A 43,939-nucleotide genomic window follows, 5' to 3' on the forward strand; every position below is an offset into this window, starting at 1 on the left:
GCCCGGACGGACGCCCCCCGGCCCCGGCCCGGGGTGTACGCCCAGGGGCCGCGCCAGGAGCGGGCGCCGCCGTCCGGCCACTACGACCCCCGCCACACCCGCGGTCCTCCCGCCACCCGGTCCAGCTGACGTCTCACCGCGCCCGCCGACCCGGGTGCCGCGGCCTGTCCGCGGCCCGGACGGGGAGGACTCCGGCCACCGTGCCCGGAGCGTTCCCGGCGGCGCGCCGTCCCCTCGCGTCCGCCCGTCCCGGGTGCGGCGTCCCCCGCGGACGCCCGGCTCCCGCGGACCGCCCGTGGAGTACCCATGCCTACTCGCCGTGCCACGTTCTGGCGCGCGCTCGTCGCGCTCGCCGTCGTCGGTGTCTCGCTCTACGTCGCCCTGACCACCCCGCCCCGCCTCGGCCTCGACCTGCGCGGCGGCACCCGGATCGTCCTGGAGACCCAGGACTCGCCCACCGTCCGCGCCGACGCGGACGCCACCGACCGGGCGCTGGAGGTGCTGCGCCGCCGGGTCGACGGCCTCGGCGTCGCCGAACCCTCGCTCGCCCGCTCCGGGGAGCAGCGCATCGTCGTCGAACTCCCCGGCGTCCAGGACCCCCGCGAGGCCGCCGGGGTCATCGGCCGCACCGCCCAGCTCACCTTCCACCCCGTCACCGCGGCCGCCGACGGCCCGGCCGGACCCCCCGCGGCGGACGGCTCCCGGGTCCTCGCCGACCCTGGCCTGCCCGGCGGCCACCTGCGGCTGGGCCCGCCGGCGCTGACCGGCGACGGCGTCAAGGACGCCTCGGCCGTCCTCGACACCCGGATGGGCCTCGGCTGGAGCATCGACCTCTCCTTCCGCGGCTCGGCCGGCGACGCCTGGGCCCGGCTCACCGGGGAGGCGGCGTGCGCCGCCCCTGCCGACCCCGCCCGCCGGGTCGCCATCGTGCTCGACGACCGCGTCCTGTCCGCCCCCGGAGTCCAGGACAGCGTGCCCTGCGGGCAGGGGATCACCGGCGGTTCGACGCAGATCACCGGCGGCTTCTCCGCCGACGAGGCCCGCGACCTCGCGGCCCTGGTGAAGGGCGGTGCCCTGCCCGTCCCGGTGACGGTGATCGAGCAGAGCACCGTCGGCCCCACCCTCGGCGCCGAGGCCATCCGGGCCAGCGCCCTGGCCGCGGTCATCGGCCTGCTCTGCACCGGGGCCTTCATCATCGCGGTGTACCGCCTGCTCGGGGTGCTGGCCACCGTCGCGCTCGCCCTCTACGGACTGATCTCGTACGCCGCCGTGGTCTCGCTCGGCGCGACGCTCACCCTGCCCGGACTGGCCGGCTTCGTGCTCGCCATCGGCATGGCGGTGGACGCCAACGTGCTCGTCTTCGAACGGGCCAGGGAGGAGTACACCGCGCCCCGGGCGGCCGGCCCCGGCAGGGAGCGCGACCTGCGGCGCCCGCTCCGTGTCGGGTTCGCGAAGGCATGGAGCGCGGTGGCCGACTCCAACGTGACGACGCTGCTCGCCGCCGGACTGCTCTTCGTGTTCGCCACCGGCCCGGTCAAGGGCTTCGGGGTGACGCTCTCGATCGGCGTGCTGGCCTCGATGTTCTCGGCCATGCTGATCACCCGGCTGCTCGCCGAGTGGGCGGTGCGACGGCCGGCCGTCGCCCGGCGGCCCACCCTGACCGGCATGGCCACCGTCGGCCGGCTCCGGACCCGGCTGACCCGGCGGCCGCCCCGGCTGATGCGCCACCGGCGGCGCTGGCTGGGCGCCGGCGCAGGGCTGCTGCTGCTCGCCCTGGCCGGGATCGGCGGGCGCGGCCTGGACTTCGGCGTCGAGTTCACCGGCGGCCGGGTGGCTCAGTACACCGCCGCACAGCGGGTCGACGCGGACGCCGCCCGCGCGGCGGTGGTCGACGCCGGGTTCCCACAGGCCGTGGTGCAGACGACCGGCGACACCGGCGTGTCCGTCCGCACCAAGGAGACCGGCGACGACCAGCAGCAGCGCATCCGGGAGGCACTCACCGACGTCACCGGCGAGCTGTCCGTGGAGCGCGACGAGCTGATCGGGCCGAGCCTCGGCAGCGAGCTGCGGGGCTACGCGCTGGCCGCGCTCGGGCTCGCGGTCGCCGCCCAGCTGCTCTACCTCACGGTCCGCTTCCGGTGGACCTTCGCGGCCGCGGCGGTGATCGCGATGACACAGGACCTGCTGCTCGTCCTCGGCCTCTTCGCCTGGCTGGGCAAGCCGGTGGACAGCGTCTTCCTGGCCGCGCTGCTCACCATCCTCGGGTACTCGGTCAACGACACGGTGGTGGTCCTGGACCGGCTGCGCGAGCTGCGCCGGACCGGGACGAAGGCGAGCTGGGCGGACCTCGCGGACCGCGCCGTGGCACAGACCCTGCCCCGGACGGTGAACACCGGCATGGGGGCGCTGTTCGTCCTGGTCGCCCTGGCGGTCCTCGGCGGCGACTCGCTCGCCGACTTCTCGGTGGCGCTGCTGGCCGGGGTCCTGGTGGGCACGACGTCGACGGTGTTCACCGCGATGCCGGTGGTCGTGCTGCTCCAGGGCCGGTTCCCGGACCGGCCGCGGGAGGCCCGGGCGCCGCATGCCACGGGCGCGGCACGGCCGCGCGACCACAACGGGGCGGTGGTCTGAGCGCCGCTCGCTCCGCTCCCGGAGCCCGGCCGGGGAGCGGTGCCCCGGCCGGCCCAGGTCGCGCGGGACGGGCGGTCGGTGCCTGTGCGCGGTGCGCCTCGGCCCGCCGCTGATCGCCGCGGACCTCCTCGGAGCACCCTGAGGAGCCGTTCCCGGTAGGCCAGGGGACAAGGGAAGGTGAAGCGTGGACCCCCTGGTCGACCGGCCAGGGGGTCCCTGCCGTCGGCGAGCGATCCCCCAGGGGGTCCACATCGTGGGGGCAGGTGGGGGCGGGCGCTCTCCAGGCCCAGCACGGCGTGCACCCGGCCGATCGCCGGTCGGAGGGGCCCCCCTTCAGCAGTGCGCTGAGGGGTAGAAGCGGGCTCCGGCCAGCGGCACCGTTTGCTGTCTGGACGGGTTCGGTGACCTTCTGCTCGACGTCAGCCTCCAGACCGGCTCCCCCCACCGACGCCTGGGCGGCCCGCGGACACGGCAGTCCTACGGAGGCTGCCCGGGAACATGCTTGAATCGCCGGGTGATCGACTGGTCGACTCTCCACGACGCCTACGGCGCGGCACATGGGAGGAGATCAACTTCCGGACTGTCGCCCGCGCGGCGGGCGTCAGTGGCGACCGGGGAGGCCCTCGGCGGCGCCTACTTCTCGTGCCCGGACGGCCTCATCGTCCGCGACGCCGGCATCAGCAAGATGACCCAGGTCCTCGTCGGCCTGGTCGAGGCCGACGATTTCACGCACATCCTTCAACGCATCGACGAATGACCGCAGCCCCCGGTCCACGACGAGCTGATGGCGAGCCGCACCGTCCCATCGCCGAGGTCGACTGCCCGCAGGCTCTCGACACTCGCCGGCGGCCAGCCGTCCTCGTCCACGTTGATCCGGAAGTGGACCTTCACATGGTCGCCGCTGATGTTCGTCACCGCGCCATCATCCAGCCCGAGACGACGACATCTCCACCTGTCGCCCACCCCCGGCTGGCACTGAAGACAGCATGATCAACAACACGTCCGGACTGGAGAGCGAACCGAGGGCGCTCAGGTGAACTCCGGCCGACACCCCTGTCCCGTTCGGTACCGCCGGCGGGGAGCCTCGTCATCCGGGGTGTCAGGGCTGGCGAAGTGGAAGGGGACCGACAGGTGCCCGGCCAGGGTCCGGCCCGCGCGTTCGGCGGCGGCGGCGCACACGAGCTGTCCGCCGCGAGCCACTCCCCCGTCGTCCAGGTAGCGCCTGGCCGTGGTGGAGTGGATGGTGGCCAACGGACGCTCCTGCTCCGGGTCCTCGGTGATCGCCAGCAGGACCGTGAACCAGTCGTGGACGGTGTCGCCGTCCCAGACCGCCTCGATCGCCACGACGCGGCCGGGGCAGCCGGCGACCCGAAATGCCAGGGACTCCAGGTCGAGGGGGCTGTCCGGGCTTCGGGCGATGCGGTCGCCGTGGTGGGTGTAGCGGTCGTTGACGATGTCCTCGGCGATGCGGATGCCGATGCCGGAGGGGACGCGGCCGACATCGACGATGGTCCGCAGCGCGCGGAAGAGGGAGTCCTGGAGGACGTAGCCGTCGATCTCGTCGCGGATCCCCGCAGGCAGGCTCTCCCACCATGCGGCCCGCGCCGCTTCGTCCATCTCCACCGTGCATCCCCCGATTCGCTGCGGACCTTCCCGGCAGGGCAGTGCGCCACGGTACCCGAGGCGGTACGAACGGGCGCCGGATTTTCCTGTCCCCGCCCCCACCCCCGACGCGGGCGCGCTCCAAACCCGACGACCCCGGTGTCGGCCCCGCACGCGCGGGAATGGCTCGCCGAGGTCACCAGCCTGCTCACGCCCGGCAACAGCAGGCGCCGAGGCCCGTTCAGTCTGTTCCTCGGTCGTATTCGCTCGGGCGTCTTCGGCTCACCGGAGCATGACCGTGACGCCGCGCTGTTCGAGGAGTTGCACGATCTCCTCGAAGTAGGAGAGCCGGCCCTGCGGATCCTCCACGACCTCCGCCAGTGCTCGGCGTGCGACCTCGGAATGGTGCCAGGTCAGGGTGAAGGGCGGGGCCACTCCGAATCCACCGGCCAGGCAGTCCTTGAAGGCGCTCCACCCCCGGCCGAAGTAGCGGCCGGGCCCGAGCAGGGCCTCGGCGATCGCGCAGTGCAGGCCAGGAACGTCCGTGACGAACCGGCCGTCGAGATGGTGTTCACCGCCGGAGCGATCCGGCCGGGGCGCGGGCACCCGCCAGGCACGGGTGGTGAGGTCCGACCACGCGGCCCTGCCCCGCGAGTCGTAGGGCGCCCACAGATTGGGTTCTGTCGGCGGGCCCTGGTACCACCTCTCCCAGATCGGGCGGGCTGCCGGCGTCGGCCGGTCGTCGCCACCATCGGTGAGGGTGATGTCGACGAGCGTGTCGCCGAGCACGGACGAGCGCGTTTCGGTGACGGCCAGGCCCACAGTGCGGGAGGCCATCACGGCACCATGGCGATCCAGGACCAGGAGACAGGCCCAGTCCCGCTCCCACCGACGGGGTCGCCGCAGCGCCGCGAGCAGGGGCTCCGCAGGCTCGCAGCCGATCAGCTCCATGGGGACGGGGACCGGGTCCGCTCGCGGCTTGAACAGCCCGTCCACGGCGGAGCACCGGCCTGCACTTGCCGCAGCGACCGTCGTTCCCGCGAAGAGTTCGAAGCGCGGCGCCGCGGGCAGCTCGCAGAAGCTCTCCTCGCTCCTGACGCCGGCGCCGAGCACGATGTCGTACCGTGCCGGATCGGCCGGGTGGGATTGACGGGCCAGCACGACCGCATCGACGAGAGTCCACCACTGCACGGGCTCCTCGTCGTCCCAGACCTCGACGCGCACGTCGCCCAGACCCCGTAGCGGGACGCCGGGCTCGGCCAAGACCTCGTTCAGGAGACCGTCGGGGCTACATCCGCGGAGGGTGAGGACCTCTCGTGGCGGCGGGACCGGGTCGACGAACAATCCTTCAACGCCCGCGCACCTCCCCCAGAGCTGTTCCACACCGTCCTGGTCCTCCTGGACCAGGAGGTACTTCACCGGAAAGCCCCAGTCCCACGTGGTGTGCTCTGCGATGTGCACCCAACCCCCGAACATGTGAGCAGCCTTCACCGCGGTGACGAACCGAAGAGTCAATCCGTGATCGTGCACACCTGGCTGGGTTCCAGATGCAGCTCATACGCGGTGTTGCAGTCGTTGACGAGTGTGCCGACGAGCGCGCCACAGGGGCACTGGCGGTTCATGCCTGCCTGGCCGTGAAGTCCACAGCATCCGCTGCTGTGCCTCAGATGGTCAGTGTCTTCCCGAAGGCCACGGGCGTCGTCGGGGTGCAGGACCACCGTGTTGCGAGTGCCGGCGGACACCAGGAACCCGTCGACATCGTCCGGGTCGCCGAGACAGGGGCCACCGGCGAAGACCGGGCGGGGCTCGGCACAGGGCACGAGCGGTGCACCCCACGGCTCGGGTTCCAGAGAGAAGAAGCCGAGCGGCATGGTCGCGGTGGCACGACGTGATCCGTCGGCTTTGGGGTAGCCCTGGTCTCCTGGACGCGCGGGCACCTCGGGCAGCTCAGTCAGCGGTCCGGTGATGGCAGACCCGCAGGCCGAGCACACAAACACAGTCACTCTGTGTTCTTAGCACCCGGCCGATCGCTTACCAAACGGATTATCGAATGGGTGCGGTTCGATTCGAGGGACGGTGCTGGTCGGTTGACTGCACCAACGCGTCGATCGACTCGACTCGGTGGCGGCAGTTCTGGAGCATCCGGGCACGGTGCATCAGCGCAAAGTCGCCCTGGCTGGGTCGGCTCATCTGGAGTTCGTCTCCGGTGTGGTCCAGCTGCGCCCCGAGGACACGATGCTCGATGCGATGCCGGCGGGGCCAGCAGAGGGCACCGGGGCTTGAGGACGAAACGGTCGAGGACCGGGAACGGCTCATCCGCCGGCTCCACGATCCGCGACTCCCAGGGCATCGTCCGCCTGTTCAGCGAGTTCGTCATCGACAGCCGGTACGACTGGGTGCCCGCCTGCGAGGAAGCCTTCGGCGTCTTCCCCGTGGCGATCCGCTACGGGTTGAACACCATCCCGCACCTGCGGAATCACGAGAGCCACCAAGACTGACACCTCCCCAAACGACCTCAGCGCTGCTTGGCCTGGGCCTCCTTGGCGGACACCTCCAGCCGGTTCCAGTAATCCTGGTACCAGGCCTCGTCGCCACCATCCATGTTGCTGTTGTCCTCGCGCATACCGACCGTGCCGTCGATCAGCTCGCGGACGATGTCGGCCTGGCCGGCGTGCCGGTTCGTCTCGGCCGTCATGTGCAGCATGACCAGCTGAAGCGTCACGTCCCCGTTGTCTCCCCACCACGCGACGTGGCCCATCGCGTCGAGCGGCAGCGCCTCGATCGTCGCGTCCGCGTGCGCCCAGGCGCGGCGGTAGAGGCCGAGAACATCCTCGCGCGACTCGTCGGCGGGTGCCCACATGTCCGAGTTGGGCTCGGCGCCCTCGTCGTACCAGGGGAGGGGTTCGTCGTGCGGACAGCCGAAGGCCGGGCCGAAGTACCCGAGTTCGATGCTGGCGAGGTGTTTGACGAGGCCGAGGAGGTTGGTGCCGGTCGGCGTCAGGGGGCGACGGATGTCGTACTCGGACAGCCCGTCCAGCTTCCAGACAACGGCCTTGCGGGCTTCCTTGAGGTACCGGTGCAGGTTGTGCTTGGGATCATTGGACTTCATGGGACCGAGTCTCGCACCGTCTGCCGACAGTCATCGCGTGAGTTCGCCGGCCGCCCAGGATGCGTCAGTCGGCGACTGGGCCGTCTGCACCGCGGACCGACCGTCCAGGGAGTCTGGATGCGGCAGGCATTCGGCCGGTTCCAATACCCGACCCCACCATCAGCGGTCTTCGGCGACGACATGGTCCGGCACTACCAGGAGTTCCTCGACCGTCGCCGGGCCCAACGGCCCGAGAGCGAGTACCGCAGGCCGACCGAGACCGAGTGGAGCGAGTTCAACGAGCACTTCGACAAGCGGCGGGTCGAACTCGGCTCCTGCGGACGGCCCTACGGCACACCCCGCACTCACGCCGGCCTCTCCCTCGGCTCAGCGCGTCGTTCCGACAGGCGGCGGCAGGCGGACCCGAAAAGGTCTGCGCCCGTCGCAGGACGTCACTATCCTGCTGGGCATGGAATGCTTCGCCTCCCGGCGCACGCGCTGCTGAGGGCTCACTCGCCGCCCACCTTCGCCGCGAGCGAGCCCGTCGATGCCTGTTCCTCCGGTTGTCGGCTCCTCAGCGAGAGGCGCATTTCGTGATCATCCGCAGCTTCGAGCCGCGTGACCTTCCACGGCTGACCGAGCTCACCATCGAGACCTTCGGGCCGTTCTACGAGGACTCCTTCCGACCGCTGGTCGGCGAGGTCGTCTTCACCCGGCAGCACGGCCAGTGGCGCGAGGACTACCACACTCTCCTCACCACGCTGCACACCCCGGAGCACAACAAGCACGCCGCCGTCGCGGACCTCGACGGACAGATCGCGGGCTACGTGGGCTGGGAGATCGACCCCGCCCGCGAGCACGGAACCATCGGCATCCTCGCCGTCGACGCGCACCACCGTCGTGACCACCTGGCAACCGAGCTGTGCGAGCACGCCTTCGGCCACATGCGTGCCCACGGAGCTGTGTACGCCGAAATCGGGACCGGCGGCGACGAGTTCCACGCCCCGGCCAGAGCACTGTACGAAAGCCTCGGGTGCGTCAAGCTGCCCGTGGCCGTGTACTTCCGCGAACTGTAGCCCCGTGACCGGAACGCCGGCCGTGCCCTCAGGACATGGCCGGCGTTTCAGGGCACCCGCGGCGGGTCGAGGGCGAGGCCGGTCCCGGCGAGGAAACCGTCCAGGACGGCTGGTCGGTACTGTCGGCGCTTGAGCCGGTCGCGTACCAGGGCTTCGAGCCGGTCGAGGGCAACGGAGGCGGGCGGAGGTTCCACCGCCCTGCTCGCGCCGGGGGACGCGCGGCGCTGGGCGGACGTGAGGTTCGGGCGCTGCTCCGGGGTGTGTCGGCTGTGGATCTCCTGCGACGGTGCCCGGAGGGCACGCCCGAGGGTTCAGCCCTGGAGGGAGGCGAGCCAGGAGGTCAGGAGGCGGTTTACCTCCTCGGGACGCTCCTGCTGGATCCAGTGTCCGCAGCCGTCCAGGATGTTGCTGGAGGCCAGGCCGGGGAGGGTGGTTGGGTAGGCGTCGATCGCGTCGGCCATCCAGGTCGTGGAGGCGTCCAGGGCGCCGCCGATGAACAGGGACGGCTGCTTGATCGGGGCGCCGGCGTACGGGGCGAGATCCTCCCAGTCGCGGTCCATGTTGCGGTAGCGGTTGAGGGCTCCGGTCATGCCGGTGCGCTCGAACTCCGCGGCGTAGACGTCGAGGTCGTCCTCGGTCAGCCAGGCGGGCAGCTTGCCGCTGGGGAAGCGGTCGCGCAGCCGGCCGCCGGTGCGGGCCACGAAGTGGGGGTCGGGCTCGCTCCGGGCGGGCATGGTGTCGGCGGACATGGCCGCGTAGAAGCCCGCGAGCCAGCCCCGCAGGTCGGGCTCCATCTCGGCTTCGGCCCGGCCGGGCTCCTGGAAGTAGGAGACGTAGAGCTCCTGGTCGCCGCCCATCTGCGCGAAGACGTCGGTGGGGCGGGGGCCGCCGGGTGGCGCGTAGGGGACGCTCAGCAGTGCGACGGCACGGAAGACCTCGGGGTGCAGCAGGGCGGAGGCCGCGGCGATGCTGGAGCCCCAGTCGTGCCCGACGATCACCGCCCTCTCCTCGCCCAGGGCACGTACCAGGGCGACGTTGTCCGCCACCAGGTCGAGCATCCGGTAGGCGTCGGTCGCGGCCGGCTTGGAGGAGCGGCCGTAGCCGCGCACGTCGAGCGCAGCGGCCCGGTACCCCGCCGCCGCGAGGGCCGGGAGCTGGCGGCGCCATGAGTACCAGGACTCGGGGAAGCCGTGGACGAGCAGGACCAGCGGTCCGGTGCCCTGTTCGACGAGGTGCAGGCGCCCGGCGGGTGCCTCGATGGTGCGGTGGCGCAGGTCGGCGGACGGCATGGGCGGGTGCATGGCATCTCCTCGGTTCACGGGCGGCCGCGGTTACCCACTGATCTTGTGGCGGGACGGCATCCCGACGCGAGCACCGTTGCCATTCTGGCAAGCTGGCAGGACAGGGCGGTGGAGGCCGCGCGGCTGGAGAGAGCGGGGCGACGGTGACGGACGACGGCACAGCCGACACGCTGGCGGCCATGGGCCCCCGGCTGCGGACCGCGCGCGAGCAGCGCGGCGCCACGCTCACCGACGTCAGCCGCACGACCGGCATCTCGCCGAGCACGCTGTCGCGGATCGAGACCGGTCGGCGCAAGCCGACCCTGGAGGTGCTGCTGCAGCTCGCGAAGGCGTACGGCATCTCCCTGGACGAGCTGGCCGGCACCGCACCCGTCACCGCGCCCGGACCGCGCATCCGGACACCGCAGGGTCCCGGCGGCGACAAGGTGGTGCTGCCGTTGACCCGGTACGTGGGGGGCCTGCACGCCCACAAGCACGTCCTGCCCGCCGTCGACGCGCCGCCGGCGCGGCCGCGGCAGGTCTCCCACGACGGGTACGAATGGCTGTGCGTCCTGTACGGGCGGCTGTGGCTGGCGCTCGGCGAGCAGGACCTCGTCCTGAGCGCCGGGGAGACGGCTGAGTTCGACACCCGCACCGCCCACGGAGTCGCGAATGCCGAACCCGGCGGACCGGTCGAATACCTGATCATGTTCGGGCCGCAGGGAGAGCGCCTACGACCGCGCACCCGCGCATCCGGATCACGCCGCGGGCCCGGACCGCGCCGGTCCGGATAGAACCGATGATTGGCAGCACGACCTCCCAGTGCCGCTCGACCCGCTCCAGGCTGACCTTGGTCCCGAAACAGCACCCAGGTGTTCTCGAAACCCGGCGACATCGCTCTCCCGTGGCACGGGGTGCTCTCGCCGCTCAGCAACAGTGCTCTCACGACTCCCGTATGAAGCCAGCTCGAAGTAGGTCGTTGGCCGCCCCGGTCTGGGCGGGAATGGCGGCGCGGCCGGCCTCGCGCGGCTCCTGAAGGTCGGGAACGGGGAACGGCCCTTCTCCCGGCCTGTCCGCGAGCCGGTGCGGGCGCCCGCGAGGCGGGCAGCCCGCCGTCGGCCGGTGGACCGTTGCCTCCTCAGTTCGCGGGTCGGTGTCCGGAGGTGGCGACGACGGCGATGGGGAAGGAGAGGTGGCCGGGGTCATCGATCTCCTCCAGGCCGGCGTGCACGTCGGCCTCGCTGAGCAGTCCGGTGCTGACGAGTCGGGGGGCGACCGCCTGAATGGTCAGCCGGGAGAACTCGGCGATCGGTGATCCGGCGTGGAAGGCGGGAAGGTCCGCTTCGGACCGTACCTTCTCGTAGCCGGTGTCGCGCATGGCGGCCGCCACCCGCACACCCCAGGTGTCGTCCATTCCGAAGGATGTGGCGAGGGAAGCCCACCAGGCATCGATGACCCGCCTGAGCGGGGAGGACGCGGGCAGTCCGTGACGAGGGAAGTGGACGAGGTCCTCCACCAGGAGCACCCCGCCCGGGGCCAGCCATGGCAGCATCCGCTGGATGATCCGCTCGCGTTGAGGCAGGTGCATGAGCACGGCGCGCGCGTGGATCAGCTGGAAGGCCCCCTCCGGGAAGGCGTCCTCCGTGACGTCGTGCACCAGCACCGTGAGGTTGGCCGGCACCGGTTCCCGGACCAGTGCCACGTCCAGGTCGGTCGCGGTGACACGCCCCCGGTGACAACGCGCGGCCATCCAGTGGGCGACGGTGCCGGCGCCGGCGCCGATCTCCAGACAGGACCAGTCGGGCGCGATCTCGGCGGCTTCCAGCCGTCGCCGGGTCTGCGGGTCGAAGGCGCGGCTCAGGGCGTCGAGGCGGGCCCTTTCCTCGGGGCGCCGGTGCGTCAGCACGTCGGTGTAGAGCTCGCGAGCTGCGCCGGGCCCGGCCGCGCCCGTGTCGGGAGTACGTGAATGGTTCGTCATGCGCGGTTCCACTTCGTTGTTCTTCGTCACCGGAGCGCACTTGCTCCGGGCATGGGCCGAATCGTAGGAACGGCGGATCGTGTCGCAACGCCTCCGCGGCCCCAATCCGCTGAAACGTGTTTGCAAGGCATTGCCAGGTTGACGGGGGCAACGGCGCACGCGTGCGGAGATCCGGGCGTGGGTGAAGGAGCATTCCGGCCGGAGTGTCGGCTGGGCACCCGGTGGCGTTCCGGCTGTCCTGCCTGATCAGGGCGTGGTGGGGCCGGTCGTCGCCCCCGTCCGGGCTCCTCCGTCCGCCACAGTGCCTGGCGACGGAGCGCCGTCACGTCATCTCATCCCACGAATTCGCTCGCATGGGTGACGTGACGTCACTTCGCCCGGTGGCCGGTCAGGTGACCACAAGAATGTGAGACCCGGCCGGGACGGTCCCGTTCCGGGTGACCCTTGAGGGAGACAGACCTTGCGAGACGAAGCCGTTCGACGTGCCGCGCTGATCTTCAAGCTGTTCGACGCCAACGGGAACGGAGTGCTCGATCCCCAGGACTTCGGCCTGGTCGCCGACCGGGTGCTGGTCGTCGCCACCGACTCGGCGCAGGAGGACAGGCAGACGTTCGCGGGCAGCATGCACCAGTGGTGGGACGTGCTGGCGGGGGCGTTGGACGCCGACAACGACGGCCTGATCAGCCCGCAGGAGTTCGAGGCGTTCGTGCTCGACCCCGAGCGCTTCGCGCCGACCGCGGATCTCTTCGCCAACGCGCTCGCCACGCTCGGCGACCCCGACAACGACGGTCTGATCGAGCGGACCCGCTTCCTCGACCTGATGATCGCATGGGGCTTCGACGCCCCCAACATCCACGCGCTGTTCGACGCGTTCGAACCGGATGCCGCCGACCGGATCACGGTGACCGCCTGGGCCGACGGCATCCGCGACTACTACACGCCCGGCCTGGCCGGCATCCCCGGCGACCGCCTGGTCTCACTGCCGGTCTGACCCGGCCACCGCACGGGAGGGCGGACCGGCGGACCGCACCGTCCGAAGCCGACTGCCGTCCGGCACGGCGGGACCATGCCGCCTCCCAGCCCGGCCCTGCCCAGGCCGCCGCCCTCAGCCCCGCGTCGTCGCCGAGACCCTTCTCGGCCTGACCCGGGCGCGCCCCTTAACGCCGGACCGGCCCCGCACAGCCTCACGCGGCAGGTGACCGACCTCGACCGGCTCAAGCACGCCGCCCGCCAGGGCACAGGCCGCACTGGTGCCCCCCCGGAACCAACGGCATGTCCTGGCGGGCCTTCCGCCAGGACATGCCCGGCCCCTGGCCAGGCTCCACGCCCGGCTCACCGACCACACCGGTCAGCCGCGCCCGGTCCGCGAGGTCACCTTCGACGCCTCGGCAGGCCCCGCCTCGCGCAACCGCCGCAGCACCGTGCGTGCCATGTCGGTCACCGGCTCCAGGGCAGATCCCGGACCGCATCCCCGACCCGGCCCGCCTTCACCGGCCCGGCCGCCCCGTCCACCGCCTCGACCAGGATCGAACCCCCGCCGTCCAACGGCACCCGCGCCAACTTCTGCCCCACGTCGCCCCTCCCTCGACGCCGCCCCGCGGCGAACACAGCCACACCGTACTGGTATCGGCACGCAGCGAAGCGACGAACTCCCCGACGGGCAAGGCAGATCAGGCTGTTCTCCGATCAACTGCCCGTACAGCGACGCGACTACCGCGCTGGGGGAGGCGCGAGGCCGCCCCCGGGAAACGCGGTAGCGTCACCGGATCCGGCGGAGCCGCCATCCGCTTCTCCGCCTGACCGCCAGACGTGCCTCAGCCTCCCGTGACCGTGCGGCGATCGTGTCGGCCGCCGGCGGCAGTGCGCAGTGGGGGCCGCCGGTCGAGGGTGCCTCACTCCGGGTGGTGGGTGCACTCGGGCGGAGGGTTACGGGTGTTGGCGATCACCGTGTCGAGTCGGTCGCGTGCCGCGGCGAGGTCGGTGATCCGTTCGCTGATCCGGGCGCGTTCGGCCTCCAAGTGGTCCAGGAGCCCCGGCGCCGCTGTGCCGGAGTCCACACAGGGCAGCACCTCGCGAACGGACCTGCTCGGCAGCCCCGCGGCGAACAGTTGCTGGATCAGCCTCACCCGGGCCACCGCCGAGTCCGGGTAATGGCGCTGCCCTCCGGCGCTCCGTTCGGCCGGCAGCAGATCCTGCTCTTCGTAGTACCGCAGAGCCCTGACACTCACCCCGGCCTGCCGGGCCACCTCACCGATACGCACGGGGCCTCCGATTCACTCGCCCGACTTGCACCTGACGCCGACGTCAGGTTTTAGCGTAACCGGCGTCAAGGCGTACCAGGCCATGGGGATGGAAGGCGGAACACAATGCGCGCAGCTCGCTACCACGAGTACGGCGGCACGGAGACCCTCACGGTCGAGGAGGCACCGGACCCGCAGCCCGGCGCCGGAGAGATCCGCATTCGCGTCGCGGCAGCCAGTGTCAACCCCGTCGACTGGAAGGTGCGCAGCGGAGAGGTCCGTGACGTGCTCCCCGTGGACCTGCCGGCTGTCCCCGGCCGTGACGCGGTCGGCCTGGTCGACAGGATCGGGGAGGGCGTGGAGGGGGTGGGCGTCGGCGACCGGGTCTTCGGGCTGGGCGGCGTCACGGGAGCGACGGCGGAGCTGGCCGTGCTCTCGGCCTGGGCCCCCGCGCCCGACGCGTGGAACGATGCCCAGGCGGGCGGGGCCGGCCTGGTGGCCGTGACGGCATTGGGAGGGCTCAGGGCGCTCGGCCCGCTGGCCGGGCGCACCGTGCTGGTCGAAGGCGCCGCCGGCGGTGTCGGCGGTGCGGCGGTCGAGATCGCGGTCGCCATGGGGGCCACCGTGATCGGGACGGCCAGTGAGCGCAGCCACGCGTTCCTCTCCTCCCTCGGAGCCCTTCCCACCACCTACGGCACGGGCCTTGCCGAACGCCTCGCCGACCTGGCCCCCGACGGGATCGATCTCGTGCTCGATGCGGCCGGCTCCGGCTCCCTCACGGACCTCGTCAGGATCGCCGGAAGCCCGGCCCGCGTCGTGACAGTCGCCGACTACCGGAATGCCGGTCGCCTGGGCGTCCACCTGGCCAACGCGGCGAACGACCCCGCGCTCCTCATCGAGGCTGCCTGCTTCGGCGCGCAAGGCCGTTACACGCCGCGCATCGAACAGACCTACCCCCTGGAAGAGATCGCGCAGGCCCACGCCCACTCCGAGCGTGGACGCGTCCGGGGAAAGATCGTGACCCTCATCCAGGGTCACCTTCGCTGACCGCAGGCTCCGTGCACCGGGTGAGCCCCGTTGACTTGGTCCACACGTACGGGCCCCCACCGTGCGGCCAGGGCTCGCCGGTGGGCCACAGCAGCGGCCCGCCGACGGAACTGTCGTGGGGTGACGGCGGTCCGGGGTGCGGATACAACCGGGTAGCCGTGCCTTCCAGGGGGCCAGTTGAGGGAACAGCGCGGTGACGTCGAGCGGCCGCGGTGGGGTGGCCTGCCCCGCCAACTGCCCGGGAACTGGAGCACAGAACGCCGTCGAGGTCGTTGCCGGTATTGATCGACCGGTTCCCACCGCTCTCGCATGCGGAGACCTTGTCCCAGGTGGCCGCGGAGGCCGCGGAAGCCTCGCCGGCATCGAGCACGCTCGTGGCGCAGGCGAGGAGTCCGGCGGTGATGCGCACTGTGAACACGGAGTTCTGCCCTCGTCGTCCCATGTCCTCTCGAGCACCGAGTCGGGGAGGTGTCCGCGGCGCCGGGCCGCCCGCCACGAGCGCGCGAGGCGCGCCTCCGGTGGGGTCCGCCCCGTTGCGGCCTACGGTTCACAGTGGCTTTCCCTGATGTGCCGCAGCTCGGCCAGGCTGCGTGTGGCCTCACGCAGCCTGGCCCGCCGCAGCTCGGTGGCGTCGGGAACCGCTGTGCCACGGAGCGTCTTGTTCTCGATGCCGGCGCCCAGTTGGCCCCACAGCTCGGCCACGATCGCCACCAGGACGTGAATCAGCTCCTCCGACTCCGCGACGCCTGCCTCGGCCAGCTGCTGGGCGTGCCTGGCCCGGTCGAGCGCCTGCTGCACCATCGACCGTTCCGCCGCCGGTGACGGGTACGCCGCAGCCGCCTGGACTGCCTGTTCGTGCAGGTGGCCGGCCTGGGTGAGCAGCTCCTTCCGGGCAGACGGGTCCTTCGTGAGGTCATGGACCAACTGCTGGAGCAGGTCCCAGGGAATGTCCTTCCCCGCGGAGCGGTACTCGCTCCACCTGGTCCTGCCCGCCGGATACCGCTGGGCGAGTTCACGGACGGTGAGTCCGGAGGTCAACTGGCGCACGAACTGGGCCAGCGCGTCGGCCTGCTCGGTCTCTCCCTTGAGTCGCCCCTGGGGGCGGCCGGTGCTTCCCACTCTTCGCTCCCGTCTGTCCGCGGCCAAGTCGGGTTGTCCGCAGTTCACTTGGGACTCAGCCGATTTTTGTAGACGGACAATTAAGCATGGGCAACTCTGGGATCTCCACCTGGTCTTCGGACAACTTGCCGGAGTTCTTCACGGAGAGCGCTGCACCCGCTGGCGAAGGGCCCGTCGAACCGCTCACAGGGGACCTCATCGCTGCGGTCGTCTCCACGCGTGCCCGCCTCGGTCCGGCGGGCACCTTCGCCATGGAATACGGCACCCGCCTGGGATACGAGCCCGGCTGCCGGGGATGGCCCGCGACCGACCGGAACGTCCCTCCCGTTCGGCCGTCCGTTGTCAAAGGAAGGGTGTCGTGTGTCGCTGATCGAAGTGGCGGGCCTGGTCAAGGAGTTCCGGAGGCCCAAGAGGATCGACGGGCCGTTCGGCGGCCTGCGGACCCTGCTCACCCGCCAGTACACGAGCAAGCTCGCCGTCGACGGCATCGACTTCTCAATCGGTGAAGGGGAGTTGGTCGGGTACCTGGGGCCCAATGGCGCCGGCAAGTCGACGACCGTCAAGATGCTCGCCGGGATTCTGCGGCCCACCGCGGGGCGCGTGGAGGTCGCCGGGGTCGTTCCCTGGCGCGAGCGCGAGCGGCACGCCCGCAACATCGGCGTCGTCTTCGGCCAGCGCAGCCAGCTGTGGTGGGACCTTCCGCTGCGGGACTCCCTGGAGACGGTGGGCAGGCTCTACGGAGTGGAGCGAACCCGCTACCGGCGGAACATCACCCACTTCACGGACATGCTGATGCTGGGACCGTTCCTGGACACGCCGGTGCGTCAGCTGTCCCTCGGGCAGCGCATGCGCGGAGACCTCGCCGCCGCGATGTTGCCCGAGCCGCGGATCCTCTTCCTCGACGAACCCACCATCGGGCTGGACATCATCGCCAGGGAGCGCATGCGCGAGTTCATCGCCACCCAGAACCGGGTGCACGGCACCAGCGTGGTCCTGACCACCCACGACCTCGGCGACGTCGAGCGGCTGTGCACCCGGATCATCCTCATCGACGGAGGCCGGGTGCTCTACGACGGCGCCGTCGACGAGCTCAAGACACAGTTCGCGCCGCACCGGGAACTGGTGTTCCACCTCGCCGAAGGCACCACGTGGCAGGGCGTCGACCTGCCCGGCGTCGAGTGCGTGCGGTCCGGTGCCGCCGAACCCGGGGTCGTCTCACTCCGCTTCGCTCCGAAGGAGACCCAGAGCCCGGAGATCATCGCCGCCGTACTGGCCCGGCACCGCGTCACGGACCTGTCGATCACCGAGTCGGCCCTCGAAGGTGTCATCCACCGGATCTACTCCGGAAGCGAGGACGGGTGATGAGGCCCTCGGCCCGGCTGGGACCGCGCCAGCGCCTGGCGGCGTACACCGCCCTGGCCCGTGTCCAGGCGCGCAGCCAGTACGCCTACCGGAGCGACGTCCTCTTCGGCCTGGCGGGCCTGCTGCTCCAGATCTACATGCTTCGCCTGGTGTGGACCGCCGTCTACCCCCGCTCGGGAAGCGCGGCTGTGGAGGGGGGACACGAGATCACCCTCGCCACCCAGATCACCTACGTCGTCCTGGCCTCGGTGCAGTCCTGGCTCACGGATTCCGGGGGACTGTCGACGCTCCAACTGCGGGTGCGGGAGGGCGTCGTGGCCCTCGATCTCGCCCGCCCCGTCCGCTTCACCTCCCAGATGATCGCCGCCCGGGCCGGCAGCACCCTCGCCATGGTCCCGTTCGTGGCCGTCGCGCTGGTCTTCTCCGTGCTGGCGGGCGGCGCGCAGGCCCCCGCCTCCGCCACGGCGATGCTCGCCTACGTCGTCAGCCTGGTTCCCGCCTACAGCAGCGCCCTCCTGCTGGGCGTGATCGTCAGCATGATCTCGTTCTGGACCCTGGAGCTGGACGGGGTCTACTCCGTCTACCTGATGACGGCGCGCTTCTTCTCCGGGGCCCTGGTGCCGTTGTGGTTCATGCCCGACTGGCTGGCCGACGTGACCCGCCTGCTGCCCTTCCAGACCATGGTCTACATCCCCACCGCCCTGTACCTCGGCCAGATGCACGGGACCCGCGACATCCTGCAGGCACTGGCCGTCCAGTGCGCCTGGGCCATCGCGCTGTGGCTGGTCCTGAGGCTGGTGTGGCTCAGGGCCCTGCGCCGCGTCGTCGTGCAGGGGGGATGACCATGACGCCCCCGGGAGACTCCGCGCCCTGTTCCGCCGCCCGTCCTGTCCCACGCCTGCTCGCGTTCCGGTTGCTGCTGCACGTGGCCCTGAAGGCCCAGCTCCAGTACCGCGGAAACCTCCTGGTCGGCTGCGTCGGCGGGGCCGCCTTCCAAGGAGTGGGTCTCGTCTTCATCTGGGTCGTCTCCACCCGTTTCGGGACGGTCGGCGGATGGTCCATGGCGGAGATCTGCCTGCTGTACGGCATGCGCCTGACATCGCACGGCCTCTGGGTGGTACCGGGCAACCAGCTCTTCTATCTCGACCTCACCATTCGCACCGGCGAGTTCGACCGCTATCTGGTCCGCCCCACCGGGGTCCTGCTGCAACTGCTCTGCCGACAGGCGCACCTGCCCGCGGTCGGTGACCTGCTGACCGGGGCCGCCATCCTCGCCGGCGCCGTCTGGAACCTCGACTCGCTGCACTCGGCGACGGCCCTCCTCTACCTCGTGCCGGCCCTGGTGGGTGGCGCGATGGTCGAGGGCGCCGTCCAGATCGGCATCAGCGCGCTGTCCTTCCGAACCCTTTCCAACCGCTCCCTGCGTTCGGTGGTCGACAACGTCATGAACACCTTCGGGGGCTACCCGCTCACGGTCTTCCCCGGGCCCACCCGCTTCGTACTCACCTTCCTCGTGCCTGTCGCCTTCGTGGCCTACCTGCCGGCGACCGCTTTGCTCGGCAGGGCCGGTGACCTCCATGTCCCGCTCTGGCTCGTCCTGGCCTCGCCGTGCGCCGGGCCGCTGCTGCTGTGGCTCGCGCTGGTGTTCTGGCGGTCGCAGGCCGCCTTGTACTCCAGTTCCGGGACATGAGGATCCTGCAAGTGCACGCCGCCCCGCGGGCGTTCCCGTCGGGGCGGACGAAACGCGCCGTCCTTCCGGTCGGGCGCGAATTCTCCGGAAACAGAAGAGAGGACCATCACGTGTCGATACCCCGGGTTTTCCACCAGGTCTGGATGGGCGGTCCGATGCCGGAGCGGTTCCGCGCCTACTCCCGCAGTTGGCAGCACCATCACCCCGACTGGGAGTACCGGCTGTGGACCGAGGACGACCTCGACCCCTCCCGTTCCGGCTTCCTCACCAATGGTGACGCGTTCCTCGCGCTGGACAGCTGGTCGGAGAAGTCCGACGTGGCACGGTACGAGATCCTGCTGCGCCACGGCGGCATCTACATCGACACCGACTTCGAGTGTCTGCGTCCCCTGGACCGTCTCCTCGGGGAACTGGATGTCTTCGCCGCCAGTGAGGACGGCGTACACGTGTCGACGGGCATCATGGGTGCGGTGCCCGACCACCCGTTCATGGCCGCCTGTGTGCAGGAACTGCCCCTCCGGGTAAAAGAGTTCGCCGATGCGAATGCGGCGTTGAAGACCGGTCCCGGACTGGCCACCACCGTCTACAAGCGGCTGTCGGAGGAGGCCGGCCGATCGGCGATCACGGTTTTCCCGAGCGAACTGTTCTATCCGTACGGATTCAACGAGAAACACCGGGCGGGCGAGGAGTTCCCCGACGCCTACGGCGTCCACCACTGGGCCGCCAGCTGGATGTAGCGAACCGGCGTGGCCCGAAGCCAGGGGACTGCGGAGGGCACCTCCGTGGGCATCTCCGCAGCCGGCGCCGCGCCATGGGAGACGTGGCCTCACCACGTGGCCGGATCACGTGGCCGGATCACGCGGCCAGGCCGCCGAGCCCGACGACGCCCAGGAGATCCGGGCGATCACCGAGCGAGGCACATCAGGTGCCGGCCGCCGCAGGGTACGCAGGACCGGCGGGGAGCGTCATTCCGACCATGTGATGCTCCCCCGCCGGAGCTTGCGGCGGTAGCCGCCTCACCCGGCTACGGTTCGAGGCCTTCGAGCCAGGCGACCACGGTCAGGGACCGTTGCAGGTGCGGGTCGAAGGCCTTCGGGTTCGCGTCGACCAGGGTGCGGTAGTGGCGGACGGCTTCCTCGATGGTGGTCAGGCCTTCGGCCCGCCGGCCTGCCTCGCCCAACCGGAGCGCCAGGTTGTTGAGGGCGCCGGCGAGGGCGGGCAGGTGTGCGCCGGGGTTGGCCCTGGTGAGGGTACGGCGGATGGCGACGGCTTCCTCGCTGGCGGCCAGGCCTTCGGCCGTCCGGCCCACTTCGCTGAGACCGCTGGAGAGGTTGTTGAGGGAACCGGCGAGGTCAGGCAGGTGGGCGTCGGGGTTCGCCTGGACGAGGGTGCGGTCGATGGTGACGGCTTCCTGAATGGTGGTCAGGCCCTCCGCCCGACGGCCCGCCTCGCCCAACCGGACCGCCAGGTTGTTGAGGGTGGCGGCGAGGTTGGGCAGGTGGGCGTGAGGGTCGGCATGGGTGAGGGTGCGGTAGTGGCCGGCGGCTTCCTGGGTGGCGGCCAGGCCCTCCGCCTGTCGGCCTGCCTCGCCCAACCGGTTGGCGAGGTTGTTGAGGGCCATCGCGAGGTCGGGCACATGGGCGTCCGGATTGGCTCGGGCGAGAGCGCGGTAGTGGCCGACGGCTTCCTGGATGGCGGTCAGGCCTTCGGTCCGCCGGCCTGCCTGGCCCAGCCGGATGGAGAGGTTGTTGAGGGCGCTGGCGAGGTCGGGCAGGTACGCGTCGGGGTTGGCCCTGCTGAGGGTGCGGCGGATGGCGACGGCTTCTTCGCTGGCGAGCAGGCCTTCGGCCCGCCGGCCCACTTCGCTGAGCCGGTTGGAGAGGTTGTTGAGGGCCGTGGCGAGGTCGGGCAGGTAGGCGTCGGGATTGGCTCGGGCGAGGGCGCGGTAGTGCCCGACGGCTTCCTGGATCACGGCGGGACCTTCCACCCACCGGCCCACTTCGCTGAGCAGGTTGGAAAGGTTGTTGAGGGAACTGGCGAGGTCGGGCAGGTAGGCGTCGGGGTTCGCGTCGGCCAGGGCACGGCGGATGGCGACGGCTTCCTGGATCACGGCCAGACCCTCCGCCCGCCGGCCCGCCTCGCTCAGCCAGTTGGCGAGGTTGTTGAGGGCCATCGCGAGGTCGGGCAGGTGGGCATCGGAGTCAGCCCTGGCGAGAACGCGGTAGTGGCCGACAGCTTCCTGGATGGCGGCCAGGCCTTCGGCCCGCCGACCCGCCTCACCCAGCCGGAGGGAGAAGTTGTTGAGGGCCCTGGCGAGGTCGGGCAGGTGGGCGTCCGGGTCGGCCCTGGCGAGAACGCGGTAGTGGCCGACAGCTTCCTGAATCGCAGCCAGACCCTCCGCCCACCGGCCCATCTCGCCCAGCCGGTGGGAGAGATTGTTGAGGGCCCTGGCGAGGTCGGGCAGGTGGGCATCGGAGTCAGCCCTGGCGAGAACGCGGTAGTGGCCGACAGCTTCCTGGATGGCGGCCAGGCCTTCGGCCCGCCGACCCGCCTCACCCAGCCGGACGGCGAGGTTGTTGAGGGCCCTGGCGAGGTCGGGCAGGTAGGCGTCCGGGTCGGCCCTGGCGAGGGCGCGGTAGTGGCCGGTGATGACGAGGGTGAGGCGGGCGGCGGTGGCGGCAAGACGATGGCTGGTCTGGGGGAAGAGGCCATTGAGGGCGTTGAGGGTGTGGAAGGGGACATCGGGGTGGGTGATGACGGTGTCGAGGGCGGCGATGAGGGGCCGGGGATGGTCGGTGCGGGTGGCGACGGCGATGGCGTGCGGGGCGATCTGCCGGTAGTGGCGGATGCAGAGGTCGGTGAGGTGGCGGTCGAGCCGGCGGAGGACGGGGTGGGCGGCTGCGCGGCTGTAGACCGTGAGGAGCTGATCGGTCTGGGTGTCGTCGGCGCCGTTGAGGAGGTGGTCGGCGAGGGTAGGGTCGGCTTCGAGGGCGCGTCCGATGTGGCGTTCGGCGAGACGGTCGGGCTGGAAGGCACCCCAGGGAGGTCCGCCGGAGGCGGGGACGGGGACGGGGACGGGGTAGAGCGAAGCGAGCCAGGCGGTGACCTGGTTGCGGCGGTCGCGGCTCTGGCCTTCGAGGACGGGCAGCCGTCGCCACAGCCGGTCGGCCTGTTCGCTGTCGGCGGCGCCCGCGAGATGGGCGGCGGCGAGCGCAGTCTCCAGGGTCGCGAGCCTGAGGGCGGGGGCGGTGGCGGTGGCGAGGACGGTCTGCCGCCAGTGGCGGCGTTCGTGGACGAGGAGGCGGTCCTCGACGAGGTCGGCCTCCTGGCCGACGGCACCTCGATCCGCGGGCCGGGCCTGTCCCGGACTGCGGGGCGAGGTGCCGTCGAGGAGGTCGGCGAGGGCGGTCATGTGGAGGGTGAGGGCGTTTCCGTAGGCGCTGTGGTCGAGCCGCGGCGGCTGCAGTGCGCGGGCGAGGGCGGGCCAGTCGTGGGCGGGCAGGCCGTCGACGTGCGAAAGGGCGTCGGCGAGGGCGCGGGTGGCGTCGTGGTAGCGGTGGTCGCGGTCGGCGGGGGTGTCGTCGAGGGGGGTGAGGAGGCGGGTGCGGGCAGTGGCGAGGAAATCCTCGGCGAGGCTGGTGGCGGTGGTGGCCTGTTGCCACCAGTCGCCGTCGGTGCGGGCGAGTAGCAGGAGTTTCAGCGGGGTGGTGGCGGGGTGGTCGGCGGCGGCTTCGACCAGGGCGGCGATCTGGTCGGTGCGGCTCTCGGCGTAGTCGAGGACGATCAGCAGCGGCCTGGCGGCGTGACGCAGTTCCCGTAGTTGTTCCGGGCCGGCGGTGGTGCGCGGCCACAGGACGGCCCAGCCGTCGGCGGCGAGCTGGTCGGCGAGGTGGTGGGCGAGGCGGGTCTTGCCCTGACCGCCCGGGCCGTGCAGGAGCCAGGCACCGAACCCGCCGAGCCGGCACCAGGCGGCCAGTTCGGCGAGGAGTTCGTGGCGGCCGTGGAAGGGGACGATCTGGTGGCGGGCCTGGAGGAGGGCCGCGGGTGAAGGCAGCAGCTGGGTGCGGTCGGGGTCCTGGGCCCGGTCGGCGAGGTCCTGGAACTCGGCGGCCCGCAGACCGCCACTCGGTCCGACATCCCACTCCGCGAGGGCGGCGCGGAACGCCGGGTCGTGGTGGAGGACGTAGGCGGGAACCGCGTTCAGGCGGGCGTGGCCGGAGTGCGCGCGGTCTGCGGCGACGACACCGGTCAGGAACCGGTCGCAGAACACCGCCGCCCCGGAGAGTCCGGCGAACGGCGAGGTGCCGTCGGCCCGCCACCCGGGCGGGGGCCGGTCGAGGTCGATGACGTGCTGGTTGCCGACGAAGCCGGTGCCGGGGTTGAGCCGGCCGCGCAGCTGCTCGGCCTCCACCGCCCGGCCCGTCCGCTGGGCGACCTCGGGGATGCCCCAGGTCTCGCACGGGATCGCGGGGCGTTCGGTGACGGCTCGGCCCCACCGCACCGGGGAGGTCGGCGGCTGCCAGTGCACGCTGTCATGGACGAGGACCAGTGCCGCGTCGTCGCGCCCGCCCGGAGTGCCGGACCACACCACCCGGCCCTGCGCGGTGCCGCTGCCGCCTGGGTGGAACACCTTCACCCGGGTGCCGACGGGGCCGGCGACGTGGGCGGAGGTGAGCACCAGGCGGCCGCCGACCGCGTACCCGGAGCCGCGTCCGCCCGGCCCGTTCACCCCGGCCAGCCGTGCCCGCTCCATCCAAGCCCCCTACCGCTCACCCCCGCATACCACCACCTGGCCGCGGCCGGATCCTGTGGCGCCGGCAGCGGGCCCGGCTCTCAGCCGTCGATGCGCCCGGTGCTGTCGCCGGGGCCCTCCGGAACCGGCACGGTGGAACTGACCAGGAGGTCACCACCGTCCGGACGCCTGGGGGTGAGGGTGAAGGACACCCGGTGGGTGCGGGCGCGGGAGACGCCGGCCTCGGTCTCGGCTCCGACGGCCCACAGCTTGAAGCCTGCCTTGGCCTTGGCGTCGGCGCGCAGCTCGACCTCGAACTCCATCTCCACCGGCCCCACCGTGAACACCACACCGGGATCGTTTCCGACCCGGGCCGCCGCTTCCAGCAGCTCGTCGCGCACCGCAGCCACCGCGTCCGCCAGCGGAACATCCATCAGGCCCCACCCCACAGTTCTGACGGTCCGTCATGTCATGCGAACACCGTAGAGCCGGGGCGGGAGCCCGCGCAGGCGAAAGGCGACTTCACCCACCTGGACGCCCACCACCCCGACCGCACCGTGGTCCACGGCACGCACCACTCGCATGGCGCGGCGGGCCGCCGGTCGGCCCGTGCCGGGCTGCGGGGTGGATCAGCTCGCGTCCGATGGCGTCGCGCTCACCGGGCCGCTCGCACCTGTTCCCGGGGCCCGGGAACAGGTGCGAGCGCGCGGGGGCGGGGTTGAAACTGCCTCCGGGCGCACCGGCCCGCCCCGTCGTGACCTCTGAGGTTTCGGGTGTGGCTCATTCCGCGGGGCAGGCGCGCTACCGGCGGCCGACGATCGCTTCGGCGGCCGTGTGGCGGGAGGACGGGTCGTCGGGGCCGCCCCGTGTGCCGGCCACGATCGAGTCGGGGGTGAAGTTCCACCCGGGGTTCCTCGTGCTGTCCAGGGGCGTGCGGGCGACGAGGTATCCGGATCCGTCCGGGGTGGCGGCGACCTCGCTCAGGGTGGCGTTCCCGTCCCGGTGGGAGACCCGCAGACCGTTGTACGTGCCGTGGATGGCGGCGCCGGCGTCGCGCAGCGGGCTGAGTGACGCACCGGGGGTCAGGTACGGGTCGCCGGGCGGGCCGAGGCTGGTGAAGACGATGCTCGCCGTCGGCTTCGTCGGGTCCGCCTTCCCGGCCGCGACGGCCAGGGCGCGCGCGGCGGCGGCGTCCGCGGGGAGGGTTCCCACCGCCGGGTTGGGCGGTACGTAGGCGGCGATGTGGGTGGCGGTGTCCGGGTTGCCATAGGCGAGGACGGCGCCCGGTGTGTGGGACACCTTGCGTGGGTCGTCCATGCTGAGCAAGAGCTGGGGCGGGGCGCCGGGGGTGTCGATCTGCTTCTGCAGGGCGTCGAGGCCGTCGAGGTTCGTCTGGGAGACGGTCTGCGAGCGGTAGGGGTCGGTGAGGTCCTGGGTCATCTGGGCGCGCAGCTGGGGCAGCCAGGCCCGGTTGGCCTGGTCCCGTGTCTCGACGGGCAGGCCGTCGAGGGCGCCGACCCGGTCGGGGTGGTCCTGGAGGAGTTGCTCGCGGGTGGTCTCGGGGAGCGAGTCCCACCACTTCCGGTTGCTGTCGGGGGTTGCGGCGGTGTCTCCCATGCTGCGGTTCACCGCCTGGTCGAGTTCGGCGGCGGACTTGGTGGCCTCGGCGACCTTCGCCGGGTCGTAGTCCCCGTCGCTCTTGGCGATGTAGTCGAAGCCGGCCAGGGCCTGGGCGAGGCGCTCGTCGATGCCACGGGCGTCGGTGCACAGGGCGTCGACGGCCGTCACGAGGCGGTCGCGGACGGCCTCCACTTCCTTGCGCCACTCGGGGTCGTTGCGGGAGCGCTGGTCCGGCGGCAGGACCCGCACCACCGGTGCGGTGTTCACGTCGGCGGCGACGATCTCCAGGCAGTTGCCGGTCGCGTACGTGACAAGCTCCTGCTGGCGTGCCCGCAGAAGGAGGATGCTGTCGACGCCGTCGGTCAGCATCCGGCGCAGGTCCTCGATGAACTGGTCGATCAGCAGCAGCTGGTTGGCGCGGTCCTGGAGTGCGGTGGTGGTCGCGTCCGAGGCCTGGCCGTGCCAGGAGGAGTCGGCCAGGTTGCGCTGCATCGTCTGCCAGGCGGTGATCCGCTGCTTGAACCTGCCCTCGAAGGTCCCCAGGACCTGGACGGCCGTCCTGAGCGTGCCGACGTCGGCTTCCTTGATCATGCCCCAGTAGTGCGGTGCCATCAGCCCTGCTCCCCTGCCCCGCTCCGCGTCCCCGCCCCGCCCACCGTCGAGGCGGCGCCGGCGTCCGCGCCCTCATAGGTCCTGGCCATGATCGACAGGTTGCCGGCCGCCTCCTCCAGCCTGTTGGTGGTGATACGGCCGATGTGCCGACCGAGGTCGTGCACGGCGGCCTTGGCCGGGCCTTCGAACATCCAGTTCGCCAGGCCCAGGACCGGCGGCACCTGACCGAACGCCTGCGCCCAGTCCTGACTGATGTCCTTCGCCACGGCGTAGCCGGCCGTCGACGCGTCCCGCAGGTCCTGCGGATTCACCCGGAAACCTGGCATTCCCTCAACCCCCTTGTCCCCCACGGCCACACGGGTCGCGTAACCGCACCGCTGCTCAGCGTAAACGACGAGCCCGAAGTCGCTGATGCGGGACCGGCGAATTTCTGCCTGTTCCAGTGCGACGCAGGTCGGCGGCGGGGCAGCACGCCCAGGAGGGTTGCGGTCAGGGCCGGCTTCGAGTATTCCTTCAGCTCCAAGTGGCAACGAGGTCAAGGGTCACCCCCGGCTGGTCGCCTCCAGCCCGCAGTCCTACGAGGCAGCCGTCCAGCAGCGGCTGTGGGCCGTCAGCGCCGGCAAGCGATGTGAGTGAGATCGGCCCAATTGCTCACACCGACCCACCCCCCGCCCCGGCACGACGTGCTGGTCCTCCGCGCAGCTGACCGGACCACACTCAAGAGGGACAGAAAGGGGCGGAACCCGCTTTCGCCTGCGCGGGCCGATCCAGGAGCCCTACGGTGTCCACAGCTGCATGACCACAGGTCAGGTACTCAAGGAGTGGGTGAGGCGGAACCGCACCGGTCCTGGCCGTCAGGCCGGTCGACCTGCCGCCCGCAGCGGGGCAAGCCTGCCCTCCACCGGCCGTTCACCGCGCACCTGGCGGCCACCGACTATGAGGAGAACCGACGACATGACCATCGACAAGCCTGCCCTCGGCAACGCGGTGAAGGCGGTCATCGCCGCCGCGCACGCCGACGACCCGGCGGCTCTGTACCAGGCGGTCATGCCGCCGGGAGGCACGGAAACGCCTCCGGCCGAGGCCACGACCTGGTTCGGGACGCTCCTCATCCGACTGGCGCTCGTCGCTGCGGCCTCTTCGGACCTGGATCGGGGCTGCCCCCGGGAGGCCGTCTCGGGGTGGGTCGGGGAGGTGCTGGGGCCGCCGCCCACCCCGGCGCTGCTGCGGGCTGCGGATCCCGGCCGCATCGACCACGTCGAAGCGGCGAATGCCGCGGCGGACTACTCCCGGAGCCGCGAGTACGCCGTCGACCTGATCCGGGTGGGCTTGACCGAGCCGGACCAGGAACCGGACGAACGAGGCGTCGAAGCCCACTGCGCGGTGACGAACGACAAGAACGTCCGGATCATCGTGATGGCGCTACTCGGCCGACTCGCCACCGCTCCGGACGGGCAGGGTTGACCCCGCAGCAACGGAGAGACCGGCACCACGGGCGGCGCCCTCCGTAAGATCGCGGCATGCCCGCCCACGAACGCGTGACCCGGTCCTCATTCTCCGACCGCATCCAGCCGGTGTCCGCCTCCCGGCCGATGCCGCTCCTGCCGCGCCGGATCTGGTCGGATGAGGACTGGCAGCGCATCCAGCTCGGCTACTGGTCCCGGGACATGGACGAGAAGTGGGACGTCTTCACCGAGGGCGATGTCGTCTTCCTGCACCGAAGCTGGACGGGCCACGGGATCTTCGAAGCGACCTTCGCGCCAGCCGATGGCGGTGGCCGGCAGATCACCGAGGCGGTGGTGGAACGCGACCCGGAACGCCGTCGCAGTAGCGACGACGAGTACGACTGCTTGTTGCTGGAACTTGTGCTCAGCACGATCGTGCTCGGTGAGCCCGCGCAGGAACTTCGGTCAGAATTCATGGAGTTGACTCGCAGGAGGTCGGGGAACGCGGACGTTCCCGCAGGACTCGTGCAGCACAGCGCCCTGGGCCTGCGCTCGGATTCGTAGGCCGCTGCCCGCCGGTCGGCCCGGCTGGACCCGTCCAGGTCAGCCCTGGTGGGTGGGCTCGCAGGGCTCGACGTCGAGGAGTTCGCCGAAACGGATCAGGCGCCGATGGCCCCCTTGTACCCGTCGGCCTGTGCCGGCGTGAGGAACTTGGACACGCGGATCAACACGGTGCCGCGGACATAGTCGTACTCCAGGGCCGCGGGGAGGGACTTGACGATGCCCTGGATGTACTGCGCGCGTGCCTTGGCGTCGGCCTCGGTGGCGAACACCTCCACCGCGCCACCACGGGCCACCGAGTCGGCGTCCTCGCCCTCGACGTCGGCTTCCTTGACGCGCGAGTCCGTGAACGTGGCCTTCGAGGTGTACTGGCCGGGCCTGCCCAGCAGGTGATTCGGGTCATCCTCCGCCGTCACGGACCGGCCGAACTTCACGGTCTGCACGGTCATGGCGACCACGGCAAGAGTCGCCGATGCGCTACCCGTCACCGCCCCCGGCCCCATGTTCGTCGCGACGGCGGGGGAGGTGGCAGGAGTGTCCGCGACGGCCGTGGCGCCGCCCGTCGCGGTGGGGGTGCTGACCGGCGGCTTCTCGCTACCGGACCCAGAGCTGGAGCAAGCGACTGCGGTGGCTGTCAGGCCGACGGCAAGCAGGACGAGGGCGGTGCGGCGCATGAGATTCCCTGAGAAGGTGGTGCGGGTGACAGGGATGACCGTAGCGATACGAACCGCCCGGCGCAGACGATGTGACGGTTCCGTGACCGGTCTGGGATCTTCCCCTGCCAGGCCTACAAGGACCACGTGACAAGGCCAGCGCTGATCTTGTGACGGCCCGGATGCCGACCTGGGCCGGCATCCGGTAGCTGAGCCGCGGCTCGTCGGCATGATGGGGAGTCAGGCGTAGTCGGCGATGGGTTGGGCAAGTCCGGGGCCGCCCGTGTGTGGGGTCCGGATGTAGTCCTCGGGAGGCTCGGGAAGGATCTTCAGGCAGGCTGCGGAGCAGGCGTTGACCAGGAGCGGCAAGACGTCGGTGGCAACGCGCAGCGAGATCCATGCCTGGTGGATCTCGGCTCCTTCCAGCGACCGGTCGCACACGCTGCACCTGCGGAGTGCCGTGGTCCCCCGTTCTCCGGGGTCGAGATCGTCGAGATTGAGGTCTGCGGTCTCCACGCCGCCAGGCTGAAGCGGGGGGAACGGTGGACGGAGCTTCTCGTTGCCGTACAGCGCGCGTGTGCTCACAGTGCTGCGTTCCAGGCTCGGGCACCTGGTCAGCTCATACGGGAACCAGTGGAGTCGGTAGGAGGTGTAAGGGGTGAATTCCTGCAGACTGCTCATGGCACCGATCTCCGGAGGGATCCGAACCAGGTTGCTGCCGTACAGGATGAACTGCTTGACGGCGGTGAGCTTCGCGATGCTGGACGGCAGGGTGACGATCTGGCGTCGCTCCCGGGGACTCATCTCCACCAGCGGCCGAAACACCTCCCGTCCGTCGGCGGCGGCTTCCTCGATCAGCGCCAGGAGATGCCGCCAGGCCGGCGAAGACGTGTCCTGACGCTCACTGTGGAAACGCACCCGTCGCCGGTTGCTCACCCGGCCCTGGTCGAAGCACGTACAGACGTCCCGGTGGGACTCGCTGCCGCCCGGGACCGGATCCGCCGTGCCGCCCCATCGATTGGTGTGCGGTGCCGGCTCTGCTTCATTCGCCATGGCACCAACGATACGAAGACGCGGGCGAGACGGATCAGTGGGGCTTGCGGCTTGGCCCGATCACAGGATCAGCGCCAGAACCGGAATGCCCGACCGTCGACACGGAGGGGATCGGCGTCAGGTCTACCCGTGCGCTCATGGCCTGGTGACGGTCGTCGACAGCGAGCATCACGGCGTTGTGGCCGGGCGGGAAGCCGTGTGTCGGGAGTCGCGCTCCAGGCCGCCGCTCGGATGGAGACAGAGCCCGGGATCGGCGCAGGACGGTTCTCTCCGCCGTTCCGGGACCATGCCCCGCCGAGAATTGGGCCGACCGAGTTCCCGGCGGCCCCGCACGGGTGTTGTCCGGGTGACAGCCGCTCATGGTGCGCCGGCAAAGTGGAAATGCTTGAAAAGCACAATCCGTGCACAATCCAGAACTTCGAGGAGTTCCCATGAAGTCGCGAGTCGGACTTGCCGCCGGTGTGGCGGCCCTGGCGGCCGGACTGCTGACGGCGCCGGCGTATGCCGCCCCGACGGTGCAGGCGGAAAACCGGGCCGCCGACACCTACCTCACATCCGGGCAGGGCAAGACCGCCTGCCCGTCGGGCCGGCTGTGCCTCTACAAGGACATCAACTACAACGGGGGAGGCAGCGCTGCGATCCTGGTCACCCGCGCCAAGGTGACCTCGCTGGGCAGCTACCAATTCAACGACGAAGCCAGTTCGTACTTCAACAACACCAGCCTGTCGGCGGTGCTCTACGAGAACGATGGCCTCAGGGGCGGGCAGCTGTCGATCCGGTCGCAGGGCTCCGGGAACCTCGGCAGCTCCTGGAACGACAAGGTGTCCTCCCTGCAGTTCCTCTCGTAGGCTCCCATCCCCTGCCGCACCGGCCTCACGGGGCCGGTGCGGCCGAAGTGCGCTGACGGGGCGGCGCCCGCACGCCGGCCGCGGGCTGTTCCGGCGCCGATCCGGAAGCGGGTCAGCCCCAGAACTCCCGCAGGGCGGCGTTGACGGCGGCGGGCTCCTGGGTGTGCGGGTAGTACCCGGGCACCCGCAGCAGGCGGCCCGCGAGGGAGTCGGTGAGGGACTCGGCCACGGCCATGAGGGGGAGCCCCACGTGCTCGCGGTACGCGGCCGGCGCGGGCTCCCAGGTTCCGCAGATCACCAGAACCGGCAGGGCGGCGCTCCGGATCACCTCCAGCGGGATTTCCGCCTCCCAGACGGGCCGCTCCCCCATGGAAGTGGCGACGGCACGGAGCCGGCGCGACGTGGGCTCGGGCATGTCCATCCCCAACCCCTCGGTGGACGCACGCAGATACTGCTCCGGCGTGACGCCGTCCAGGCTGCCCGGAACACCGTCGCGCACCCGGTCGAGGAGGCCGGCGACGACCGGATGGTGCGCGGCGGCGGTGAAGGCGGAGGGCTGGATGAGGGCAAGGGAACGGACGAGGTCGGGCCGGCGCGCGGCGGCGATGAGCGCGGCGACGGCGCCGTTCCCGTGCCCCACGAGATGGGCGCCGCCGGGCCCCGCGGCACGGGCCCCGTCGCCGAGGACCTCCACGACGTCCTCGGCGTCGACGTCGAAGTCGCTGCGCGCGGTGTCCGGGCTGTCGCCGTAGCCCCGGCGATCCATCAGGAGGAGCCGTCGGCTGTCCGCGAGGGGCCGCTGCCCGGCGAACCCGTACGTGGAGTCGCTGCCCCAGCTGAAGATGTTGTGGACGAAGAGGGCGGGGGCGGCAGGGGTCACCGGGGCCATCGAAGCTGTCGGGGTCCGGCCTTCTCCGGCCCGATCGCGGTCATCCCACACGGTCACGTGCACGGCCATGGGTCATCCTCCGAAGCCGAGGAACATCACCTCACGTGAGACTAACGGATCGTTGCGGAATGACGTGGTCCTGGACCGCCTCCGGGGCCCTGGCGGAGATCGGAGCGGTTCGCGAGCAGCACGCGAGCGGCACATGAGCGGCACACGAGCGGCACACGAGCGGTTCGCGGACAACCCGAGCCACTCGCGGCCGGCGGCCGTCCCCGGCCCGCGCCCGTACGAACCCGCCGACTTCCGCCCGAACGGTTCGGGCACCCCGCTTCGCCGGGCTCCCCGTCCGCCCGCCCGACGACCGGCCGCGGCACCCACCCCGGGCGGCAGCCGGGCCGCCACCGGCAGCAGCCACCCCGACCAGCGGCGGATACCTCGAACCGGCCTTCTCCGGCAGCGAGTTGCCGGCCGCCCACCGCACCCGCTCCGGCATCACGCCGGAGCGACGTCACCGTCGCCGGGCCGGGGAATCCCGGCGTCCGGATCATGGCCGGATCTCCGCCAGGGGGCAGACGGGACGGTCCCGGCTCCCTACGCTGCCCGCTCATGCGCACACCCCACTCCGCGACAAGACGCGTCGGCGTCGTCGCCGTACTCGCCCTCCTCGTCAGCCTGATGGGCTTCGCCCCGCAGGCGTCCGCCACGGCCACCGTCCAGCCGCCGTACTTCACCTTCAGCGTCGACCACCCCACCGTGACGCCCGGCCAGACCGGCACGCTGACCGTCACGTTCACCAACCGCCAGGCCGTCGACGTGACCTTCCTCTACATCTGGCTGCCCATGGTCGAGGCGGGTCCGCAACCCGCCCCCGGCACCCGGGCGGTGCTCACCGGGTGCGCCGGCCAGGTGAGCTGGTGCGACCTCGGGCGCTGGGAACCCTTCGGGCTCCGGGCCCTCATGAACCTGACGGCGCCCCTGGTGCCGATCGCGCCGGGCACCAGCCGGACCATCACGCTGACCTACCAGTACCCCGCCACCTCCGACTGCACCGTGCACCCCGTCGTCAGCTTCGCCGCGCACTACTTCCACTTCGAGTACGGCGACGGCACGCAGGCCTACGACGGCTCGGAGTTCCCCGACCCGCCCGTCACCAGCACCCTGGTGTGCCCGCCCGCGCCGTAGGGGCCACCGCTCCCCCGCCGACCACCGGGCCGCGGAGCCGTGCCGGAACGGCTCCCGGTGTACGAGTCCCGGCAGTGACCGGACCGGGACCGCTCCAGGGACGTGCTCGGCCTACCGAGCCAGGAATCGCGCGACATCTCGCCGCAACGACGGTGAGAGATCACCCAGTTCCGAGACGATCAGACGAAGCTCGCACCCGAGTTCGGGTGACTCGCTCCAGGCCGCCGGCCTCCTGGTGAGGACGGCGGCCAGCAGATCGCCCTCATACATGTCCCCCTCCGCCATCGGGTCGTCCTGGAGCACCTCCAGCGCTACCGGCAGGACATGGGTGAGGCCCACGTCCTGCCGGATCAGCAGGCGCAGTTCCTCGACGGTCAGCTCGCCGATCGGCTTTCGCCGGAGCGCGTGCGCGGTGGCCACAAGGCGGGTCACATCGCCTGAGGGGGCCGGCCAGCGCTCACGCTCAAGCTCCTCCAGGGAGCGGTCACGGTTCACGAGTCGATTCACCGAGGGATCGTCCCACGGGATGCTCAAACAATCTCTCGAAGGCGCCGCGGGCAGGTGACCGAACAGACGGGTTCGAGCAACCCTGACAGACGTCGACGCGTCGCCCGTAGCGGATACGGAGCCGCCGAGATGCTCTCACCCTCTCCTGTTGGTGAACTCAAGCCCATCGTGGAGTGGATCTGGAAGACTGCTGCACGGCGCGATCTGACGCCGAGTAGGGAAGTCAGAGAGGCAGGAGAGCCACCGTGGAACCGGTCCTCATCCTTCTGGTCATCCTTGTGGCGTTCGTCCTCATCGCCTTGACCAAAGCGATCCGGATCATTCCGGAGGGCAGCGTCGCCATCTTGGAGCGTTTCGGGCGCTACACCCGCACGCTCACCCCCGGTCTGAACATCGTCATCCCGTTCATCAGCACCGTCCGCTACCGCGTCGACCTGCGTGAACAGGTCCTGACGATCCCGCCGCAGCAGGTGATCACGCAGGAGAGGCTGGTCGTCGACATCGACACCGCCGTCTCCTACAAGGTGACCGATGCCAGGGCCGCCGTCTATGACGTCGTCAGCTACACCCAGGCGATCGAGCAGCTCACCGTCGCCACGTTGCGCAGCATCGTCGATGACATGGACCTGAGACGGATCCTCACCTCACGCGAGGAGATCATCGCGGGGCTGCGCGGTGTGCTCGACGACAACACTGCCCACTGGGGAGTTCGCATCCACCGAGTCGAGTGCAAGGTGGCGGCACCGCAGGCCTTCGTTCAGGGCCAGGTTGAGAAGCAGATGCACGCCGACCGGCAGATGCACGCCGACCCGCACAGGCCTGCCGCCGTCCCGGCCGGAGGGGCCGGAGGGGCCGGCGGGATGCGCGGCACACCGCAGCCGCTCGGCCGGGCCGGCCTCACCCCCGGGCACCGTCCACTGCGGCAGGACGATCCTGACAGCATCGGCAGCTACCGGCTCACGGCTGTGCTCGGTCAAGGAGGGATGGGCACGGTCTATCTCGGCCGGTCCCGCGGGGAGCGCCTGGTCGCGGTCAAAGTCATCCGGCCGGAGCTCGCCGCGGACCCGATCTTCCGGGCCCGGTTCATCCGCGAGATCGAGGCCGCAAGCCGCGTCGGCGGTTTCCACACGGCGTCGGTGGTCGATTCCGAGGCCCAGGGTGACCCGCCCTGGCTGGCCACCGAGTACATCCCCGGCCCGTCGCTGCACGATGTCCTCGAACGGCAGGGTGCTCTGCCCCTGAGGACTCTGCACACCCTCGCGGTCAGCGTTGCCGAGGCCCTTGAACACATCCATGCCTGCGGCATCATCCATCGTGACCTCAAACCCAGCAACATCATCATCTCCAGAGCAGGTCCTCGCATCATCGACTTCGGCATCGCCCGAGCCCTCGACAGCACCGCACTCACCCGTACCAACTACGTCATCGGCACGCAGGGGTTCCTCGCCCCGGAACAGCTCACTGGCGCACCGATCACGCATGCCGCGGACCTCTACGCCTTCGGCATGGTGCTGTGTCATGCCGCCGGAGCCATTCCGCTCGCTGCCGGCGAATCCCTGGAGTCCGCGCTCAGCCTGTTGCCCTTCCGGTTCGTCGGCGTCATCACCCGCTGCCTTGACCATGACCCGAGCGGTCGTCCGACACCCACCGAGGTACTCGAACTGCTTTCCCGGAAGGACTCGTCGATCGAGAACTGGTTGTCGCCTCCCGTGCGCGCCATGGTCGACCTCCACAATCCTCATACGGCTTGACGTGCTCTGCTGAACGGTTCCGGGGAGCCGCGGCCTGAGCGCGCCGCCCGGAGCCCTCAGGCTGTGAGCGGCAGGTCCGCCGGCCTGCTGCCGCCACCACGGCCCCGTGGCACGGCCCGCGGCCCCCTTCGCGGCATCAGCCGCTGAAGGGGGGCCGCAGATGCGCGCGAGGGCCTAGCCGGCGCTCAGCTCGCGGTGGACCGCCACCAGGCGGGCGATGTCGGCCGCGGTGATGCTGCTGGTGAAGGCCGGGATGCGGCTGACCGGGAGGCCGGCGCCCATGGACATCAGCGGGCTGTCCTCGGCGATGCCGACGGAGGCGGCCATCTCCTGCATGGCGGCGCCGATGATCTGCGCGCCCAGCGGGTCGGCCAGCCACTCGCCGAGGGTGGAGTCCGCGGTGAGCGGCCGGTGGAAGCCGTCGCCGGGGCAGGTCACCGCCGTCCGCAGCCGGACGTCGCGCGAGGAGGCGCCGATCCGCAGGTCGAAGTCCCCGGCGTCGACGCGCCAGCGGTGGTCGAGCACCGACCAGTGGGCGAAGGAGCGTTCGTCGAGGGTGATGGTGATCCGGGTGCTCTCGCCTGGCTCCAGGAAGACCTTGGCGAAGCCCTTGAGCTCGTGCTCGGGACGGCGCAGCCGGGGGGCCCGCTCGTGGACGTACAGCTGGGCGACCTCGGCGCCGGCCCGCGTGCCGGTGTTGGTGACGGTGAAGGAGACGTCGAAGCGGTTGTCCCCGGTGGCCGTCACCTCCGGGTCGCCGTACCCGAAGGTGGTGTAGCTCAGGCCGTGGCCGAACGGGTGGGCGACGGGCAGGCCGAGGCTGTCGTAGTGGCGGTAGCCGACGTACAGCCCCTCGCCGTACTCGACCTGGCCGTCCCCGCCGGGGAAGTGCAGGTGGCTCGGGTTGTCCTCCAGCCGCAGCGGGATCGTCTCGGCGAGCCGGCCCGAGGGGTTGTCCAGGCCGAAGAGCAGCCGGGCGAGTGCCGAGCCACCGGCCTGGCCGAGCAGCCAGCCCTCCAGGACCGCACCGACCCGGTCCTGCCAGGGGGTGAGCCGAACCGGCGCGCCGTTCGAAAGTACGACCGTGACGCGGGAGTTGACGGCGGCGACGGCGTCGAGCAGGGCGAGCTGGCCGGCGGGCAGGTCGAGGTCGGTGCGGTCGAAGCCCTCGGACTCGGCCGACTCCGGCAGGCCGAGGAAGAGCAGGACGTGCCCGGCCGCGCCGGCCGCCGCCACCGCCTCGGCGACCAGTTCCGGGTCGGGCACGCCGTCGAGGGTGAAGCCGGGCGCGAAGCCGATCCGTTCCGGGTCGTCGGCGAGGGCGCGCAGCGCGTCAAGGGCGCTGTCCAGCCGGGTGGGGACGACGTGCGAGCTGCCGCCGCCCTGGAACCGCGGGGTGCGGGCGAACTCGCCGATGACGGCGACGGTTTCGCCGCTCCCGGGGTCGAGCGGCAGCAGGCCTCCGTCGTTCTTGAGCAGGACGGCGCACTGGGCGGCGGCGGTACGGGCGAGGTCGTGGTGCTCGTCCTGATCGTAGCCGGCGCCCACGACCCGCGCGGCGGTGGTGCGTTCCAGGAGGGTCAGCACCCGCCGGGCGGCGGTGTCCAGGGCGGCGGGGTCGAGGGTGCCGTCCTCGACGGCCGCGACCACCTCCGCCTCCCGGCCGGACGGCGGCATCTCCAGGTCGAGGCCGGCCGCGAGGGCGGCGACCCGGTCGCCGACCGCTCCCCAGTCGCTGACCACCACGCCGTCGAAGCCCCACTCCCCGCGCAGCAGTTCGGTGAGCAGCCGGGAGTTCCGGGAGGCCGGGACGCCGTTGACGGCGTTGTAGGCGCACATCACGGTGGTGGGCCGGGCGGTGGTGACGATGTGCTCGAAGGCGGGCAGGTAGATCTCGCGCAGGGTGCGCTCGTCCACGTTGGCGCTCACCCGCAGCCGGTCGGTCTCCTGGCTGTTGACGGCGAAGTGCTTGAGCGAGGTGCCGACGCCGTGGGACTGCACCCCGTGCACCACGGCAGCGCCGATCCGCGCGGTGAGCAGCGGGTCCTCGGAGAAGTACTCGAAGTTGCGGCCGCCGAGCGGGGAGCGCTTGATGTTGACGCCGGGGCCGAGGACGACGGAGACGTTCTTGGCGACGGCCTCCGCGCCGATGGCCCGGCCGATCCGCTCGGCCAGCTGCGGGTCCCAGGAGGAGCCGAGGGCGCAGGCGGGCGGGTAGCAGGTGGACGGTTCGCTGGCGCCGATGCCGAGGGCGTCGCCGTCCTCGGGCTGCTTGCGCAGGCCGTGCGGTCCGTCGGTGAGCGTGACGGCCTCGATGCCCGCTTCGGGCAGGGCCTTGGTGTGCCAGAAGTCTCCGCCCGAGGTGAGGGCGGCCTGCTGCGCGATCGTCAGGTTCTCGGAGGTCATGTGGGAGCTCCTCGGTCCGGGAAGGGGGGGTCAGTTGGCGGCGGTGGGCAGGACGCGGCTGCGGCCGGCCGCGCCGAGCCAGGCGGCGGAGGGCTTGGGCGTACGGGCGAAGGTGTGGCGGTCGACCGCGATCAGGCCGAAGGTGGGGGCGAAGCTGCCCCACTCATAGTTGTCCAGGGCGCTCCAGTGGAAGTAGCCGCGCACGTCGGCGCCGTCGGCCATCGCGGCGGCCATTGCCTGGAGCGCTCCGGCGGTGTAGGCGACCCGGCGGCTGTCGTCTGCGGTGGCGATGCCGTTCTCGGTGACGATCAGCGGGACGCCGGGGGCGGTGGCGGCCGCGTGCCGCAGCGCGTCGCCGAGCGCGCCGGGGTAGAACTCCCACCCCTTCAGGGTGAGTTCGGCATCATCCGGCACCGGCAGCGGCCCGTCGGGGCCGATCAGGGTACGGGTGTAGGCCTGCACGCCGAGCCAGTCGTCGCCGCGGGCTGCCTCCAGGAAGACGTCCTCGCGCGGCCGGAGGTAGGCCTCGCGGGCCGCTTCGCCCCCGGGCAGCGCGTGGCTGACCTGGTTGGCGACGGACCAGCCCGTCCGGACGTGCGGCGCGCGGGACTTGACGGCCTCGACGGCCAACCGGTGGGCCCGGACCAGGGCCTCGGTGGCCTCCTCCCCCGGCAGCGGCAGACCGGCGGTCGGGAAGGCGTGGTCGCCGGGCTCGGTCTTGCCGAGCATCAGGTCGAGCAGCGGGACCATGATGGCGATCATGTTGGGCTCGTTGATGGTGCAGACGTGGTCGACGCCCTCGGCGTAGACCGGCGCGGCGGCCTCGACGTAGCGGGCGAAGGCCTCCCCGGAGCCGGCGGCGGCCCAGCCACCGCGCTCGGCGAACCAGCGGGGCGAGGTGAAGTGGTGCAGGGTCACCATCGGGCGCAGGCCGCGCTCGTGGGCGCCCTCCACCATGCGGCGGTAGTGGGCGATGGCGGCCTGCGAGAACTGTCCGGGGGCGGGCTCGATCCGGGCCCACTCGATGCTGAACCGGTAGTCGGTGAAGCCGAGTCCGGCCAGCAGGTCCATGTCCTCGCGCCAGCGGTGGTAGCTGTCGCAGGCGTCACCGCTGACCTCCTGGATGTGGCCGACGCCGGCGGCGGCGCCCTGCTCCATCGGCCACCAGTCGCTGTTGGTGTTGCCGCCCTCGGTCTGGTGGGCGGAGGTGGAGGCTCCCCAGAGGAAACCCTCGGGCAGGGGGGTGTGGTGCGAGCCGGTCACGGTCTCTCCTTGGGTACGGGCGGAACGGCGGAACTGCGGAACGGGGTGCGTCGGGGGGGGTGGAGGTGGGGGTGGGGGATCTGCCATGACGGCTCCACAGCCGCTTCGCACAGGGGGCTGGCCTCACCATAGGCACGAAAACATGACAACACAATGGTTTCGTCGGTGAAAACCTGACGCCGATAGGTGTTCGTGTCCGGGAGCGCTAGACTCCCCGCCATGAGCAAGCCACGGGGGCCCTACGCCAAGACCTCGGCCAAACGGCAGGAGATCATCGACGCCGCGCTGGCGGCCTACGCCGAGGCCGGCAGCCGAGGCGTCTCGCTGCGTGACATCGCGGCCAGGGTCGGCATGACGTACGCCGGCGTCGTGCACCACTTCGGCAGCAAGGAAGCGCTGCTCACGGCCGTTCTGGAAGCCCGTGACGCGGCAGCGGCGGAGATGTTCGACCCGTTCGGGGACGGCGCCGGCCTACCCCACTCCGCCGTCCTCACCCACAACGCCTCCACCCCCGGGCTGGTCAAGCTCTTCGTGGACCTCGCCGCCGCGGCCGCCGAACCCGAACACCCGGCCCACGACTTCTTCGAGAACCGCTACGAGCGGTTCCGCACCCGCATCGCCGACCGCATCACCCGCGGCGTCGACGACCCCACCGCCGTGGACCCGGAGTGGCTCGCCCGCATCCTCATCGCCGCCGCCGACGGCATCCAGCTCCAGTGGCTGCTCAATCCGGGCATCGACATGGCCGCCGACATGGACCGCCTCGCCGACGCCCTCCTCGGCCCCGCCCTCCGGTCCTCCCCGACGCCGTCGCCGTCGGACGCCCCGTAGGCACGGCCCCAGCCGCGCCGGCACCCCGGTGACCACCGGCCGGTGATCACGTCACGGACGGCCACACCCGGCCACCCGAGGCAGCGCGGGGTCCATGGCGGCCTCCCGGGATCGGATCGGAGCCGCCGGCGGGCGCTCAGCGCCCGAACATGTGCCGGATCCGGCCGCCCGGTCGCGCCGCCGTCTCCCGGCCGCCCTGTTCGGCGGCCCGCTCCTGCGGCGGCATCCGCAGCTCGTCGGAGCCGCCCACGGCGCGGTCCTCGGAGGCGGCCCGCCGCACCGGTCGCGCGGTGTGCGAGGACCGCGCGGTGCGCCCGGCCCGCCGGGACAGCCGGGAATGCCGGGACAGCCGCATCATCGCGAGACCGAGGCAGAACAGCAGCGCCAGCGCCACACCGGCGAGGAAGATGCTCAGGCTGTTCAGCGTCACCAGGTCGCTGCCCAGGATCGTCACCTGGTAGTCGGGCCCGCCGGAGAGGTTGTCCGAGACCAGCAGTCCGACGAACGCTCCGGACGCCGCCATCAGCAGAAGTCCCAGCAGCAGCATGGGATCGATTCCCTCGTGGTCTCGGTCATCCCCCTCGTCCGGTCGCGCCTACCCGGCCGGGGCCGCCCCTAACGGCCACGGTGGGCCCTCAGCGTCCGGCCGTGGCGACGAGGCGGCGCAGCGCGGCGTGGGCGGGCGGGCCCCAGGTGGGCTTGCCTCCGGGGCGGCCGTGGTCGCCGGCGTCCCCGATGAGGATGCAGGAGAGGGAGCGGAGCACCGCCCAGCCGCGGGCGCGTCGCAGGGTCGCGGCGTCCTGGCCCGGCCGGTAGGCCGCGTGGAAGCGGTCGACGGCGCCGTCCGGCAGCAGGACCCAGGGGGCGGCGAGGTCGCAGGCCGGATCGCCGGCGAAGAGGTCGCCGAAGTCGATCACGCCGCAGAAGGTGCCGTCCGCGGTGAGGACGTTGGCCGGGTGCAGGTCACCGTGGAGCCAGAGGTCCCGGCCCGCCCAGCCGGGCGCGGCGACGGCGTCCTCCCAGACGGCGCGGACGGCGTCCGGGTCGGGGAGCAGGCCGAGCCCGGTGGCCCTGGCGAGGTACGTGGCGAACCCCTCGGCGTAATCGGCCAGAGGGCCGCCGCGGCCTCGGCCGGCGGGTGCCCCGGCCGGGGCGGGGCGGTGCAGCGCCGTCAGGAAGGCGGCCAGCGCGTCGGCGGCTTCCTCGGCCCGGGTCGCCGGGGCCCGGTCGGCGGGCTCGCCCGGCACCCAGGTGGTGACGATCCAGGGCCGCGGGAACCGCTCGGAGGGCTCGCCGAGGCGCTGCGGGACGGGGACCGGCAGCGGCAGGTGCGGGGCGAGGGCGGGCATCCAGGTGTGTTCCTTGCGCAGCAGCGCGTCCGCGCCCTCCGTCGCCCAGGGCAGCCGGACGGCGAGGTCGTCGCCGAGCCGCCACAGCTGGTTGTCCCAGCCGCGCGCACCGAGCCGCAGGGGCAGGTCGGCCAGGTCGGGGTGCTGGTCGCGGAGCAGGTCCCGGACCAGGTCCGCGGTGACTTCGGTCGCATGGTGCGTCATGCGCGGCAACCCTAGCGTCGAGGACGGCGACGGCAGGATCGCCGGGCGGCGAGCGTCGCGTGCTCGGCGACGGCCGGCACAGCCCGCTCACGACGACGCCGACCGGTGGCCTGCACAGCGACATCGCCGGGTTGCTGCCTCCGCCGAGGAGGTCCCCCGCCGTGCCCGGCCTGGTCGGCCGGACACGGCGGGGCTCGGATGTCCTGCTCGCCGACCGGGTCCACCGCCACGGCTGGTGCCGGCGTCTGCCGTGAAGGCGGTGGACGGCTGATGGCTGCTCTCCGGTGGTGGGTCCCTCGGATCAGCCGCTCGCTCCCGTCTCCGCTCCTCCGGTCAGCTCCAGGTGCCGCCGTTGCCGAAGTCGAAGACGGTGTCGGCCTGCCCGACGGAGGCTCCGCTGAGCGCGAAGGTCCCGGTCGAGGGGCGGTAGATGCCGTAGGTGGTACGGCCGGTGGCGTTCCAGTCCCCCGTCACGGGCAGGTCACCGCTCTGGCCGTAGACCACGGTACTCACCGAACCGTCATCGTGACGCAGCGCGAAGGTACTGGTGGAAGGACGGTAGATGCCCATCTGGGCGTGACCGACACCGTCCCAGTCACCCACCACAGGAACGTCCCCGGCCTGACCCAGGACCACCGACGAAACTGAACCGTCGTCATGACGGACCGTGAACGTGTTCGTGGAAGGACGGTAAATTGCCATCTGCGCATGCCCGTTGGCATCCCAGTTCCACGGAACGGGCACATCACCCGCCTGACCGAACACCAACGACGTCGCACTCCCGTCATCATGACGCACCGCAAAGGTGCTGCTCGACGGCCGGTACACACCCAACTGCGTGTGCCCCACACCATCCCAGTCACCGACAATCGGCACGTCCCCCGCCTGACCGAACGCCACCGACCCGTCCGCAGGACCCGTGGAGTTGGAGTTCCGCAACGCCCACGTCCCGTCCCGGAACACCCCCACCGTCGTCGACACCGACCCCGGCCAACGACCCGCCACCGGCACGTCACCGCTGTACACCGGAGTGGTGGGGACCACCGGGTCGTCGGTGATCTTGTTGTAGCGCAGCGCCTGGTAGTTGCGCACCGAGTGGCTGTCCACGGAGTTCGCCGGGTCGCTGAGGTCGCCGGTGCCGAGGGAGGTCGGCCGGCTGCGGCTGTGCTCCGCGTAGAACTGGAAGGTGCCGGCGGACTTGTTGATCCAGCCGGCGAACAGCACCACGTGGCCTTCGATCTTGTTGTTCAGCGCATCGCCGGGGCGCAGCTGGCTGAAGCTGATCGGGGTGGCGACGCCGGGCAGGGAGTCGGTGGTCAGGCTCGTGTTCAACTGCCAGGCCATCGAGATCAGGCCCGAGCAGTCCTGCCGGTAGCGGCCGCCGGTGGCGGCGTCCGCCCACCAGCCGTACGGGGAGGCGACGCCGTTCGGACTGTAGGGCACCGCCTTGTCGGCCCAGTCCTTGGCCCGGGCTACGGCCTGACTGCGGGTCACCGGCCCGTTCGGAGCGGCGTAGTTGCCGAGCGAGCCGGTGGAGGTGACGGAGGCGTAGTCGGCCACCACGGTGTCCGCACGTGCGGACGGGGCCGCCAGGGTCACGGCGGCGAGTCCCGTGGCGAGCAGAGCGGTGAGGCCGCGCAGTGCATGGCGCTTCGTGGGCATGCGGGATCTCCTCTGGAGGACGGTCGGAAGGGGTTCGGCGGTCGTCCGTGGCCATGCCGGGGCATTCTCGGAGCGCGCCGTCCGTCCGCCGGGTCCGGCTGTGCCGTGGGGCGGGGTGGACGAGTGCGGTCGGCCGAGCACCAGGACAGCGGTGGAACAGCGGTGGGACCACCGTGGGGCACGACGAGAAGCGCAGCGGACGCGTCGTCGGACGGCGTCAGCGGTCGGATGCGGACCTGTGACAGCGGCACCCGGACCCGCGGGAACCTCCACGGACCTCGGCGTCGCCACAGGGGGGAAGGCCGTACACCGAGCTGCCCGGCACCTGTGGGTGGCGGTATCCGCGCGGTGACGGAATCGATGGCCGCGGTTCTCCGGCGGCGGGTTCACTCACCGGGCGAACCGGCCACACGGGCCGAGCGGTTACGGAAGAGGGGTCAGCAGTCAGCCCGGGACGTGCCCGGCCGGCCGGAGGAAGCCGGCCCGGCGCAAGCACCTCCGGCGACACGGCGTCGTGCGGTGCACCCCCGATCTCCTGATCCACTGCGAAGAGCACGGGCCGTTGTGTCTCCAGCCATGGCGAGTTCCCCGTCCTGTGTGCTGCAGATCGCGACTGCAGGTGTACCGAGACCGGGCCCCGCCCCGCACCACCGATGACGGATTCGGGCGGGGCCCCCGGGCAAGGTCCACGCTAGGGAGAAAGCCGGCCGGAAAATCAGCACTGCGTCGCCAGTTCTATGCTTTGCGTCTCCTCGCCCGCGGGACTGCTCGAGTCCCGTTGCCGCGACGCCCAGACCCGGCGACGGCGGCTACTCGGTCTGAACGGCGATCAGGCAGGTGTCGTCGTCGGTGTCGGCGGGGCTGAGTTCGAGCAGCCGGTCCAGGTACAGCTCCAGGTCGGGACCGGGGGCACCCGCCGCGCGGAGCAGCTGCTCCACCGACTCCTCCACCGGGCGGTCCCTGCGCTCGACCAGCCCGTCGGTGTAGAGCAGCAGGACGTCGCCCGGGTCGAGCCTGGCCGTGTGCTCCTCGTACGCGGCGTCGTCCAGTGCGCCGAGCAGGACGCCGTGCGGCAGCGGCAGCACCTCGGCGCCGTCCGCGCCGAGCCGGATCGGCGGCAGGTGGCCGGCCCGGGCCCAGCGCAGCTCTCCGCTGGCCGGGTCCAGCAGCACGCAGACGGCGGTGGCGGTGATCTGGCCCGGTTCGCGCAGGGCGACGGTGTTGGCCCACGCCAGCAGTCGGCCGGGGCCGGCCCCGG

General features: G+C 71.6%; 43 protein-coding genes and 2 pseudogenes. 19 read left to right on the top strand and 26 right to left on the bottom strand.

Annotated elements, in window-relative coordinates:
* Nucleotides 1-306 precede the first annotated feature (306 nt).
* Together secD and BU198_RS31580 are read left to right on the top strand one after the other, a co-directional pair.
* Complete coding sequence (gene secD, locus BU198_RS31575; RefSeq protein WP_188300280.1) at nt 307-2,631, top strand: protein translocase subunit SecD; 2,325 nt, start codon at nt 307-309, stop codon at nt 2,629-2,631.
* A 514-nt stretch (nt 2,632-3,145) separates the two neighbouring features.
* The gene (locus BU198_RS31580; RefSeq protein ID WP_188300319.1) at nt 3,146-3,388 is read left to right on the top strand and encodes a hypothetical protein; all 243 of its coding nucleotides are present in this window, start codon (nt 3,146-3,148) and stop codon (nt 3,386-3,388) included.
* Here the strand turns inward: BU198_RS31580 and BU198_RS31585 are convergent.
* The 4 genes from BU198_RS31585 to BU198_RS31600 form a co-directional block, all read right to left on the bottom strand.
* A complete protein-coding gene (locus BU198_RS31585) occupies nt 3,370-3,546 on the bottom strand; it encodes a hypothetical protein (protein ID WP_188300320.1) in 177 nt (58 codons plus the stop codon). The two genes, BU198_RS31580 and BU198_RS31585, sit on opposite strands and share 19 nt — an antisense overlap.
* Nucleotides 3,547-3,660: 114 nt before the next feature.
* Nucleotides 3,661-4,248, bottom strand: coding sequence for a hypothetical protein (locus BU198_RS31590; RefSeq protein ID WP_188300312.1), 588 nt, complete (start codon nt 4,246-4,248; stop codon nt 3,661-3,663).
* Between the two features lie 267 nt (nt 4,249-4,515).
* Nucleotides 4,516-5,748, bottom strand: coding sequence for a barstar family protein (locus tag BU198_RS31595; RefSeq protein ID WP_223245222.1), 1,233 nt, complete (start codon nt 5,746-5,748; stop codon nt 4,516-4,518).
* Entirely contained in the window at nt 5,745-6,236 is a 492-nt protein-coding gene (locus BU198_RS31600; protein ID WP_188300281.1) for a hypothetical protein, read from the bottom strand. The genes BU198_RS31595 and BU198_RS31600 overlap by 4 nt, the downstream gene beginning before the upstream one ends.
* 118 nt (nt 6,237-6,354) lie before the next feature.
* Here BU198_RS31600 and BU198_RS31605 point away from each other — a divergent pair, with 118 nt between their 5' ends.
* Both BU198_RS31605 and BU198_RS31610 read left to right on the top strand, forming a co-directional pair.
* Complete coding sequence (locus BU198_RS31605) at nt 6,355-6,516, top strand: hypothetical protein (protein ID WP_188300282.1); 162 nt, start codon at nt 6,355-6,357, stop codon at nt 6,514-6,516.
* The gene (locus BU198_RS31610) at nt 6,513-6,731 is read left to right on the top strand and encodes a hypothetical protein (RefSeq protein WP_188300283.1); all 219 of its coding nucleotides are present in this window, start codon (nt 6,513-6,515) and stop codon (nt 6,729-6,731) included. The genes BU198_RS31605 and BU198_RS31610 overlap by 4 nt, the downstream gene beginning before the upstream one ends.
* A 17-nt stretch (nt 6,732-6,748) precedes the next feature.
* On the opposite strand, the gene BU198_RS31615 is transcribed toward BU198_RS31610, so the two are convergent.
* The gene (locus tag BU198_RS31615) at nt 6,749-7,342 is read right to left on the bottom strand and encodes a DinB family protein (protein ID WP_188300284.1); all 594 of its coding nucleotides are present in this window, start codon (nt 7,340-7,342) and stop codon (nt 6,749-6,751) included.
* A 572-nt stretch (nt 7,343-7,914) separates the two neighbouring features.
* On the opposite strand from BU198_RS31615, the gene BU198_RS31620 reads away from it, so the two are divergent.
* The gene (locus BU198_RS31620) at nt 7,915-8,397 is read left to right on the top strand and encodes a GNAT family N-acetyltransferase (RefSeq protein ID WP_188300285.1); all 483 of its coding nucleotides are present in this window, start codon (nt 7,915-7,917) and stop codon (nt 8,395-8,397) included.
* Nucleotides 8,398-8,444: 47 nt separating this feature from the next.
* Here BU198_RS31620 and BU198_RS31625 read toward each other — a convergent pair whose 3' ends face one another.
* Complete coding sequence (locus tag BU198_RS31625) at nt 8,445-8,591, bottom strand: hypothetical protein (protein ID WP_411293252.1); 147 nt, start codon at nt 8,589-8,591, stop codon at nt 8,445-8,447.
* Nucleotides 8,592-8,708: 117 nt separating this feature from the next.
* Entirely contained in the window at nt 8,709-9,698 is a 990-nt protein-coding gene (locus tag BU198_RS31630) for an alpha/beta fold hydrolase (RefSeq protein ID WP_188300286.1), read from the bottom strand.
* Nucleotides 9,699-9,841: 143 nt separating this feature from the next.
* On the opposite strand from BU198_RS31630, the gene BU198_RS31635 reads away from it, so the two are divergent.
* A complete protein-coding gene (locus tag BU198_RS31635) occupies nt 9,842-10,471 on the top strand; it encodes a helix-turn-helix domain-containing protein (protein WP_411293253.1) in 630 nt (209 codons plus the stop codon).
* Between the two features lie 344 nt (nt 10,472-10,815).
* Here BU198_RS31635 and BU198_RS31640 read toward each other — a convergent pair whose 3' ends face one another.
* Nucleotides 10,816-11,655, bottom strand: a complete 840-nt coding sequence (locus BU198_RS31640) for a class I SAM-dependent methyltransferase (RefSeq protein WP_188300287.1) — start codon at nt 11,653-11,655, stop codon at nt 10,816-10,818.
* A gap of 460 nt (nt 11,656-12,115) precedes the next feature.
* Between BU198_RS31640 and BU198_RS31645 the strand changes: the two genes are divergently transcribed.
* Nucleotides 12,116-12,646 carry an EF-hand domain-containing protein gene (locus BU198_RS31645; protein ID WP_188300288.1) on the top strand — a complete coding sequence of 177 codons (531 nt, stop codon included), beginning with the start codon at nt 12,116-12,118 and terminating at the stop codon, nt 12,644-12,646.
* Nucleotides 12,647-13,092: 446 nt separating this feature from the next.
* Here BU198_RS31645 and BU198_RS43525 read toward each other — a convergent pair whose 3' ends face one another.
* Together BU198_RS43525 and BU198_RS31655 are read right to left on the bottom strand one after the other, a co-directional pair.
* Complete coding sequence (locus BU198_RS43525) at nt 13,093-13,227, bottom strand: hypothetical protein (RefSeq protein ID WP_262987085.1); 135 nt, start codon at nt 13,225-13,227, stop codon at nt 13,093-13,095.
* 320 nt (nt 13,228-13,547) lie between these two features.
* Nucleotides 13,548-13,916, bottom strand: coding sequence for a MerR family transcriptional regulator (locus BU198_RS31655; protein ID WP_188300289.1), 369 nt, complete (start codon nt 13,914-13,916; stop codon nt 13,548-13,550).
* Between the two features lie 105 nt (nt 13,917-14,021).
* On the opposite strand from BU198_RS31655, the gene BU198_RS31660 reads away from it, so the two are divergent.
* Nucleotides 14,022-14,942: an NADP-dependent oxidoreductase gene (locus tag BU198_RS31660; RefSeq protein ID WP_188300290.1), complete on the top strand. Its 921-nt coding sequence runs from the start codon at nt 14,022-14,024 to the stop codon at nt 14,940-14,942.
* On the opposite strand, the gene BU198_RS44350 is transcribed toward BU198_RS31660, so the two are convergent.
* A complete protein-coding gene (locus tag BU198_RS44350; RefSeq protein WP_411293254.1) occupies nt 14,920-15,384 on the bottom strand; it encodes a transglycosylase family protein in 465 nt (154 codons plus the stop codon). The two genes, BU198_RS31660 and BU198_RS44350, sit on opposite strands and share 23 nt — an antisense overlap.
* Before the next feature lie 98 nt (nt 15,385-15,482).
* Nucleotides 15,483-16,061, bottom strand: a complete 579-nt coding sequence (locus tag BU198_RS31670; protein WP_188300291.1) for a hypothetical protein — start codon at nt 16,059-16,061, stop codon at nt 15,483-15,485.
* A gap of 360 nt (nt 16,062-16,421) precedes the next feature.
* Between BU198_RS31670 and BU198_RS31675 the strand changes: the two genes are divergently transcribed.
* Genes BU198_RS31675 through BU198_RS31690 form a run of 4 tightly spaced genes read left to right on the top strand, consistent with a single transcriptional unit; the run spans nt 16,422 to nt 19,850 of the window.
* Nucleotides 16,422-17,423, top strand: a complete 1,002-nt coding sequence (locus BU198_RS31675) for an ATP-binding cassette domain-containing protein (RefSeq protein WP_188300292.1) — start codon at nt 16,422-16,424, stop codon at nt 17,421-17,423.
* Nucleotides 17,423-18,265: an ABC transporter permease gene (locus BU198_RS31680; RefSeq protein WP_188300293.1), complete on the top strand. Its 843-nt coding sequence runs from the start codon at nt 17,423-17,425 to the stop codon at nt 18,263-18,265. The genes BU198_RS31675 and BU198_RS31680 overlap by 1 nt, the downstream gene beginning before the upstream one ends.
* A gap of 2 nt (nt 18,266-18,267) precedes the next feature.
* The gene (locus BU198_RS31685; protein ID WP_188300294.1) at nt 18,268-19,113 is read left to right on the top strand and encodes an ABC transporter permease; all 846 of its coding nucleotides are present in this window, start codon (nt 18,268-18,270) and stop codon (nt 19,111-19,113) included.
* An 11-nt stretch (nt 19,114-19,124) separates the two neighbouring features.
* Entirely contained in the window at nt 19,125-19,850 is a 726-nt protein-coding gene (locus BU198_RS31690; protein ID WP_188300295.1) for a glycosyltransferase, read from the top strand.
* Between the two features lie 287 nt (nt 19,851-20,137).
* On the opposite strand, the gene BU198_RS31695 is transcribed toward BU198_RS31690, so the two are convergent.
* The 4 genes from BU198_RS31695 to BU198_RS31710 form a co-directional block, all read right to left on the bottom strand.
* Nucleotides 20,138-23,866 (bottom strand): tetratricopeptide repeat protein, encoded by a 3,729-nt coding sequence (locus tag BU198_RS31695; protein ID WP_188300296.1) that lies wholly within the window; start codon nt 23,864-23,866, stop codon nt 20,138-20,140.
* Nucleotides 23,867-23,946: 80 nt separating this feature from the next.
* On the bottom strand, nt 23,947-24,279 hold the full coding sequence (locus BU198_RS43535; RefSeq protein ID WP_188300297.1) for a trypco2 family protein: 333 nt from the start codon (nt 24,277-24,279) through the stop codon (nt 23,947-23,949).
* A 367-nt stretch (nt 24,280-24,646) separates the two neighbouring features.
* On the bottom strand, nt 24,647-26,077 hold the full coding sequence (locus tag BU198_RS31705) for a hypothetical protein (protein ID WP_188300298.1): 1,431 nt from the start codon (nt 26,075-26,077) through the stop codon (nt 24,647-24,649).
* A complete protein-coding gene (locus BU198_RS31710; protein WP_188300299.1) occupies nt 26,077-26,388 on the bottom strand; it encodes a hypothetical protein in 312 nt (103 codons plus the stop codon). The genes BU198_RS31705 and BU198_RS31710 overlap by 1 nt, the downstream gene beginning before the upstream one ends.
* Nucleotides 26,389-27,031: 643 nt before the next feature.
* Between BU198_RS31710 and BU198_RS31715 the strand changes: the two genes are divergently transcribed.
* Nucleotides 27,032-27,541 (top strand): hypothetical protein, encoded by a 510-nt coding sequence (locus tag BU198_RS31715; protein ID WP_188300300.1) that lies wholly within the window; start codon nt 27,032-27,034, stop codon nt 27,539-27,541.
* A 128-nt stretch (nt 27,542-27,669) separates the two neighbouring features.
* The gene (locus BU198_RS31720) at nt 27,670-28,086 is read left to right on the top strand and encodes a hypothetical protein (RefSeq protein ID WP_188300315.1); all 417 of its coding nucleotides are present in this window, start codon (nt 27,670-27,672) and stop codon (nt 28,084-28,086) included.
* A gap of 95 nt (nt 28,087-28,181) precedes the next feature.
* On the opposite strand, the gene BU198_RS31725 is transcribed toward BU198_RS31720, so the two are convergent.
* Both BU198_RS31725 and BU198_RS31730 read right to left on the bottom strand, forming a co-directional pair.
* Nucleotides 28,182-28,757, bottom strand: a complete 576-nt coding sequence (locus tag BU198_RS31725; RefSeq protein WP_188300301.1) for a hypothetical protein — start codon at nt 28,755-28,757, stop codon at nt 28,182-28,184.
* A gap of 219 nt (nt 28,758-28,976) precedes the next feature.
* Nucleotides 28,977-29,789, bottom strand: coding sequence for a leucine-rich repeat domain-containing protein (locus BU198_RS31730; protein ID WP_223245224.1), 813 nt, complete (start codon nt 29,787-29,789; stop codon nt 28,977-28,979).
* A gap of 431 nt (nt 29,790-30,220) precedes the next feature.
* On the opposite strand from BU198_RS31730, the gene BU198_RS31735 reads away from it, so the two are divergent.
* Complete coding sequence (locus tag BU198_RS31735) at nt 30,221-30,637, top strand: peptidase inhibitor family I36 protein (RefSeq protein WP_188300302.1); 417 nt, start codon at nt 30,221-30,223, stop codon at nt 30,635-30,637.
* 112 nt (nt 30,638-30,749) lie between these two features.
* Here the strand turns inward: BU198_RS31735 and BU198_RS31740 are convergent, their stop codons facing one another.
* Nucleotides 30,750-31,595, bottom strand: a complete 846-nt coding sequence (locus BU198_RS31740) for an alpha/beta fold hydrolase (protein ID WP_188300303.1) — start codon at nt 31,593-31,595, stop codon at nt 30,750-30,752.
* Between the two features lie 537 nt (nt 31,596-32,132).
* Here BU198_RS31740 and BU198_RS31745 point away from each other — a divergent pair.
* Nucleotides 32,133-32,708, top strand: coding sequence for a hypothetical protein (locus BU198_RS31745; RefSeq protein ID WP_188300304.1), 576 nt, complete (start codon nt 32,133-32,135; stop codon nt 32,706-32,708).
* 111 nt (nt 32,709-32,819) lie between these two features.
* On the opposite strand, the gene BU198_RS31750 is transcribed toward BU198_RS31745, so the two are convergent.
* The gene (locus tag BU198_RS31750) at nt 32,820-33,215 is read right to left on the bottom strand and encodes a contact-dependent growth inhibition system immunity protein (RefSeq protein ID WP_317620405.1); all 396 of its coding nucleotides are present in this window, start codon (nt 33,213-33,215) and stop codon (nt 32,820-32,822) included.
* Nucleotides 33,216-33,460: 245 nt separating this feature from the next.
* Between BU198_RS31750 and BU198_RS42840 the strand changes: the two are divergent.
* Both BU198_RS42840 and BU198_RS42845 read left to right on the top strand, forming a co-directional pair.
* A pseudogene (locus BU198_RS42840) lies at nt 33,461-34,021 on the top strand (SPFH domain-containing protein); the annotation flags it as partial.
* Between the two features lie 156 nt (nt 34,022-34,177).
* Nucleotides 34,178-34,966, top strand: a pseudogene (locus BU198_RS42845) (serine/threonine-protein kinase); the annotation flags it as partial.
* A gap of 174 nt (nt 34,967-35,140) precedes the next feature.
* Here BU198_RS42845 and BU198_RS31760 read toward each other — a convergent pair.
* Together BU198_RS31760 and BU198_RS31765 are read right to left on the bottom strand one after the other, a co-directional pair.
* Nucleotides 35,141-37,372, bottom strand: a complete 2,232-nt coding sequence (locus tag BU198_RS31760; RefSeq protein ID WP_188300306.1) for a glycoside hydrolase family 3 C-terminal domain-containing protein — start codon at nt 37,370-37,372, stop codon at nt 35,141-35,143.
* Nucleotides 37,373-37,402: 30 nt separating this feature from the next.
* Complete coding sequence (locus BU198_RS31765; protein ID WP_317620406.1) at nt 37,403-38,635, bottom strand: glycoside hydrolase family 1 protein; 1,233 nt, start codon at nt 38,633-38,635, stop codon at nt 37,403-37,405.
* 219 nt (nt 38,636-38,854) lie between these two features.
* On the opposite strand from BU198_RS31765, the gene BU198_RS31770 reads away from it, so the two are divergent.
* A complete protein-coding gene (locus tag BU198_RS31770) occupies nt 38,855-39,466 on the top strand; it encodes a TetR/AcrR family transcriptional regulator (protein ID WP_223245226.1) in 612 nt (203 codons plus the stop codon).
* A 136-nt stretch (nt 39,467-39,602) separates the two neighbouring features.
* On the opposite strand, the gene BU198_RS31775 is transcribed toward BU198_RS31770, so the two are convergent.
* The 4 genes from BU198_RS31775 to BU198_RS31790 form a co-directional block, all read right to left on the bottom strand.
* A complete protein-coding gene (locus BU198_RS31775) occupies nt 39,603-40,013 on the bottom strand; it encodes a hypothetical protein (protein WP_188300308.1) in 411 nt (136 codons plus the stop codon).
* An 88-nt stretch (nt 40,014-40,101) separates the two neighbouring features.
* Entirely contained in the window at nt 40,102-41,019 is a 918-nt protein-coding gene (locus tag BU198_RS31780) for a phosphotransferase (RefSeq protein WP_188300309.1), read from the bottom strand.
* Between the two features lie 333 nt (nt 41,020-41,352).
* A complete protein-coding gene (locus BU198_RS31785; RefSeq protein WP_188300310.1) occupies nt 41,353-42,681 on the bottom strand; it encodes a hypothetical protein in 1,329 nt (442 codons plus the stop codon).
* 809 nt (nt 42,682-43,490) lie between these two features.
* Nucleotides 43,491-43,939, bottom strand: a 449-nt coding sequence (locus BU198_RS31790) for a PP2C family protein-serine/threonine phosphatase (protein WP_188300311.1), incomplete at its 5' end; no start/stop codon positions are given.

The sequence above is a fragment of the Streptomyces sp. CBMA156 genome (assembly GCF_014596515.1).
Lineage (GTDB): Bacteria > Actinomycetota > Actinomycetes > Streptomycetales > Streptomycetaceae > Kitasatospora.

Coding starts and splice junctions, on each gene's coding strand:
- BU198_RS31590 (WP_188300312.1), bottom strand. CDS start 4,248: ATGGACGAAGCGGCGCGGGCCGCATGGTGGGAGAGCCTGCCTGCGGGG.
- BU198_RS31745 (WP_188300304.1), top strand. CDS start 32,133: ATGCGCACACCCCACTCCGCGACAAGACGCGTCGGCGTCGTCGCCGTA.
- BU198_RS31630 (WP_188300286.1), bottom strand. CDS start 9,698: ATGCACCCGCCCATGCCGTCCGCCGACCTGCGCCACCGCACCATCGAG.
- BU198_RS31770 (WP_223245226.1), top strand. CDS start 38,855: ATGAGCAAGCCACGGGGGCCCTACGCCAAGACCTCGGCCAAACGGCAG.
- BU198_RS31785 (WP_188300310.1), bottom strand. CDS start 42,681: ATGCCCACGAAGCGCCATGCACTGCGCGGCCTCACCGCTCTGCTCGCC.
- BU198_RS31780 (WP_188300309.1), bottom strand. CDS start 41,019: ATGACGCACCATGCGACCGAAGTCACCGCGGACCTGGTCCGGGACCTG.
- BU198_RS31660 (WP_188300290.1), top strand. CDS start 14,022: ATGCGCGCAGCTCGCTACCACGAGTACGGCGGCACGGAGACCCTCACG.
- BU198_RS31715 (WP_188300300.1), top strand. CDS start 27,032: ATGACCATCGACAAGCCTGCCCTCGGCAACGCGGTGAAGGCGGTCATC.
- BU198_RS31740 (WP_188300303.1), bottom strand. CDS start 31,595: ATGGCCGTGCACGTGACCGTGTGGGATGACCGCGATCGGGCCGGAGAA.
- BU198_RS31680 (WP_188300293.1), top strand. CDS start 17,423: ATGAGGCCCTCGGCCCGGCTGGGACCGCGCCAGCGCCTGGCGGCGTAC.
- BU198_RS44350 (WP_411293254.1), bottom strand. CDS start 15,384: ATGGGACGACGAGGGCAGAACTCCGTGTTCACAGTGCGCATCACCGCC.
- BU198_RS31705 (WP_188300298.1), bottom strand. CDS start 26,077: ATGGCACCGCACTACTGGGGCATGATCAAGGAAGCCGACGTCGGCACG.
- secD (WP_188300280.1), top strand. CDS start 307: ATGCCTACTCGCCGTGCCACGTTCTGGCGCGCGCTCGTCGCGCTCGCC.
- BU198_RS43535 (WP_188300297.1), bottom strand. CDS start 24,279: ATGGATGTTCCGCTGGCGGACGCGGTGGCTGCGGTGCGCGACGAGCTG.
- BU198_RS31735 (WP_188300302.1), top strand. CDS start 30,221: ATGAAGTCGCGAGTCGGACTTGCCGCCGGTGTGGCGGCCCTGGCGGCC.
- BU198_RS31730 (WP_223245224.1), bottom strand. CDS start 29,789: ATGGCGAATGAAGCAGAGCCGGCACCGCACACCAATCGATGGGGCGGC.
- BU198_RS31685 (WP_188300294.1), top strand. CDS start 18,268: ATGACGCCCCCGGGAGACTCCGCGCCCTGTTCCGCCGCCCGTCCTGTC.
- BU198_RS31640 (WP_188300287.1), bottom strand. CDS start 11,655: ATGACGAACCATTCACGTACTCCCGACACGGGCGCGGCCGGGCCCGGC.
- BU198_RS31760 (WP_188300306.1), bottom strand. CDS start 37,372: ATGACCTCCGAGAACCTGACGATCGCGCAGCAGGCCGCCCTCACCTCG.
- BU198_RS31695 (WP_188300296.1), bottom strand. CDS start 23,866: ATGGAGCGGGCACGGCTGGCCGGGGTGAACGGGCCGGGCGGACGCGGC.
- BU198_RS31720 (WP_188300315.1), top strand. CDS start 27,670: ATGCCGCTCCTGCCGCGCCGGATCTGGTCGGATGAGGACTGGCAGCGC.
- BU198_RS31615 (WP_188300284.1), bottom strand. CDS start 7,342: ATGAAGTCCAATGATCCCAAGCACAACCTGCACCGGTACCTCAAGGAA.
- BU198_RS31775 (WP_188300308.1), bottom strand. CDS start 40,013: ATGCTGCTGCTGGGACTTCTGCTGATGGCGGCGTCCGGAGCGTTCGTC.
- BU198_RS31725 (WP_188300301.1), bottom strand. CDS start 28,757: ATGCGCCGCACCGCCCTCGTCCTGCTTGCCGTCGGCCTGACAGCCACC.